42 protein-coding genes, 1 pseudogene and 1 riboswitch (1 of these 44 only partly in view) are annotated in these 50,773 nt (G+C 70.6%); of the genes and pseudogenes, 16 read left to right on the top strand and 27 right to left on the bottom strand.

What is annotated here, in order from left to right; genetic code table 11:
- Positions 1-18 precede the first annotated feature (18 nt).
- Genes AC1RTC_RS15780 through AC1RTC_RS15770 form a run of 3 tightly spaced genes read right to left on the bottom strand, consistent with a single transcriptional unit; the run spans position 19 to position 2,791 of the window.
- Entirely contained in the window at positions 19-1,110 is a 1,092-nt protein-coding gene (locus AC1RTC_RS15780) for a VIT1/CCC1 transporter family protein (RefSeq protein ID WP_493157329.1), read from the bottom strand.
- Positions 1,071-1,991 (bottom strand): aldose 1-epimerase family protein, encoded by a 921-nt coding sequence (locus tag AC1RTC_RS15775; protein WP_493157327.1) that lies wholly within the window; start codon positions 1,989-1,991, stop codon positions 1,071-1,073. Before AC1RTC_RS15775 ends, AC1RTC_RS15780 begins: the two co-directional genes overlap by 40 nt.
- Positions 1,988-2,791 carry a DeoR/GlpR family DNA-binding transcription regulator gene (locus AC1RTC_RS15770; RefSeq protein ID WP_493157325.1) on the bottom strand — a complete coding sequence of 268 codons (804 nt, stop codon included), beginning with the start codon at positions 2,789-2,791 and terminating at the stop codon, positions 1,988-1,990. The genes AC1RTC_RS15775 and AC1RTC_RS15770 overlap by 4 nt, the downstream gene beginning before the upstream one ends.
- 18 nt (positions 2,792-2,809) lie before the next feature.
- Between AC1RTC_RS15770 and galT the strand changes: the two genes are divergently transcribed.
- From galT to AC1RTC_RS15755, 3 genes are all read left to right on the top strand, one after another.
- Positions 2,810-3,898: a galactose-1-phosphate uridylyltransferase gene (gene galT, locus AC1RTC_RS15765; RefSeq protein WP_493157323.1), complete on the top strand. Its 1,089-nt coding sequence runs from the start codon at positions 2,810-2,812 to the stop codon at positions 3,896-3,898.
- Positions 3,891-5,048 (top strand): galactokinase, encoded by a 1,158-nt coding sequence (gene galK, locus AC1RTC_RS15760; protein WP_493157321.1) that lies wholly within the window; start codon positions 3,891-3,893, stop codon positions 5,046-5,048. The genes galT and galK overlap by 8 nt, the downstream gene beginning before the upstream one ends.
- 280 nt (positions 5,049-5,328) lie before the next feature.
- Positions 5,329-6,066 carry a hypothetical protein gene (locus tag AC1RTC_RS15755; RefSeq protein WP_493157319.1) on the top strand — a complete coding sequence of 246 codons (738 nt, stop codon included), beginning with the start codon at positions 5,329-5,331 and terminating at the stop codon, positions 6,064-6,066.
- On the opposite strand, the gene AC1RTC_RS15750 is transcribed toward AC1RTC_RS15755, so the two are convergent.
- Both AC1RTC_RS15750 and glyA read right to left on the bottom strand, forming a co-directional pair.
- Positions 6,063-6,938, bottom strand: a complete 876-nt coding sequence (locus AC1RTC_RS15750; RefSeq protein ID WP_493157318.1) for a bifunctional methylenetetrahydrofolate dehydrogenase/methenyltetrahydrofolate cyclohydrolase — start codon at positions 6,936-6,938, stop codon at positions 6,063-6,065. The two genes, AC1RTC_RS15755 and AC1RTC_RS15750, sit on opposite strands and share 4 nt — an antisense overlap.
- A 96-nt stretch (positions 6,939-7,034) precedes the next feature.
- Positions 7,035-8,324 (bottom strand): serine hydroxymethyltransferase, encoded by a 1,290-nt coding sequence (gene glyA / locus AC1RTC_RS15745; protein ID WP_493157316.1) that lies wholly within the window; start codon positions 8,322-8,324, stop codon positions 7,035-7,037.
- 42 nt (positions 8,325-8,366) lie between these two features.
- A riboswitch (ZMP/ZTP riboswitch) is annotated at positions 8,367-8,454 on the bottom strand.
- Between the two features lie 58 nt (positions 8,455-8,512).
- On the opposite strand from glyA, the gene AC1RTC_RS15740 reads away from it, so the two are divergent.
- Entirely contained in the window at positions 8,513-9,817 is a 1,305-nt protein-coding gene (locus AC1RTC_RS15740) for a beta-N-acetylhexosaminidase (protein WP_493157314.1), read from the top strand.
- A 200-nt stretch (positions 9,818-10,017) separates the two neighbouring features.
- Here AC1RTC_RS15740 and AC1RTC_RS15735 read toward each other — a convergent pair whose 3' ends face one another.
- Positions 10,018-11,223 (bottom strand): MFS transporter, encoded by a 1,206-nt coding sequence (locus AC1RTC_RS15735; RefSeq protein ID WP_493157312.1) that lies wholly within the window; start codon positions 11,221-11,223, stop codon positions 10,018-10,020.
- 99 nt (positions 11,224-11,322) lie between these two features.
- Between AC1RTC_RS15735 and purU the strand changes: the two genes are divergently transcribed.
- Entirely contained in the window at positions 11,323-12,180 is an 858-nt protein-coding gene (gene purU, locus AC1RTC_RS15730) for a formyltetrahydrofolate deformylase (RefSeq protein ID WP_493157310.1), read from the top strand.
- A 68-nt stretch (positions 12,181-12,248) separates the two neighbouring features.
- The gene (locus AC1RTC_RS15725; protein WP_493157308.1) at positions 12,249-14,492 is read left to right on the top strand and encodes a choice-of-anchor Q domain-containing protein; all 2,244 of its coding nucleotides are present in this window, start codon (positions 12,249-12,251) and stop codon (positions 14,490-14,492) included.
- Here the strand turns inward: AC1RTC_RS15725 and AC1RTC_RS15720 are convergent.
- On the bottom strand, positions 14,481-15,203 hold the full coding sequence (locus tag AC1RTC_RS15720) for a copper homeostasis protein CutC (RefSeq protein WP_493157306.1): 723 nt from the start codon (positions 15,201-15,203) through the stop codon (positions 14,481-14,483). The two genes, AC1RTC_RS15725 and AC1RTC_RS15720, sit on opposite strands and share 12 nt — an antisense overlap.
- A 41-nt stretch (positions 15,204-15,244) precedes the next feature.
- Here AC1RTC_RS15720 and nagA point away from each other — a divergent pair, with 41 nt between their 5' ends.
- Both nagA and AC1RTC_RS15710 read left to right on the top strand, forming a co-directional pair.
- The gene (nagA, locus tag AC1RTC_RS15715; RefSeq protein ID WP_493157304.1) at positions 15,245-16,378 is read left to right on the top strand and encodes an N-acetylglucosamine-6-phosphate deacetylase; all 1,134 of its coding nucleotides are present in this window, start codon (positions 15,245-15,247) and stop codon (positions 16,376-16,378) included.
- Positions 16,379-16,893: 515 nt separating this feature from the next.
- A pseudogene (locus tag AC1RTC_RS15710) lies at positions 16,894-17,901 on the top strand (glycoside hydrolase family 5 protein); the annotation flags it as partial.
- A gap of 375 nt (positions 17,902-18,276) precedes the next feature.
- Here AC1RTC_RS15710 and AC1RTC_RS15705 read toward each other — a convergent pair.
- The 7 genes from AC1RTC_RS15705 to AC1RTC_RS15675 all read right to left on the bottom strand — a co-directional run bounded on the left by AC1RTC_RS15705 (position 18,277) and on the right by AC1RTC_RS15675 (position 28,200).
- The gene (locus AC1RTC_RS15705; RefSeq protein ID WP_493157303.1) at positions 18,277-19,047 is read right to left on the bottom strand and encodes a glucosamine-6-phosphate deaminase; all 771 of its coding nucleotides are present in this window, start codon (positions 19,045-19,047) and stop codon (positions 18,277-18,279) included.
- Positions 19,047-19,973: an ROK family protein gene (locus tag AC1RTC_RS15700; protein ID WP_493157302.1), complete on the bottom strand. Its 927-nt coding sequence runs from the start codon at positions 19,971-19,973 to the stop codon at positions 19,047-19,049. The genes AC1RTC_RS15705 and AC1RTC_RS15700 overlap by 1 nt, the downstream gene beginning before the upstream one ends.
- Positions 19,970-20,809 carry a carbohydrate ABC transporter permease gene (locus AC1RTC_RS15695; RefSeq protein ID WP_493157300.1) on the bottom strand — a complete coding sequence of 280 codons (840 nt, stop codon included), beginning with the start codon at positions 20,807-20,809 and terminating at the stop codon, positions 19,970-19,972. The genes AC1RTC_RS15700 and AC1RTC_RS15695 overlap by 4 nt, the downstream gene beginning before the upstream one ends.
- Positions 20,806-21,711 (bottom strand): carbohydrate ABC transporter permease, encoded by a 906-nt coding sequence (locus AC1RTC_RS15690; protein ID WP_493157299.1) that lies wholly within the window; start codon positions 21,709-21,711, stop codon positions 20,806-20,808. The genes AC1RTC_RS15695 and AC1RTC_RS15690 overlap by 4 nt, the downstream gene beginning before the upstream one ends.
- Positions 21,712-21,829: 118 nt before the next feature.
- On the bottom strand, positions 21,830-23,125 hold the full coding sequence (locus tag AC1RTC_RS15685) for an extracellular solute-binding protein (RefSeq protein WP_493157297.1): 1,296 nt from the start codon (positions 23,123-23,125) through the stop codon (positions 21,830-21,832).
- Between the two features lie 56 nt (positions 23,126-23,181).
- A complete protein-coding gene (locus AC1RTC_RS15680) occupies positions 23,182-24,315 on the bottom strand; it encodes an ROK family transcriptional regulator (protein WP_493157295.1) in 1,134 nt (377 codons plus the stop codon).
- Between the two features lie 294 nt (positions 24,316-24,609).
- Positions 24,610-28,200 (bottom strand): S8 family serine peptidase, encoded by a 3,591-nt coding sequence (locus AC1RTC_RS15675; protein WP_493157293.1) that lies wholly within the window; start codon positions 28,198-28,200, stop codon positions 24,610-24,612.
- Between the two features lie 196 nt (positions 28,201-28,396).
- Between AC1RTC_RS15675 and AC1RTC_RS15670 the strand changes: the two genes are divergently transcribed.
- The 5 genes from AC1RTC_RS15670 to AC1RTC_RS15650 all read left to right on the top strand — a co-directional run bounded on the left by AC1RTC_RS15670 (position 28,397) and on the right by AC1RTC_RS15650 (position 32,743).
- A complete protein-coding gene (locus AC1RTC_RS15670) occupies positions 28,397-28,858 on the top strand; it encodes an FMN-binding protein (RefSeq protein ID WP_493157291.1) in 462 nt (153 codons plus the stop codon).
- Complete coding sequence (locus AC1RTC_RS15665; protein WP_493157331.1) at positions 28,848-29,723, top strand: FAD:protein FMN transferase; 876 nt, start codon at positions 28,848-28,850, stop codon at positions 29,721-29,723. Before AC1RTC_RS15670 ends, AC1RTC_RS15665 begins: the two co-directional genes overlap by 11 nt.
- Positions 29,720-31,243 carry an FAD-dependent oxidoreductase gene (locus AC1RTC_RS15660; protein WP_493157289.1) on the top strand — a complete coding sequence of 508 codons (1,524 nt, stop codon included), beginning with the start codon at positions 29,720-29,722 and terminating at the stop codon, positions 31,241-31,243. The genes AC1RTC_RS15665 and AC1RTC_RS15660 overlap by 4 nt, the downstream gene beginning before the upstream one ends.
- 339 nt (positions 31,244-31,582) lie before the next feature.
- On the top strand, positions 31,583-32,173 hold the full coding sequence (locus tag AC1RTC_RS15655) for a YdeI/OmpD-associated family protein (RefSeq protein WP_493157287.1): 591 nt from the start codon (positions 31,583-31,585) through the stop codon (positions 32,171-32,173).
- A 156-nt stretch (positions 32,174-32,329) separates the two neighbouring features.
- The gene (locus AC1RTC_RS15650) at positions 32,330-32,743 is read left to right on the top strand and encodes an Hsp20/alpha crystallin family protein (RefSeq protein ID WP_493157285.1); all 414 of its coding nucleotides are present in this window, start codon (positions 32,330-32,332) and stop codon (positions 32,741-32,743) included.
- 93 nt (positions 32,744-32,836) lie between these two features.
- Here AC1RTC_RS15650 and AC1RTC_RS15645 read toward each other — a convergent pair whose 3' ends face one another.
- Positions 32,837-34,051 (bottom strand): NADP-dependent isocitrate dehydrogenase, encoded by a 1,215-nt coding sequence (locus tag AC1RTC_RS15645; RefSeq protein ID WP_493157283.1) that lies wholly within the window; start codon positions 34,049-34,051, stop codon positions 32,837-32,839.
- Positions 34,052-34,145: 94 nt separating this feature from the next.
- Between AC1RTC_RS15645 and AC1RTC_RS15640 the strand changes: the two genes are divergently transcribed.
- Together AC1RTC_RS15640 and AC1RTC_RS15635 are read left to right on the top strand one after the other, a co-directional pair.
- On the top strand, positions 34,146-34,604 hold the full coding sequence (locus tag AC1RTC_RS15640) for a GNAT family N-acetyltransferase (RefSeq protein ID WP_493157281.1): 459 nt from the start codon (positions 34,146-34,148) through the stop codon (positions 34,602-34,604).
- A complete protein-coding gene (locus tag AC1RTC_RS15635) occupies positions 34,597-34,908 on the top strand; it encodes an MGMT family protein (RefSeq protein WP_493157279.1) in 312 nt (103 codons plus the stop codon). The genes AC1RTC_RS15640 and AC1RTC_RS15635 overlap by 8 nt, the downstream gene beginning before the upstream one ends.
- Before the next feature lie 8 nt (positions 34,909-34,916).
- On the opposite strand, the gene AC1RTC_RS15630 is transcribed toward AC1RTC_RS15635, so the two are convergent.
- The 12 genes from AC1RTC_RS15630 to sucC form a co-directional block, all read right to left on the bottom strand.
- Entirely contained in the window at positions 34,917-35,372 is a 456-nt protein-coding gene (locus tag AC1RTC_RS15630; protein WP_493157277.1) for a VOC family protein, read from the bottom strand.
- Positions 35,373-35,522: 150 nt separating this feature from the next.
- Positions 35,523-37,331, bottom strand: coding sequence for an ABC transporter ATP-binding protein (locus AC1RTC_RS15625; protein WP_493157275.1), 1,809 nt, complete (start codon positions 37,329-37,331; stop codon positions 35,523-35,525).
- Positions 37,328-39,136, bottom strand: coding sequence for an ABC transporter ATP-binding protein (locus AC1RTC_RS15620; protein WP_493157273.1), 1,809 nt, complete (start codon positions 39,134-39,136; stop codon positions 37,328-37,330). The genes AC1RTC_RS15625 and AC1RTC_RS15620 overlap by 4 nt, the downstream gene beginning before the upstream one ends.
- A gap of 282 nt (positions 39,137-39,418) precedes the next feature.
- The gene (gene ddaH, locus AC1RTC_RS15615) at positions 39,419-40,630 is read right to left on the bottom strand and encodes a dimethylargininase (protein WP_493157271.1); all 1,212 of its coding nucleotides are present in this window, start codon (positions 40,628-40,630) and stop codon (positions 39,419-39,421) included.
- Between the two features lie 51 nt (positions 40,631-40,681).
- Positions 40,682-42,283, bottom strand: a complete 1,602-nt coding sequence (gene purH, locus AC1RTC_RS15610) for a bifunctional phosphoribosylaminoimidazolecarboxamide formyltransferase/IMP cyclohydrolase (RefSeq protein WP_493157269.1) — start codon at positions 42,281-42,283, stop codon at positions 40,682-40,684.
- On the bottom strand, positions 42,280-42,867 hold the full coding sequence (purN, locus tag AC1RTC_RS15605) for a phosphoribosylglycinamide formyltransferase (RefSeq protein ID WP_493157268.1): 588 nt from the start codon (positions 42,865-42,867) through the stop codon (positions 42,280-42,282). Before purN ends, purH begins: the two co-directional genes overlap by 4 nt.
- Before the next feature lie 94 nt (positions 42,868-42,961).
- The gene (locus AC1RTC_RS15600) at positions 42,962-44,158 is read right to left on the bottom strand and encodes a cell division protein PerM (protein ID WP_493157266.1); all 1,197 of its coding nucleotides are present in this window, start codon (positions 44,156-44,158) and stop codon (positions 42,962-42,964) included.
- Positions 44,159-44,160: 2 nt separating this feature from the next.
- Positions 44,161-44,643 carry a hypothetical protein gene (locus AC1RTC_RS15595; protein WP_493157264.1) on the bottom strand — a complete coding sequence of 161 codons (483 nt, stop codon included), beginning with the start codon at positions 44,641-44,643 and terminating at the stop codon, positions 44,161-44,163.
- A 16-nt stretch (positions 44,644-44,659) separates the two neighbouring features.
- Positions 44,660-46,165, bottom strand: a complete 1,506-nt coding sequence (locus tag AC1RTC_RS15590; protein WP_493157262.1) for an alpha/beta hydrolase — start codon at positions 46,163-46,165, stop codon at positions 44,660-44,662.
- Positions 46,165-47,691 carry an alpha/beta hydrolase gene (locus tag AC1RTC_RS15585; protein ID WP_493157260.1) on the bottom strand — a complete coding sequence of 509 codons (1,527 nt, stop codon included), beginning with the start codon at positions 47,689-47,691 and terminating at the stop codon, positions 46,165-46,167. Before AC1RTC_RS15585 ends, AC1RTC_RS15590 begins: the two co-directional genes overlap by 1 nt.
- Positions 47,692-47,797: 106 nt before the next feature.
- Complete coding sequence (gene sucD, locus AC1RTC_RS15580; protein ID WP_493157258.1) at positions 47,798-48,688, bottom strand: succinate--CoA ligase subunit alpha; 891 nt, start codon at positions 48,686-48,688, stop codon at positions 47,798-47,800.
- Between the two features lie 10 nt (positions 48,689-48,698).
- A complete protein-coding gene (gene sucC, locus AC1RTC_RS15575; RefSeq protein WP_493157256.1) occupies positions 48,699-49,862 on the bottom strand; it encodes an ADP-forming succinate--CoA ligase subunit beta in 1,164 nt (387 codons plus the stop codon).
- Between the two features lie 411 nt (positions 49,863-50,273).
- On the opposite strand from sucC, the gene AC1RTC_RS15570 reads away from it, so the two are divergent.
- Positions 50,274-50,773, top strand: the 5' portion of a protein-coding gene (locus tag AC1RTC_RS15570) for an oxygenase MpaB family protein (protein ID WP_493157255.1). The gene runs 247 nt beyond the window's last position; the window shows 500 of its 747 coding nt (coding positions 1-500); its start codon is at positions 50,274-50,276; its stop codon lies off the right edge, out of view.

Here is a 50,773-nt window from a genome sequence, read left to right as displayed (position 1 = left end):
GCGCGGGCGCGCGGGCGGCTAGCCCGCGGAGACGCCGAAGAGGAGGCCGAGGAGGTACGTGGCGCCGGCCGCGCCGAAGCCGATCGCGAGCTGCCGCAGCGCCCGCTTCAGCGGCGAGGTGCCCGAGAGCAGTCCGACGACGGAGCCGGTCGCGAGCAGCGCGAGGCCCACGAGCACGGCCGCGATGAAGACGGCCGTCAGCCCCTGGGCGCCGAACAGGTACGGCAGCACCGGGATGATCGCCCCCGACGCGAAGAAGAAGAAGCTCGAGACCGCGGCGCCGAGTGCACTGCCGACGCTCTCGTGGGCGGCCGGATCGGCCTGCGCCATCTGCTGCCTGCCGGAGAGGATGTCGGCGGCGTGCGCCTCGGCGTCCTCGACCGACATGCCGCGGGCGCGATACACGAGGGCCAGCTCGTTCGCGTTGACGTCGAGGGCCGCGACCGACTCGCTGCCGTTCGCGTTGGGGGTCGTGGCATCCAGGAGCTCGCGCTGGGAGCGCACCGAGACGAACTCGCCCGCGCCCATCGACAGTGCGCCCGCGAGCAGCCCGGCGATGCCGGTGAGGAGGACGATGCGGGTGTCGATGCCGGAGGCGCTCACGCCGAGCACGAGCGCCAGGTTCGACACGAGGCCGTCGTTCGCGCCGAACACCGCGGCGCGGAAGGTGCCGGAGAGCCGCTGCCGCCCGCGGGCCGCCAGCGCGCGGACCACCTCCTCGTGGATGCGCTCGTCCGCCGCCATCGTGTCGGTCGCGTCGGCGTCGGCCTCGTACGGCGAGCGGGACTCCGCGCGCTGTGCGAGCGCGAGCACGAACACGGAGCCGAAGCGGCGCGCGAGGAATCCGAGGACGGCGGTGCGGGCATCCCGCCGCGGCCTGCCCACCCGGTCGCCGAGCAGATCGAGCCAGTGCTGCTCGTGGCGCCCCTCGGCGTCGGCGAGCGCGAGCAGTATCTCGCGCTCCTCGCCCGTGCGCCGCGCGGCCAGGTCGCGGTAGACCGAGGCCTCCGCGCGCTCGGCCGCGAGGTGCTTGCGCCAGCGGCGCAGGTCGGCGGGCGAGGGCTCCCGCACTAGAAGCCGACTGCCCGGATGCCCCAGCCCGCGTTCCACGTCGACCCGGGCTCCACCCAGGCCATCCCGAGGCCGGAGTTGAGCGCGTCGGGCGCCGCCGTCATGGGCTCGATCGCGGCAGCGAGCCCAGGGCCGGAGAGCGTGGGGTACTCGGTAGTCGTGAACACCTGCACGTAGGGGTGGTCCTCGTCCTGCACGAGCTGCACCTCCCGGCCGTCGGGCGCGCGCAGCGAGGCGGCGACCCCGTCCACGGTGACGACGGAGCCGAACGCGGTGTCGAGCTCGAGGCCGCCGAGCGGGACCCCCTGGCGCAGGTCGTACTTGGTGCCGTCGACCGGCAGCTCGCCGTGCGGCAGGAGCCGGTCATCCACGTCGAAATAGGTCGACGCGTGCACGGTGAGCACGAGCTCTTCCGCGGGCACGTCGCCGATCGTGAGGAACGGGTGGGCGCCGCTGGCCACCGGGGCCTTCACGGCGGAGAGGTTGTGCACGTCGTGGGTGACGCTCAGGCCGCCCTCCACGAGCTCGTACCGCACGCTCGTCTCAAGGTGGAACGGGTAGCCGTGCTGCGGGAAGACCGTCGCGGCGAGGGTCACGCTCGACTCGGTCCGCTCGATCAGGCGGTAGCCGGCGAACCGCAGCAGCCCGTGGATCGCGTTGTGACGGGCCGGCTCGGTGAGGTCGAGCTGCTGAACGGCGCCGTCCAGGGTCCAGACGCCGTCGGCGACGCGGTTGGGCCAGGGCATGAGGATGATGCCGGAGGCGAAGGGCGTCAGCATCCCGTCCGGGTAGGACTGCACGAGCTCGACTCCGCCCACGGTGTACCCGCGAAGGGCCGCGGCGACCTCCGCGATGGTGGCTGAGGCGTTGCCGCGGGTGATGGTGTACTGCACGCCGGTGGGCTCGATGGGGCTGGTCACGCGTCAACCCTATCGACAGCCAGCCCCGCCGCCGCGAGCTCGGCGAGCGCGCCCGCCGGTGCCTCCCCCGCGGTCACGAGCGAGTCGAACCGGTCGAGCCCGCCGATCACCGCGAGGTCGATCCGGCCGGCCTTGGTGCCGTCCGCGATGAGCACGCGACGCTTGGCGCGGGCGAGCACGCGGGTCTTGATCTCCGCCTCGGGCAGGTTCACGTTGGTGACGCCGCCGGTGGGGTGGATGCCGTTGCAGCCGATGAACGCGACATCCAGGTGCAGCGACTCGAGCATGGGAACGGCGAACGGGCTCACGAGCGAGTGCTGCAGCGGACGCAGTGTGCCCCCCGTGACGATCACCGTGATGCGCGGCAGCGCGGGCTCGAGGGCGAGGGCGATCGTGAGCCCGCAGGTGACGACCGTGACGTCGTGCAGGTCCTGCCGCTCGACGAGGGCGTGCGCGAGGGCCATCGCCGTGCTCCCGGCGTCGACGTAGACGGCCTGCCCCGGGGCGACGAGCCGCGCGGCGGCGCGTCCGATCGCGCGCTTGGCCGCGGCATCCCGGTCCAGAGACGACTCGAGGGATGACTCGGCGCCGATCACGACCGGCATCGCCCCGCCGTGCACCCGCACGAGCGCACCCGCGCTCTCGAGGGCGGTGAGGTCGCCGCGCACCGTGACCTCGCTCACCCCGAGCTCGAGGCTCGCGTCAGCGACGCGGAGGAAGCCGCGCTCCGCGACGAGCCGGGCCAGGAGCTGCCGCCGGGGTCCTGCGCTTACGAAATCCTTCGTATTCGAAACCTTCACTTTCGATATCGTAATGCCATGCTCACCGCCGGGATCACCAAGCACGAGACGAAGCTCGCCGACGGCCGCGACCTCGTCTACTACGACGACGCGGACACGGCCCTCGGCCCCGACCGGGCCATCGACGGCCGCGCGCTCGACCCCCGCCCCGCGACCGCGACCATGCGGCAGGACCCGCTCACCGGCGAGTGGATCTCCATTGCCGCCGCCCGGCAGAACCGCGTGTTCCTGCCGCCCGCCGACCAGGACCCGCTCGCGCCCGCGACTCCCGCCAACCCCTCCGAGGTGCCGAGCAACTACGACGTCGCCGTGTTCGAGAACCGCTCGCCGTCCTTCGGCCCGGACCTCGGCGAGCTCGACCTCTCCGGCCTCGCCCTGGGCCGCACGGCCCCCTCCCACGGCCGCTGCGAGGTCGTGTGCTTCAGCCCCGAGCACGAGGGCTCGTTCGGCTCGCTCACGACGTCCCGGGCGCGCACGGTGATCGAGGCCTGGGCCGACCGCACCGAGTTCCTCTCGGCACTGCCGGGCGTCGCGCAGGTGTTCCCCTTCGAGAACCGCGGCGAGGCCATCGGCGTCACCCTGCACCACCCGCACGGCCAGATCTACAGCTACCCCTACGTGACGCCGCGCACCCAGCGCCTGATCGAATCGCTCCGGATGCACGGCCCCACGCTCTTCGAGGACATCCTGTCGTTCGAGCGGCGGTCGGAGCGGGTGGTGCTCTCGGGCGAGCACTGGACCGCCTACGTGCCGTTCGCCGCGCGGTGGCCCCTCGAGGTGCACATGCTCCCCCACCGGCACGTGCCCGACTTCGCGGCGACCTCCCCGGAGGAGCGCGACGAGCTCTCCGGGCTCTACCTGCAGCTGCTGCGCGGCCTCGACGCCCTCTACGGCACCCCCACCCCGTACATTGCGGCGTGGCACCAGGCCCCCGTCGTGGAGTCGCGGGGGGACATCCGGCTCATGCTGCAGGTGACCTCGCCCCGCCGCGCCGAATCTAAACTGAAGTACCTCGCGGGCTCGGAGAGCGCGATGGGGGCATGGATCGGCGACATCCCACCGGAGCAGGCCGCCCAGTTCATCCGCGAAGGGATTGCACGTGTCTGACATCCGCGACGAGGTCGCTGCGGGCTTCGCAGAGATCTACGGATCCGCCCCGCTCGGCATCTGGTCGGCCCCCGGCCGGGCGAACCTGATCGGCGAGCACACCGACTACAACGAGGGCTTCGTCCTGCCGTTCGCCATCAACCGCCGCACGGTCGTCGCGCTCGGAGCGCGGGAGGACGGCGTCATCCGCGTCGCGTCCGCGTTCGCCGACGAGGTGGCCGAGATCGCGATCGCCGAGCTCTCCCCCGAGCGGCTGCGCGACTGGTCGGCCTACCCGCTCGGCGTGGCCTGGGCGCTCGGACAGCACGGCGCCGACCTCGGCGCCGTGCCCGGTGTCGATCTCTACATCGAGTCGACGGTTCCCGTGGGCGCCGGGCTGTCGTCGTCCGCCGCGATCGAGAGCGCCGTCGCGGTAGCCCTCAACGAGGTGTGGCAGCTGGGCCTCGACCGCCAGACCCTCGCGCGCGTCGGCCAGCTCGCCGAGAACAAGGCCGTCGGAGCGCCCACCGGCATCATGGACCAGTCGGCGTCGCTCCTCGGCCGCCACGACCACGCGGTGTTCCTCGACTGCCGCTCGCTCGAGTCGTCCCTCGTGGAGCTGGGCTTCGCCGCGGCCGGGCTCGAGCTGCTCGTCATCGACACCGGGGTCTCGCACGACCACGCCACCGGCGGATATGCGGCGCGGCGGGCATCCTGCGAACTGGGCGCGCGGCTGATGGGCGTCGGCTCGCTGCGCGACCTGAGCGTGGACGACCTCCCCCGTGCGCGCGAGGTGCTCGACGACGAGACGTTCCGCCGCGTGCGGCACGTGATCACCGAGAACCAGCGGGTGCTCGACACAGTGGCCGCGCTGCGCACCGAGGGCCCGCTCGCGATCGGAGGGCTGCTGGATGCCTCGCACGTCTCCATGCGCGACGACTTCGAGATCAGCGTGCCGGAGCTCGACCTCGCCGTCGAGACCGCCCAGGCCAACAGCGCGATCGGTGCCCGGATGACCGGCGGCGGCTTCGGCGGAGCGGCGATCGCGCTCGTCCCGTCGGAGGGCGTCTCGCGCATCCAGGTCGCCATCGACGGCGCCTTCGCGGAGCACGGGTTCTCCCAGCCGACCACGTTCACGGTCACCGCGAGCGACGGGGCCGGCCGGGACTGAACCCCGCACGGCATCGTTTGCGGACAGCATCGTTGCGGAGGACGACACGCCGCCGGAGTCCAGCGCCGCGCGCCCCACACGGCGCGCCGTCCTCCGCAACGGACTCCGCCCGGGGTTGCGCGCGGGGTTGCGCGCCCGGGGCTAGTAGCCTCCGAACACCTTCAGCACGAACCAGACCGCGAGCGCGACAGCCACAACGCTCCCCACTCCGACCCAGAGTCTCGCCCAGGGGAACCGCTTCCGTGCACTCACGTGACCAGCGTATTGGTATCTTCAACCCATGAGGCTCATTCACGTCGCGGCAGTGCTCACCGTCCTCGCCCTCAGCGGCTGCGGGGTGATGCCCGTGCCCGGTGCCTCGGGCACGCCCAGCGGCACCCCCTCGCCATCACCGTCGCCGACCAGCACGGAGCCCACCCCGGCGCCGACCGCCTCGGGAGATGTGCTGTTCACGATCTCGGCGACCCTCACCTCCCCCGTCGGCGCGGTCGCCCACCTCGAGCAGGTCGTCTATGCACCCGTCTCGACGCTCGAAGACGTGACCGCAGTGACCGCCCAGCTCGACGAGGAGTGCGACGGCTGGCGCAGCCGCTTCCCCGGCGGCGACTTCGTCGTGAGCTCCGTCACGGCCACCGACCTCTCCACGGGCGGCAAGAAGTGGGCTCCGAGCGGGCAGGTCGTCGTCAGTATGGCCGGCACGTCCGTCTGGCAGGGCGACTACACGGCGTTCCAGTCGTACTGCTCGAGCGTGCAGGTGCTCGTGCCCGGCGCGATCCGCGGCGTCACCCCGGTGGGAGCCGCCCCCGATTCCGCCGAGGGCTGGGCGACCCTGACCTACGGCTTCGGCGTCGCGACGGAGCCGGGCACGGACGCCACGGACTCCCGCTACCCGCAGCTGAGCGACTGCACGATCACCGTCAGCCCGGCCGCCCGCGCGCTGAGCGACCGCGCGTCCTCATGGACCAGCGCACTGCTCGCGCGCCCCGGCGCGTGCGAGCTCAACACCCCGGGGGTCTAGAGCCGCTCGGCCGCGTCGACCACGTTCTTCAGCAGCATCGCGCGCGTCATCGGCCCGACTCCGCCCGGCACGGGCGAGAGGTATCCCGCGACCTCGGACGCCCCGGGATCGACGTCGCCGACGAGTCTGGCCTTGCCGGTCTCCGGGTTCACCACCCGGGTGATTCCCACATCGAGAACCGCTGCGCCCGGCTTGATCCAGGACGGCTGGATGAGGCCCGCCACCCCGACCGCCGCGACGAGGATGTCCGCCCGGCGGACGTAGCTCTCGAGGTCCTCGGTGCGGGAGTGGGTGAGCGTGACGGTGGCGTCGAGCCCCTTGCGCGTGAGCAGCAGGCCGAGCGGGCGCCCGACCGTCAGACCGCGACCGACGACCACGACGTGCTTCCCCGAGATCGGCACGTCGTAGCGCTGCAGCATCTCGACGATCCCGGCAGGGGTGCACGGCAGCGGGGAGGTGATCTCGCCGCCGACGCCGAGCACGAGACGGCCGAGGTTCGTGGGGTGGAGTCCGTCGGCATCCTTGTCCGGGTCCATCAGCTCGAGCATCGCGTTCTCGTCGAGCCCCGCCGGCAGCGGCAGCTGGACGATGTAGCCCGTAACCGCCGGGTTCGCGTTGAGCTCCGCAATCGCTGCGCGAACATCGTCGGCGGATGCCTCGGCCGGCAGGTCCACGCGGATCGACTCGATCCCGACCTCGGCGCAGTCGCGGTGCTTGCCCGCCACGTACGAGAGGGAGCCGGGGTCGCTGCCGACAAGGAGGGTGCCGAGTCCCGGCACGACCCCGCGGGCCTTGAGCGCGGCGATGCGGCCGCGCAGCTCGTCCTTGACGGCGGTCGCGGTGGCGACGCCGTCGAGTGTCGTTGCGGTCATGACTTCTCCGATCTTCAGCTGGTTGAGTAGGCCGCCCGCGGCCGTATCGAAACCTCGCAGTCGAGCAACCGGTTTCGATACAGGCGCTAGAGCGCCTTACTCAGCCCACTTTCCGGGCGACTCGAGACCCGGGTAGAGCGGGTAGCCGTCCGTGAGCTTCAGGACACGGGCGCGGAGGGCCGCGACATCCGGGCTCGGTTTGAGGGCCGTGGCGATGATGTCGGCGACCTCCGTGAACTCGGCGTCGCCGAACCCGCGGGTGGCGAGGGCCGGCGTGCCGATGCGCACACCGGAGGGCGTCATCGGGGGGCGCGGGTCGAACGGCACGGCGTTGCGGTTGACGGTGATGCCGACCGAGTGCAGCACATCCTCGGCGTCCTGGCCGTGGATCGCGGCCTTGCGCAGGTCGACGAGCACCAGGTGCACGTCGGTGCCGCCGGTCAGCACGTCGATGCCGTGCTCGACGGCGTCGGCGGCGGTGAGGCGCTCGGCAAGGATCTTCGCGCCGCGGATGGTGCGCTCCTGGCGGTCCTTGAACTCGGGCTCGCCGGCGAGCTTGAACGCGGTCGCCTTGGCGGCGATGACGTGCATGAGCGGCCCGCCCTGCTGGCCGGGGAACACGTTCGAGTTGATCTTCTTCTGCAGCTCGAGGTCGTTGGTGAGGATGAAGCCCGAGCGCGGGCCGCCGATGGTCTTGTGCACCGTGGACGACGTGACGTGCGCGTGCGGCACGGGCGAGGGGTGCAGCCCGGCGGCGACGAGACCGGCGAAGTGCGCCATGTCGACCCAGAGCTTCGCACCGACCTCGTCGGCGATCGCGCGGAACGCCTCGAAGTCGAGCTGGCGCGGGTAGGCCGACCAGCCCGCGATGAGCACGTGCGGCTTCACCTCGAGGGCCTTCTGGCGCACGACGTCCATGTCGACCAGGAACGTGTCCGGGTCGACGCCGTAGGCGTGCGCCTCGTACAGCTTGCCGGAGAAGTTGAGCCGCATGCCGTGGGTGAGGTGCCCGCCGTGCGCGAGCTCGAGCCCGAGAATCCGGTCGCCGGGCTCGGCGATGGCGGAGAGGACGGCGGCGTTGGCGGAGGCGCCGGAGTGCGGCTGCACGTTCGCGTAGGCCGCACCGAACAGGTCCTTCGCGCGCGAGATCGCGAGCGACTCGGCGATGTCGACGAACTCGCAGCCGCCGTAGTAGCGGCGGCCGGGGTATCCCTCGGCGTACTTGTTGGTGAGCACCGAGCCCTGGGACTCGAGGACGGCGCGCGGCACGAAGTTCTCGGACGCGATCATCTCGAGCGTTCCGCGCTGGCGGCCTAGCTCCTGCTCGAGAACCTTGGCGATCTCGGGATCGACCTCAGACAGCGGGGAATTGAACGTAGACGACACTGGCGGCTCCTCAACACACTCAACGGATAGGACTAACGGTATCCGGTGGGCCCAGGCGTACGGCCCACTCGAGGTGGAGATTGCCGCTCCCCGATGGTTGCCCATCTCAACGCCAGTCGCGACGTCAACAGTGTATCTGGCAGAATGGGCGAATAGTTAGTTAGGACTCCTGACAAAATGAAGGCCCCATGACCTCCGTGATCCCCGCCCCCGCGTCCATGACCGTGCACGAGGGGTGGCGCGACCTCGTGGACGCCGACGTCTCCCTCGGTCACGGGGCGCCCGAGAGCTACACCCTCGAGATCGACGGCGCGGGCATCCGGATCTCCGCGGGCGACGACGCGGGTGCCTTCTTCGCCCGGCAGACCCTGCGCCAGCTCACGGTCGACGGCCGCGTTCCGTTCGTGAGCATCGACGACCGCCCGCGCTTCGCCTACCGCGGCGCCATGCTCGACGTCGCGCGCCACTTCTTCGGCGTCGAGGACGTCAAGCGCTACATCGACGACATCGCGCTGCTCAAGGTCAACCACCTGCACCTGCACCTCACCGACGACCAGGGCTGGCGCCTCCAGATCGACTCCTGGCCCGAGCTCACGAAGTCGGGGGCGACCACCGAGATCGGAGGGGGCGGCGGCGGCTTCTACTCGAAGGCGGACTACCAGGAGATCGTCGACTACGCCGCGTCGAGGTTCATCACCGTCGTGCCCGAGATCGACATGCCGGGCCACACGAACGCCGCATCGGTCGCCTACCCCGAGCTCAGCGACATCCCGGCCACCCCATACGAGGGCATCGAGGTCGGGTTCAGCTCGCTCGCGATCCGCAGCGAGAAGACGTACGAGTTCGTGGATGACGTCGTGCGCGAGCTCGCCGCGATGACCCCGGGCCCGTACCTGCACCTGGGGGGCGACGAGTCACTGTCCACCACGGACGAGGACTTCCTCTACTTCATCGGCCGTGCCACCGCCATCGCGGCCCGGCACGGCAAGACGCTCATCGGCTGGCACGAGATGGGCCGCAGCACCGAGCTGCCCGCGGGCACGATCGGGCAGTACTGGAGCTACACCACCCCGCAGGACGGCGCCGCCGAGCACACCCTCTCGTTCGTAGAGCAGGGCGGCCAGGTGATCATGTCGCCGGCGAACGCCGCCTACCTCGACCAGAAGTACGACGCGCTCACCGAGCTGGGGCTGGAGTGGGCCGGGCCGACGTCGATCCCGCAGTCCTACGACTGGGATCCGGCCGCGATCATCCCTGGGCTCGAGGAGTCGCAGATCCTCGGCGTCGAGGCGCCGATGTGGACGGAGACGCTCGCCGACATCCGGGACGTCGAGTACCTGGCGTTTCCGCGCATCGCCTCGATCGCCGAGATCGCGTGGTCGCCGGCCGGCCCGCGCGACTTCGCCGAGTTCTCGCCTCGGCTCGACCGCTTCGTGGCGCTGCTCGACGAACTGGGCGTGAAGCACTACCTCGGCCTCCCCGGGCAGAACTAGGGCGCGCGGCGCCCGCCGGGCCCGCCGCGCCCGCGGCCCCGCGGGCCCGCGGCCCCGTTCGCCCATGCGGCCCCGTTCGCCCCGCGGCCCCGTTCGCCCATGCGGAGGTTTCGACCCGATGCGGATGTTTCGGCGCGCGCATGGTGTCGAAACCTCCGCATGGGCGGGTGGCACTGTGCCCTCCGCATGGGCGGGTGGCACTAGTGCAGGCGGTACGCCCGTCGCGCGAGCCACGCGTTCGCGAAGATCACGAGCGCGAGGCCAACTACGGTGATCCCGATGTCGAACAGGGGCAGTGAGGCCACACCCACGGTGTCGAGCACCAGGCCGCCGAGGAGCGCCCCCATCCCGATCGCGAAGTTGAAGGACGTCGTGAAATAGGATGCCGCGACGTCGCGCACGCGCACCGACGCCGTGTGCAGCATCCGCGCCTGCAGCAGGCTCGGGAGCGCCCCGAACGCCGCACCCCACACCCCCACGGCCACGAGCGCGATCCACTCGACGTGCATGAACAGGGCGATGGCGCTCACTGCAACCAGCACGATGCTGATCGCGCCCACCATCGCGCCGCGAGGGAACTTGTCGCCGAGCGTCCCGGCCAGGACGAGCCCGATGGCGCCCGCACCGCCGTAGAGGAAGAGCACGCCCGCGACGGCGCTCGGGTCGATGCCCACCGGGCCGATGAGGAACGGCGCGATGTACGTGTAGAAGAGGTTGTGCCCGAGGGCGACGAGCACCACGATCACGCCGACGATGATGACGCCGGGCACGGTCGGGTCCTTGCGCATCGGGAGCGGGATCTCGCCCGTCGCGAGGTCCTCGCCGTGGCGCACGGCGGGCAGCAGCTTCGCCGTCACGATGGTGAGCACGAGCACCGCTCCGGCGAGGATGCCGAACGCGAGCCGCCAGCCCAGCGAGTGGCCGAGGGCGGTGCCGAGGGGCACGCCGAGCACGAACGCCGCCGTGCCGCCGCCGCCCGTGATCGAGATCGCGCGCGCGAGCTGGTGCTTGGGCACGAGGTGCGCCGAGTAGGCGCCGACCACCGACCAGAAGAGCCCGTGCGCGAGTCCGCCGATCACGCGGGCGACGACGAGCACCTCGTAGGTCGGCGCCACGGCCGCGAGCACGTTGCCGAGGATGAAGACCACGAGCACGACGAGGACGAGCGACTTGCGCGAGTACCGGCGGGTGAGCACGGCGAGCGGCGTGGCGGTGAGCACGACCGTGCCCGCGAAGACGGTGACGAGGATGCCGACCTGCGACTCGGAGACCTTCAGCTGCTCCGCGATCTCGGGCAGCAGCCCGGTCGGCAGGAACTCGCTCGTGACCATCATGAAGATGAGGGCGGAGAGGGTGAAGAGACCCACCCACGGGAAAGGCTTGGCAGTAGTGACTGGCGCGTCCATGAGGACGGTTGTTCCGTTCGATCTGTGCGGCGTGCGTCGCCAGCGGGACGGCGCGGGCCATGCGCGGTCGCCATCAAGCCTAGGCCCTACGCTGGTTGCGTGACCGAAGCCTCCACACACTGGATCCTCACCCTCGTCTGCGAGGACAGGCCCGGCATCGTGCACGCCGTCTCCGGCGCGATCGTGGAGGCCGCCGGCAACATCACCGAGTCGCAGCAGTTCTCCAGTGACGACACGGGGCGCTTCTTCATGCGCCTCCAGGTCGAGTCCGCGGCATCCCGCGACGCCTTCGAAGCCGCCCTCGCCCCGGTGACCGCGAGGTACGGGATGACCTGGGAGCTGGACGTCGTCGGCCGCCCCCTGCGCACCCTCGTGCTGGTGTCGAAGGCAGGGCACTGCCTCAACGACCTGCTCTACCGCGAGCGCGCGGACCAGCTCTCGGTCGACATGCCCCTCGTGCTCAGCAACCACCCCGACCTGTCGGGCCTCGCCGAGTTCTACGACGTGCCGTTCGAGGCGCACCACGTGACGAGCCCGGGCCAGAAGCTCGCCTTCGAGCAGCGCGTGCTCGAGGTGGTGGAGGAGCACGACATCGAGCTCGTGGTGCTGGCGCGCTACATGCAGATCCTCTCCCCCGAGCTCTGCGCGGCCCTCGAGGGCAGGGTGATCAACATCCACCACTCCTTCCTCCCCGGCTTCAAGGGCGCGAACCCCTACAAGCAGGCGCACGCGCGCGGTGTGAAGCTCATCGGCGCCACGGCGCACTTCGTCACGAGCGACCTCGACGAGGGCCCGATCATCGAGCAGAACGTGGTGCGCGTCGACCACTCGCGCAGCTGGCAGGAGCTGGTCGCGATCGGCCAGGACGAGGAGTCCCGCACCCTCACGCAGGCGGTGAAGTGGTTCGCCGAGCGACGCGTGCTGCTGGACGGCGCCCGCACGATCATCTTCAAATAGCGGGATGCCGCCGCTGCGGCCCCGCCAATAGACTGAGCTACCCCTTCCCCCACAGCTCGGACAAGCCCGTGACCGTTCTGCCCCGCGTCGCCGCTGCCCTCGGCGTTCTCGCGCTCGGGCTGGGCGGGGCGCTCGCGGTGGCGTCTCCCGCGGCAGCGGCCACGATCACGGTCACCGACCCGGGCTTCAGCGGACCGGGCACCCTGCAGCAGGCGATCCTCGACGCCAACGCCGCACCGGGCAGCGAGATCACCTTCGCGCTCCCGGGCGCCGCACCGTGGACCATCGACATCCCCGACACCGATCCGCTCCCCTCGATCAGCGAGTCGACGACGATCACGGGGCCGGGCTCGGCGTCGCTCACCATCCACAACTCGGGCACGACGATCACGGGCCTCGCCGCTGACGGCTGCACCGACCCGGTCACGAGCGTCACGATCAGCGGCCTCACCGTCGATGCCTTCGTGTCGAGCGGCATCGAATTCGTGTGCGTCGACCTCGACGCCTCCGACCTGCTGCTGACGGACAACGGCGGCAGCGGGATGCTCTACCAGAGCGGCGTCTCGCACACCGCGACCCTGGCTGACATCGTCGCCACCGGTAACGCCAACGGGCTCTCGCTCTCGGCGAGCGACGCCAGCACGATCTCGGCCACCGGGCTGCAGGTCGACTCGAGCACGTTCACCGGAGTGTTCGCCGACGCGAGCGGAGGGGCATCCATCGATATCGGCTCGTCCGACTCCTCGGACAACGGCCAGTACGGGTTCCAGCTGGCCTCCTCGGGGACGGGCACCTCCGCGGTGCTGCACGACTCGACGGCCGCGGGGAACTCCGACGTCGGCGTGCAGCTCAACTCGAACAACGGGGCACAGGTCGAGGTTAACCGGGTCACCGCGAGCGCGAACGTGCCGGGCAACGTCGTGGGGCAGGCCAACAGCGCCACGATCGCCGTGACCGACTCGACCGCCGACGACTCCCCCGCCGGCGGCGGCTTCGGGTTCGACGTGCTGGGCGGCGGCACGCTGCTCCTCACCGGGTCCTCCGCCTCGCGCAACGCCGACGGCGGCGCCGGAGCGAGCTCGGTCGCCAGCACGATCGCGGTCAGCGGGTCGACGTTCGACGACAACGGGCGCGCCGACCTCGGCGGAGGGCTGCTGCTCTACGGCGAGTCGAGCTCGACGATCACCGTCGACACCACCACGGCCACGAACAACGTCGCGGGGGCGGGCGGCGGCATCGCAGCCCTCCTCGATAGCGACAGCACCCTCGACATCACCTCGTCGACCGTGTCCGGCAACACCGTCACGGGCGGGTGCGGCTGCGGCAGCACGGCGGTGGGCGGCGGGCTGTTCATCGCGGGCGTGAACGGCGCCAACGGCCGCTTCACCCTCACCGACAGCCAGGTCACGGGCAACGAGGCTGACAACGACGGCGCGGGCATCTACTTCTACGAGCTCGGTCACGACACCCTCACGGCGGCGGTGGGCGAGACCGGCGGCTCCACAGTGCTGCGGACCACGATCGACGACAACCACACCACGAGCGGCAACGGGGGCGGCGTCTACGTCGACAACTGGTCGTGGAAGACCGGCGGCTCCGGGGTCGTCCCGGCCATCACGTTCGACAGGTCCACCATCTCGAACAACACCGCCGTCCTGGGCGCCGGCATCTACGCCGACAAGAACACCGACAACAACCCGGACACGGGCATCCTGCTCCTCACCGAGTCGACGCTGTCGGGCAACGACGGAGCTGCGGTGGGCGCCATCGTGTTCGCCGCGGCGTTCGACGACGGCAGCGTCCAGGTCTCGCACTCGACGGTGGCGGGCAATACGGGCGGCATCTCCGGCGGCCTGCTGGCGATCAGCCTCGGGGAGGTCGTGCTCGACCACGCGATCCTCGCGGACAACGGCGCCCTCGACCTCGCCCTCTTCGGCGCGACCCTCACCTCCCGCTGGAGCCTCGTCGAGAGCGACGGCGGCGCGATCACCTCCGGCACGGGCAACATCGTCGGGGCCGACCCGAAGCTCGGGCCCCTCGCCAACAACGGCGGCACCACGAAGACGATGCTCATCGCCCCCGGCTCCCCCGCCTACAACGCCGGCAACCCCGCCTTCACCGGTGCGGGGCTCCTCGACCAGCGCGGCCAGGCCCGCGTGTACCAGGTCGTCGACCTCGGCGCGGTCGAGTGGCAGCCCGCGCTCGCGAACACGGGCACGGAGCTCACCCCCGGCCCGCCGCTCATCGCGTTCCTGCTGCTGTTCAGCGGGCTCGCGATGGTCGCGTTCTCGCGGCTGCGCTCACTCGCCTGATACCGCGGCGCGAGCCCGCGCCACGAGCGACGGATCTGTCTCGTCCCACTCCATCGACCCCTCGGCCGTGCCGGAGCCGATCGAGAACCCGCCCGGCGTGCTGCGGACCCGCTTCGCCGACAGGTGCACCGCGTCCACCCCGGTCGCGGCGAGGTCCGCGATCGACTCGACGGTCACGCCGCCTCCCGCCATGACCTCGATCCGGCCGTCGGCGGCCTCGACGAGGGCGCGCAGGGCGGGCATCCCGTCGACGGCGCGGGATGCCCCGCCCGAGGTGAGGATCCGGCGCACTCCGGCGGCCGCCAGCTCGGCGACGCCCGCCACCGGGTCGGCGAGCAGATCGACGGCGCGGTGGAACGTCACCTCCGTGCCGGCTGCAGCGTCGACGAGCCGCTCGAGCGCCGCCGCGTCGACGGCACCGCCCCGCAGCGCACCGACGACCACTCCCGCGGCGCCGGCGGCGACCGCGCGCCGCACGTCGGCGACCATCACGCGCACTTCGTCCTCGCTGTAGCCGAAGTCGCCCGGGCGGGGGCGCACGAGCACGTGCACGGGGAGGTCTCCGGCCGCCTCCAGCGCCAGCTCGAGCAACCCCGCCGAGGGCGTGAGGCCGCCCAGCGCGAGAGCTGAGCACAGTTCGACGCGGTCGACTCCGGCCCGGGCCGCGAACGTGGTTCCCGCGACATCCTGCACGGCGATTTCCAGCTTCATCCTGCCCACGCTAGCGCGGGCTGCCGCCTAGGGTTGTTCCCGTGACCACCCTCTTCCACTCCGCGCGAAAGCTCGACGCCCACGGCCAGGTCGACGACTTCTGGATGCTCGTCGTCGGCGGCACGATCCGCTCCACGGGCAGCGGGCACGAGCGTCCGGATGCCGACGCGCACGTCGACGTCGCCGGGCAGTGGCTCACCCCGGGCTTCCTCGACATGCACGGCCACGGGGGCGGCGGCCACGCCTACGACGACGGCGCGGACGAGCTGCTCGCCGCCGTCGCCACCCACCGTGCGCACGGCACGACGCGGTCGGTCATCAGCCTCGTCGCCAACCCGCTCGACAGCCTCGAGCGGAGCCTCGGCGTGATCGCCGACCTCTCCGCCTCCGATCCGCTCATCCTCGGCGCCCACCTCGAGGGGCCGTTCCTCGCCCCCGAGAACCGGGGCGCCCACAGCCCCGCCTACCTGCTCGAGCCGTCCCCCGCTGCCGTGGACACCCTGCTCGAGGCGTCGCGCGGCAGCCTGCGCCAGATCACGATCGCGCCCGAGCTGCCGAACGCCTTCGAGGCGATGAACGTGCTCGTCGAGGCCGGGGTCGCGGTGGGGATCGGGCACACGATGGCCGATGACGCGCTCGCGAAGCGGGCCTTCGACCTCGGGGCGAGGATCCTCACCCACGCGTTCAACGCGATGCCGGGCATCCACCACCGCGCTCCCGGCCCCGTGATCGCCGCGTTCGACGACGAGCGGGTGACGCTCGAGCTGATCCTGGACGGCAAGCACGTGCATCCCGGTGTCGCCCATCTCGCGTTCGGGGCCGCGCCCGGCCGCATCGCCCTCGTGACCGACGCGATGGCCGCCGCGGGCTCGGAGGACGGCGACTACACGCTCGGCTCGCTCAACGTCGCCGTGCGCGACGGGCTGGCGATGCTGCGCGGCACCACCACGATCGCGGGCTCGACCCTCACCCAGGACCGCGCGCTGCGCATCGCCATGCGCGACGCCGGCATCGCGCCGGCCGCAGCCGTCGAGGCGCTCACCCTCACTCCCGCCCGCGCGCTCGGCCTCGACCACCGCCACGGGCTCCTCGCCCCCGGCTTCGCCGCCGACGCCGTGCTGCTCGACCACGCGTGGCACGTGACGGGCGTCTGGGCGGACGGGTCGCGGCTGTAGCGCTGCGCGGCCCCGTTGCGCGGGCCCCTCGACCCGCGAGTTGCCGCAAAGTGCACTTCGTGGGGCACGGGAAGTGCATATCGAGGCAACTCGCGGAGCGCCCGCCCTAGACCCGGCCGCCTGCCGCCGCCGCTCGCCGCACCGACGCGCCCGCCACCCACGCCCGGTACGCCCGCCCGCCCGGTACGCCCGCCCGGTACGCCCGCCGCCCGGAACGCCAGCCCGCCCGCCCGGAACGAAATGCAGGAGATTCGGCGCCTCACTGCTGTGTTGAGCGCTTGACAACCGTCCGCGAGCCAGCAACTCCTGCATTTCGTACCGGGCGCGTGGGGGGGGGAGGGAGGGGAGGGGAGGGGAGGGGGAGGGCAGGCGGGCGGGCGTACCGGGCGCGTGGGGGGGCAGGCGGCGGGCGGCGGGCGTACCAGGCGGCGGGCGTACCGGGCGGGCGGGCGGGCGTGCGGGCGGCACGCGCCAGGGCCCCGATCGGGGCCTAGCGCCCGGGTAGACAGGTCGGTATGGTGCAACCCTGGGGGTGTTCCGTGCGCGTACTGGCCGTGATCGTGGGCGTGGTGCTCGCCGCCGTGCTGCTCCCGGCGCCCGCCGCCGCCGCGACCCCCGCGCCCACGCCGGTCGTCGTCGGCAACCAGCTCATCGACCAGGCCACCGGGCAGGTGTTCACCCCGCACGGCGCGAACTGGCCCGGGTTCGAGTACGCGTGCGTGCAGGGCTGGGGATACTCGGGGTCCTACTCCCCCGCCGAGGCCGCCGCGATCGCGGGCTGGGGCATCAACGTCGTCCGCCTCCCGCTCAACCAGAGCTGCTGGCTCGGTCTGGCCGGCATGAGCTACGGGACCGCCGCCGGCTACCGGGCGGCCGTGCAGGCCTGGGCCGCCCAGCTCACCGCCGCCGGCGTGGCGGTGCTGCTCGACCTGCACTGGTCGGCTCCCGCGGGCGTCGCCGCGCGAGGTCAGCGCGCGATGGCCGACGCGCAGTCCGTGACGTTCTGGTCGAGCGTGGCGGGAACGTTCAAGAACAGCCCGTCCGTGATGTTCGACCTCTTCAACGAGCCGTACTCCCGCTGGAACGACGCGACGCACTCGTGGGCGTTCCAGCTGACGTGGGACTGCTGGCAGTCCGGCGGGTGCTCGGCCCCCGCCGTCGACGACACCCAGGCGCTCACCGGTGCGACATATACCGTTACCGGAATGTCGGCGCTCGTCGCGGCGGTTCGGGCGGCGGGGGCATCCCAGCCGGTCTGGCTCGGCGGCCTGAATTACAGCAACGATCTGACCGGATGGCTCGCCCACCGCCCCGCGGACGACCAGCTCGTCGCAAGCTGGCACAACTACGTCGGGCAGGGCTGCGACACCCTCTCCTGCTGGAACAGCCAGATCGCCCCCGTCGCCGCTGTCGTGCCGGTGGTCGCCACCGAGTTCGGCCAGGACTCCAGCACCACGAGCGCCGGATACATGGAGGGGTTCATGACCTGGGCCGACGCGCACGGCATCGGCTACATGCCGTGGGCGTGGTGGGACGTGTCGTACGCGGAGGACCCGGGCAACAGCATCTACGCCCTCATCAACTCCGACTTCTCACCGAAGGCCCCGAACGGCACGGCGTACCACGCGCACCTGGCCGCCCTCCAGCCGCGCTCCTCGACCTCGATCACGGTGACGACCCTCCCGCACGGCACGTTCTCCACGGCGGTGACCGTGACGGTCAACGGGATGCCCGACCCGCCCGGCACCGTCGAGCTCTACCTCGACGGCGCACTGCTGGGAACCCGCACGCTCTCGCGGGGCACCGTCACGTTCCTCTCGATAGGCGCATCGGGAGTGGTCACGGCACGCTACCTCGGCAGCGGCACGATCCCGCCGTCCACCTCGACCGGGAAGGCGCTACAGCCGCTCCCAGTCCAGCCGGTGAGCCCAGGCGTACCGGTAGTAGTCGGCGTGGACGAGCCGGGAGGCGGCGGCCTCGTCGACGATCACCGTGACGCGGGGGTGCAGCTGGACAGCCGACCCGGGGAGCGAAGCCGTGAGCGGGCCCTCGACTGCGCCGGCGAGCGCCTCCGCCTTGCTCTCGCCGAACGCGAGCAGCACGAGGTGCCGGGCGCGCAGGATGGTGCCGAGCCCCTGGGTGATGCAGTGCTGCGGCACGTCCTCGGGCGAGGCGAAGAATCGCGCGTTGTCGCGTCGTGTCTGCTCGGTCAGGGTCTTGACGCGCGTCAGCGAGGCGAACGATGACCCCGGCTCGTTGAAGCCGATGTGCCCGGTCCGGCCGATCCCGAGGATCTGCAGGTCGACCCCGCCGGCCTCCTCGATCGCGGCCTCGTAGTCCGCGCCCGCGGTCTCGATAGGGCCGCTGTCCGCCGGAACGCGCACGAGCGACGGGGTCAGCCCCAGGGGCTCGACGACCTCGCGGGTGATGACAGACCGATAGCTCTCGGGATGCCCCGGCGGCAGCCCCACGTACTCGTCGAGCGCGAACCCGCGCACGCGCGAGAGGTCGAGGCCGCGCGAGGCGAGTGCGCGCCAGGTCGTCAGGGGCGTGGATCCGGTCGCGAGCCCCAGCACCGCCGCCGGGTTGCGCCGGACGAGGTGCTCGATCGCGTCCGCTGCCACCTCGCCCGCGGCATCCGCCGACTCGACGATGACCACCTCCGCCATCAGGCCACCCCCACCAGCGCGGCACCGACGGCGGCCGCGGGGAACTCGACGGGAACGATGGCCACGCGGTCGCTCAGCCCCGTCGAGGCGAGGAACGGCGAGGCCGCCTCCCACGAGGCGAGCACGGCGCGCACGTCGTCGAGCAGCACGCGGCCGAGCGACGAGAGGCCGCCGCCGATCACGACGCTGTCGACGTCCACGGTCAGCACCAGCAGGCGGACCGCGGCTGCGACGTTCTCGACGAAGCGCTGCTTGACGTCGAGCGCGTTGCGGTCGCCCGCGGCGGCCGCGGCGAACAGGGCCCGCGCGGGCTTGGGGTCGTCGGTGGGCCACTGGCGCGCGATGGCAGAGCCGGAGGCGAGCATCTCGAGGCAGCCGCGCTGGCCGCACGGGCACTCGGGGCCGTTCGGGTCGACCGGGATGTGCCCGATCTCCCCCGCCGTGCCGCGCGAGCCGCGCCACACGCTGCCGTCGATGATGATGCCGGCCGCGAGGCCCGTGCCGAGGTTCAGGTACGCCATCGAGAGGTGCTCGTGCTTCTCGAGCAGGTGGAACGCGCCGAGCGCAGCGGCGTTCACGTCGTTGTCGATGCGCACGGGGCGCCCCAGCCGTCGAGTGAGCTCGGCGCCCAGCTCGAGGCCCTCGAGCCCGAGGTTCACCGCGTGGGTGACCCGGCCGGTCCCGTTGTCGACCGCCCCGGGGATCCCGATGCCGATCGAGGTGAACTCGGTGATCGCGGTGCCCGTCAGCTCGGCGAGGCGGGTGACGGCGGCGACCGCGGTCTCGAGTACGGCATCCGGGCCGAAGCCCGTCGGCATCCTGACCTGCTGGACGATCTCGCCCGAGGACGCGACCGCGACGGCGTCGGTCTTCGTGCCGCCGATGTCGAGCCCCACGCGGAGCGTGCCGGTGCTGAGGAGGGTCATCCCTTCACCGCTCCGCTCACCAGGCCCGACGTGAGCCGGCCCTGGACGATGAGGAAGAAGATGATGACCGGCACCGCGACGAGGGTGGACGCGGCCATGACCTGGCCCCAGTCGGTCTCGCGTGTGGCCGAGGCCTGCACGAACCCGCGCAGCCAGAGCGGCAGGGTCTGCGCCGCCTCCGAGGGCAGCAGGACGAGGGCGACGGTGAACTCGTTCCAGGCCTGCAGGAACGCGTAGACACCGGATGCCACGAGCCCCGGTGCGAGCAGCGGGAACGTGATGCGCATGAAGGCCCCGAACCGGCTGAGGCCGTCGACCATCGCCGCCTCCTCGAGGTCGGCGGGGACGCCGGCGACGAAGCCGCGCAGCATCCAGATCGTGAAGGGCACCACCGCGGCGATGTAGATGACGCTCACGCCGATGACGCTGTCGAGCAGGTGCACGCTCGCGACCATTTTGTACTGTGCGATGAACAGTCCCTCGGCCGGGAGCATCTGCACGATGAGCACGGCGATGAGGAAGCTGCGGCGCCCGCGGAACCGGAAGCGGCTGATCGCCACCGCGGCGAGGAAGGCGAAGAGCAGGCAGAACACCACGACCGTGAGGGTCACGGCGACGCTCATCCCGAGCGCACTGAAGAACGAGCCGTCGGCGACCGCGCCCGTGAAGTTGCTCAGGGTGCCGTTGACCGGGAAGAACGTGGGGATGAACGACTGCAGGATCGCCGTCGGGATGAACGACGAGCTGACCATCCAGTAGACCGGGAACGCCCAGAGGATCGCGATGATGATGGCGAGGATGCTGAGCAGCACCTTCGGCAGGCGCAGGCGTCTCATGCCTCGTCCTCCTTCAGCAGGCTGCGGATGTAGAACCAGCTCAGGGCGATGGTGATGCCGAGCACGAGGATCGACACGGCCGAGGCCATCCCGAAGTCCTGCGCGCTCGTGCCGAGCTTGTAGATGTAGGTGCCGAGCAGGTCGTAGTCGCCCGACTTGGAGCCCGCGTCCTGCAGCAGCTTGATCTGAGTGAAGACGCGCAGGTCCCAGATGAGCTGCAGGAGCAGCACGATCGAGATGACCGGGCGGATCATGGGGAGGATGATCCCCCAGAAGCGCTGCCATCCGTTGGCGCCGTCCAGCTGGGCCGCCTCCATGACCTCGTCGGAGACCTGGGTGAGCCCCGCGTAGATCGAGAAGGCGACGAACGGCACGCTCATCCAGACGACGATGATGGATGCCACGAGCAGGAAGCTCAGGGGCGTGGAGAGCCAGTCGAACCTGTTCATATCCACGCCGGGGATCATGTCGAGCAGGTAGTTGATGGCGCCGCGGCGGCGGTCGAACAGCCAGATCCACACCGTCATCGCGGAGACGACGGGCATCGACCAGGCGAGCAGGAGGGCGATCTGCAGCACGAGGCGGGCGGTCTTGGTGACGGCGGCCATGAGCAGGGCGAGCAGGGTGCCGATCGCGAGGGTCACGGCGGCAGTGATGAGGCAGAAGGCGAGCGACTTGCCGACCACGAGCCACAGCTGCGGGTCGGTGGCGAGCTTGACGTAGTTCTCGAACCATACGAACGGCGCTGGCTTGCCGAACTGCTGCTGCAGTCCGTACTTCTGGAACGACGTGACGACCTGCCAGATGAGCGGGTAGCCCATGCCGAGCACGAGGATCACGATCGCGGGGAGGATCAGGACATGCGGGGCGCGGATGCCGCGGCGAGTAGTGGCGATGGACATGCTTGTTCCTCCTTTCGTGAGCAGGGTGGGTTGAGCAGGCCCGCCAGGGCCGTACCGAGACCGTGCTGGCACAGGGTTTCGATACGGCCGCAGGCGGCCTACTCAACCAGCGGGGTGACTAGCCGTTGATCAGTGCGTCGATCTTGGCGTCGTACTCCTTGGCGAGGGCCTTGATGTCCCCACCGCCGTTGACCTTGCCGAAGAACTCCTCGAGCAGGCCCGAGCCCTCAACTGCAGCCCAGCCGGGTGCGGCGGGGGTGAGCTTGGAGTCCTTGGCGGACTCCGCGAGCGCCGTCGCGAACTGGTCGTCACCGAGCGACGCGGTGTAGTCCGTGTTCGCCGGGCCGAGGCCGTTCGCGCCGAGCATGTTCTGGTACTCCTCCGAGAAGATGATCTTCATCAGCTCGCGAGCGCCGGCCTGGTTCTTGCTGGCCGCCGAGATCGCGATGTTGGAGCCGCCGGCGAAGACGGGGGCAGCGCCGCCGTCGACGCCCGGAAGGACGAAGTTGCCGAAGGTCGCGTCGTTCCACGTCGCGACGGTCTTCGTGCTGTCCTTGGGGTCGGGCGTGAGGTCGCCGATCGACCAGTGCGCCCATCCGGGAGCGATGATCGTCGCGGCCTCGGGGGCACCCGTTGCGGCGTTGTTGTTGATGTTGACCCACGGGGTGCTGTCAGCCTCGGTGACCGGGGCGAGCGACGCGTCCGTGTACAGCTTCTGGAGCTGCGTGAGGCCCTCGATCGTCTTCGCGTCGGAGAGGGACGACTTCCAGGTGTCGCCGTCCTTCTTCGCGAGGTCTCCGCCGTTGGCGAAGATCCACGAGACGCCGTTGCGCCAGTCCTCGCCGCCGATGTAGAAGCCGGACTGCGTGGCCGTCTTCAGCTTCGCCGCGTCCTCGTTGAACTCGGCGAGGGTGGTCGGGACCTCCAGGCCGGCAGCGGCCCAGATGTCCTTGCGGAAGAAGATGTAGCGCGAGCCGAAGTAGTACGGCAGGGCGTAGTTGGCGCCGTCGACCGCGCCGACCTCCACGAACGACTGGAGCAGCTTGTCGCCGCCCAGCTCGTCGTACATGTCGCTGACGTCGGAGAACGCACCGACGCTCGTGAACGTCGGCGACCACGTGTTGCCGATCTCGGTCACGTCGGGGGTATTCTCGGCATCAGGCAGCGCTGTGGTCAGCTTCGAAAGGGCATCGGCCCAGTCCTGCTGCTCAATGGTAAGGGTGCCCCCGGTTGCGTCTGCGTACTCGGTCTTAAGGTAGTCGCGCAGCGCATCCGGGGTGTCACCGCCCATGAGCCACAGGGTGATGTTCTGGCCGTCGGCCGATTCCTCGGCAGGCGGGGCCGGCGTGGAGCACCCGGCGAGAACGACGAGTGCGGCGGTTGCAGCTGCAACCAGTCCGATCTTTCGCTTCATTGTGTCTTCCTTCTTCGTTGAGTGGAGCAGGGGTACTTGCAGGGGTGGTGCGGGGGCTAGGAGACCCCGAGTTGCGCGGAGAGGACCATGACGGCTGCGCCGCGCATGACGATGTCCTCGCCGAGCGTCGTCATCCTCAGCGTGAGATCGCCGTGGAACTCGGCCATCGTCCTGCTGCGGAGTGTCTCGATGGTCGCTTGGGCAAGCGGACCATCAAGCAGTGTCGTCGGCCCGCTCAGCACGACCTCGGCGAGGTTGAGCGCTCCGACCACGGGAGCCAGGGCGATGCCGAGGCGCTGCCCTGCTTCCGTGAGAATCTCGTCCCGCGACTCCGGCGAGGCCGCGATGGCCTTCTCGAGACGGGGGGTGGCCAGCCAGGTCTCGAGGCAGCCGTGCTTGCCGCACACGCACTCGAGCCCGCCGTCGGTACCGACCACCACGTGGCCGATCTCGCCCGCGGCGAAGCGGCTGCCGAAGAGCGGCGTGCCGTCGAGCAGCAGGCCGGCACCGACACCGTGGCCGACCTTGATGAGCATCATGTCGCTGTCCGCGTCGCCGAAGCTGTGCTCGGCGAGCGCGGCGGCGTTCGCGTCGTTGGCCACGACGACCGGGATGCCGAAGCGGAGGGCGAGGATGCCCTGCAGGTCCTCACCGACCCAGCCGAGGTTGGGGGCGGAGAGCACGACGCCCGCGAGGTCGACGACACCGGGGGATCCGACGCCGAGCCCGAGGATGGGCAGGGCGGCCTGGGCGATGAGCGACTCGGCGAGGCGGATGACGAGCGCCGTGGCATCCGGACCCGTCGCCCCCGCGAGGGGCAGCTCGGCGCGGTGCAGGATCTGGCCGTCGAGGTCGAGGACCGCGCCGCGGAAGATCGCGTACTCGCTGAGGTCGATGCCGATGATCTGGAACGCGTTGCGGTCGAGGTCGAGCAGGGTCGCCGGCTTGCCGGGGCGGGCGTCCTCGCGCTGGCCGGTCTCGATCACGAGGCCCTCGGCGATCAGCTCCGCCACGAGGTCCGACACCGTGACGCGGGTGAGGCCGGTCTCGCGGGCGATGTCCGCCCGACTCTGCTGGCCGGCGCGGTAGAGGGTCTGCAGAACGAGCGAGCGGTTGTGCCCGCGGGCGTGCTCGGGCAGCACTTTCGTGGTGGGGCGGAGCGCCCGTCCGGTGGTGAAGCCCGTTGACATGTTTGTTAGTAAAGCTTACGAACAAATTAACTGCAAGCCCCGGAGGCGATATTTACGTGGCCGTTACACGCGGCCGGCGCCGCCGCGCCGCGCGCAACGCCCAGCCCAGCCCAGCCCAGCCCATGCGGAGGTTTCGACACCACGCGGTCGCCGCGGGGGCAGCCGCGTGTCGAAACCTCCGCATGGGCGGGAAGGGGGCGGCGCGGGGCGGGCGGGCGGCGGGCGCGGCGGCACGCAGACGCAGAACTGCCCGGGTCGCGGCGGGCGACCCGGGCAGTTGTCCAGCGTCCGGGCCTAGAACACGACCCAGATGACCTTCTGTGCCGACTTGCCCGTCGTGGTCGCGTCACCGGAGTACGTCGCGGTCACGGCGTAGATCCCGCCGCGGAGCTTCGGCAGCTCGAGCTTGACGGTGCCGTTCACCAGGGTGCCCGTCACCTTCTTGCCGTTGACGCTCACGACCACGGTGCCGGTGGGCGGGGCATCCGCAGCACTGTCGACCTTCACGGTCGCCGTCGACGACTGCCAGGAGAAGTACACATGGCGGCTGAGTGACAGCGACACGGATGCCGCGTACTTGACGGTCACGGACTCCGAGGTCGCCGTGCCCGGGGGCAGGTCGGCCTTCGTCGCCGTCACGACGACGGTGAGCGCCTTGCCCTGGTCCGCCGAGCGCACCTTGTAGGTGGCGGACGTCGCACCCGCGATGTCGACCCCGTCCGCCTGCCACTGGTAGGCGAACGACAGCCCCTCGGTGTCCCACTCCCCGGGCGAGGCGGTGAGCTTCTTGCCCACCTCCGGCGTGCCCGAGATGACGGGCGGGCTGGTGTTGACCGGCGTTCCCGGCTCGACGTCCTCGCCCGTGGTCACCTGCACGACTGTCGCCTCACCCGTGTCGCCGTAGTTGACGAGGCCGAGGTAGGTGCTGTGCGGCTCCAGGTCCGCCCACGAGGCCGTGTAGCTGACCGGCACTCCCTGCGTGCCCGCGAGCACTGCCGGGTCGAGCGCGAGCGGGGCTCCGCCGGGCGCGACCGAGGTGGCCGTGGCATCCCACACCACACCGTCAGGCGCGCTGAACACGTCGACGAGCATGAGGTAGGTGCCCGGGTCGGGGAGCTGCAGGTCGACGCGCTCATCGGCCGAGCCCGTCGCCGACTGCCAGCCCGCCGCGGGGTTGCCGTCGGCGTCGAGCAGGTAGACGGTCAGGTCGAGGTCGGTGGTGTCGTCGAGCGCATCGAGGTCGAACCTCGCGAACTCGGCACCCTCCGGGACGGTCACCGTGTACTGCGCGCCGTCGCCGGTCGTGCCGGATCCGCTGTGCTCCGTCTCCGTCCCCGTGGGGTCGGGCAGGAGCGCGCCGAGCGAGAGGCCGGAGGTGGCAAGCGGGATCTCCCCGTCGCCGCCCGGCGTCACCTCGACCGACACCGAGCCGGTCACGCCCTCGCCCTCCACGGAGCCGGGCGCCACGATCGTGACGGGCTGCACCGCGATCGGGCTGCGGACCGTGGTGTCGCCCGAGGTCCAGGTGAGCGAGCCGGTGGCGAACTCGTCGAGCGCTGCGTCGGTGCGCGAGAACGTCACGCTGAACGTCTGCGACTCCCCCGCCGCGCCGAACGTGAGCTGCGCCGGCTCCACCGTCGCGTCGATGCCGCCGAGCCCCTGGATGGAGGCGTCGAACGTGCCCGCCTGCGTCGAGGTCACGGTGCGCGTGACGGTCTCCGGAGCCGTGAGGGCGCCGACGGAGATCGAGGCGAGGTTGAGGTTGCTCGCGTCGATCGGCTCCACGCCCGCGTCGTAGCCCAGCCCCTGCAGGTACGCGTACCAGTCGAGCTTGCCGTTGAGGTAGAGCAGTCCCGGCTCGAAGAACCGCGTCGGGTCGACGTGGCCGGCGCCCTGGGCGAACGGGTCCGTGACCGCGTTGCCGTCGGCATCCAGAGTGTCATAGGCGGTGGTCATCATGGCCGACTTGATCTCCGCCGGGGTCGCGTTGGGGCGCTCGCCGAGGTAGAGGGCCGCGAGGCCCGCGATGTGCGGGGCAGCCATCGAGGTTCCGCTGAGGAACTCGAAGGTCGGGTCGGTGGACTCCTGGTTGGGGCCCGCCGCGAGGATCGAGACGCCGGGCGCCGCGATGTCGGGCTTGAGCAGGTCGCTGCCGTCCGCGAGCACCGGGCCGCGCGACGAGAAGCCGGCGACCTGCGGGTTCGGCGGCGAGTAGCTCGTCGAGTTGCCGGTGGTGAAGGTCGCCGTCGCACCCTCGGTGGCCGCGTACGCGACAACCGCGTCGTGGTACGTCGAGTCGAGGTGCACGGTCGGCACCGAGTGGAAGTCGGTGTCGATCGAGCCCGGGGTGACGTTGACGAGGATCATCCCGATGCCGCCCACGCGGGCGACCTCCGCGGACTTGGCGACGCGGTCGTAGACGCCGCGCTCGCACACGATGATCTTGCCGGCGGCCTCCTCGGTGAGCGAGTCCGGCGCGCACAGCGCGGCGTCGGCGCCCTCCACGGCGACCGCTGTCGAGTTCACGAGCGGGCCGGTGAGCGGCTCCGCGTCCGGGTCCATGTTGACGGTGATGGATGCCCCCGCAAACGCCTGCCCGTCGCCGAGTGTGGCGGTCGCCTCGTAGCTGGGGATCGTGGCCGCGGCCACCGTGGTGATCCACGGCGAGGCGTTGTCCAGGGTGGAGGCTCCCGGGCCGTCGTTGCCCGCCGAGGCCGCCACGAAGATGCCGGCCGAAGCCGCACCGAGGAACGCGTCATCCGTCGCCGAGTACGTGGTCTGGGCCGCGCCGCCGCCGATCGAGTAGTTGATCACGTCGACGCCGTCCTCGACGGCCTGGTTGATGCCGGAGAGGAGGTCGGTGGTGCTGCAGCCGTCGTCGGTGAGGACGGTGGGGTCGGGGCCGGACCAGCAGACCTTGTAGACCGCGATCTTCGCCGCCGGGGCGACTCCCGTGATGGTGCCGAAGTCGATGCCGCCCACGGAGGCCGGGGTCGCAACGTTGCCCGCGGCCGTGCTCGAGGTGTGCGATCCGTGCCCGTCGCCGTCGCGCGGGGAGACGAACTCGCCCGTGCCGGTGGAGGCGTCGCCGATGTTGCCCGCGCCGAAGCCGTCGAGGTAGTAGCGCGCCCCGATGATCTTCGTCGAGCAGTCGTCGGCCGTGAACTGCTCGCCCGTCTCGCAGATGCCGTGGAAGACGCCGCCGTCGCTCTTCTCGAACGTGATGGTGTCGCCATCGGTCGAGGGGTTCGACGAGTCGGCCAGCGGGTCGCCGGCGAACGCGGGGTTCTCGGGCGAGATGCCCGTGTCGAGCACGCCGAGGACTACGCCGTCCCCGGCCTGGTCGGCGCCGCCGATCGACTCCCACACCCCGCCCGGGCCGTCGAGGCCCAGGAACGAGGTGGAGGGGACTGCGGTGATGTGCTTGAGCTCGTCGGGCGTGACGGCGAGCACGTCCTTGTTCGCGAGGAGCTGCGACGCCTGCGCCGAGCTCAACTCCGCGGAGAAGGCGTTGAGCGCGAGCGTGTACGAGACGTCGATGGCGACGCCCGCGGCATCCGCCACCTCGTTCTGCTTGTCTGTCAGATAGTCGCTGTAGTCGAGCGAGGGCGCGGTGCGCGCATTCAGCTGGTCGCCCTCGTCGGGCTGGGTGCCGGGGTACCCGGGGATGCCGCCGTCGTAGGTCGCGACCGAGTCGTCGACCAGGGTGACGATGTACCGCCCGGGCTCGAAGCTCGTCTGGCCGCCGCCGGCGAATGCTGGGGTCGTGGCCGCCATGGCCGGGGCTGCGATGAGCCCGGTCGCGACGACGGAAGCCCCAGCGGCGAGCGCAAGGATGGACGTGAAAGAACGGCGCAGCATGGTGCGCCCGCGGGGATTGCTCACAGATGATTCCTTCTCGTGAAAGGGGATTGCTGGGAAGCAGTTCGGGCCTGCGCACTTTCGACCATAACCCGAAATGACCCCCGATAGGGGGTAGAACGAAAATCTTTCGTGCGGCAGATGCTCAGCCGACCTCAAGGAAAATCGCAATCGGTACGACATGCTTGTCGTGACAACCGTTATTCGAGCAGGGAGATCCATGCGTTCACTGGACAAGAACAAGACCGCCGTCGCACTGCTCGGGGGCATCGCGCTCGTCGGCGCGCTCGCGGGCTGCTCCACCCCCGCCGCCAACACACCCGCCGACTCCGGCTCGGGCTCTGGCTCCAGCTCGGGTAGCACCGGGGGCACGACGACCACCGGCAGCTACAAGGACGGCACCTACACCGAGAGCGCCGACTACCAGGCGCCGAGCGGCACCGAGACCGTGGACGTCACCCTCACCCTCGCCGACAACGTCATCACCGCCGTGCAGGTCGAGGGCCACGCCACCGACCCGCAGGCCAAGCTGCACCAGGGCGAGTTCGCCAACGGCATCGCGGGCGTCGTCGTCGGCAAGAACATCGACGAGATCCAGGTCGACAAGGTGGGCGGGTCCTCGCTCACGAGCGGAGGCTTCAACGCCGCCGTCGACCTCATCAAGGCCGACGCTGCCGCCTAGCGACCGCCCCCACAGCCTCGGCTTCGAGGCGATCGGGACGACGTGGCAGATCGACACCGCCGAGCCCGTCTCGGCGGACCTCGAGCGCGCCATCATGGCCCGCATCGAGGTCTTCGACCGTACGTGGTCGCGGTTCCGCGACGACTCCCTCGTCTCGCGGATCGCGACCACGCCGGGGGTGCACCCCTTCCCCGACGATGCGCCAGCCCTGTTCGAGCTCTACCGCAGGCTCTATGAGGCGACGGATGCCGCGGTCAGCCCCCTCGTCGGCGGCACCCTCGAGGCGCTCGGCTACGACCGCAACTACTCGTTGCGCGCCTCGGCCGCCCCTGCCCCCGTTCCCGCGTGGGCGGACGCGATCGCGTGGGACGGCGCCGCCCTCACCACCCTGCGCCCGGTAGTCCTCGACGTGGGCGCCGCGGGCAAGGGCTACCTGGTCGACATCGTGGGCGGGCTGCTCCGTGCGGCGGGCCACGCGGAGTTCATCGTGGACGGCAGCGGCGACATCCTGCACCACGGCCCTTCGACCATGCGTGTCGCACTCGAGCACCCGCTCGACACCACCAAGGCCATCGGCATCGCGAACGTGGGCGAGGGCGCGATCTGCTCCTCGGCGACGAACCGCCGCGCGTGGGGCAACGGCCTGCACCACGTGATCGACGCGACGACCGGGCTCCCGACCCGGGACGTGATCGCGACCTGGGCCATCGCGGAGACCGCGCTCGAGGCCGACGGCATCGCGACCGCCCTGTTCTTCGGCGACCCCGGGCGGATCGCCTCCCAGTTCCGATTCGCGTATGTGCGGATGTTCGCGACCGGGCGAGTAGAGTCCTCGCCAGAATTCGACGGAGAGTTGTTCACATGAAGCGCTGGCTCGACCGGGTGACCGGGCTCCTCACGATGTACAAGCTCGTGCTGTACGTCCTCATCGCGGTCGGCGTGAACGCCCTCGTGCTGTCGCTGCTCGGCCAGCTCGCGTACGACCCGGTCGCGCTCGTCGTCTCCGCCCTCGTGGCGCTCGTCTTCACGAACGCCTCCGGATGGCTCGCGGCGAGGATCGCGCGCGTCACGCCGCACCTCGTCTCTTCGTTCATCACCGGGCTCCTGGTGTTCTTCGTCATGCAGCCGAAGCTCGACCTGCTCGGGCTCGCGGGCATCGCGCTCGCGGGGACCGTCGCCGGGGCCTCGAAGTACCTGCTCGCGGTGCGCGGCCGGCACGTCTTCAACCCGGCGGCGCTCGGTGCGATCGTCCCGACGCTCATCGTCTTCACCACGTTCATCGGGATGAGCTTCGGCGCCTGGTGGGTCGGCACCCCCCTGCTGCAGCCGATCATCGTCATCGGCGCGTTCCTCGTGCTGTACCGCACGCAGCGGCTCATCGTGGGTGTCGCGTTCGTCGTGCTCGCGGCCCTCTTCGCGTCGGCCGTCGCCGTCACGGGCGGGCAGGAGCCCGGCGCCGCCATCCAGCAGGTGCTGCTGCAGTCGCCCATCCTGTTCTTCGCCGGCTTCATGTTCAGCGAGCCGCTCACCCTGCCGCCGCGCCGCTGGCAGCAGCTGGTGGAGGCGGTGGTGGTCGCCTTCCTGTTCGCGGTGCCGCTGCCGATCGGGCCGGTGTCGAACAGCCCCCTGTTCGCCCTGCTGGTGGGCAACCTGCTCGCCTTCTTCTTCGGGCAGCGGCGGGGCATCCGGCTGGACTATCTCGGCAAGCGGCAGCTCGGCGCGACCACGTGGGAGCTGTCGTTCCAGCCCGCCCGGCCTGTGCGCTTCCTCCCCGGGCAGTACATGGAGCTCACCATCCCCCACCGCAAGGCCGACTTCCGCGGCAGCAGGCGCTACTTCAGCATCTCGTCGGCGCCCACCGACGACGGGCCCATCACCTTCGCGATCACGGTGCCCTCGAAGTCGAGCAGCTTCAAGCAGGCGCTCCTCGACCTCGAGCCCGGCGCGGTCGTGCGCGGCACCGGCGTGGGCGGAGACTTCGCCCTGCCCAAGGATGCCTCCGAGCCGCTCCTGCTCGTCGCCGGCGGCATCGGCATCACCCCGTTCGCCTCGCAGCTCGCGCACGCGACGGAGCGCGGCGACAAGCGCGACGTCGTCGTCGTGTACGCGACGAGCGCGCCCGGACCGCTGCCGTACGCCGAGCTGCTCGAGAAGTCGGGAGCCCGCGTCGTGCTCTTCGGGCCCTCCCCCGAGCACCTGCCCGCGGGCTGGCAGTACGGCGGCGAGGGCCGTGTGACCGGCGAGCGCCTGGCCTCATCGGTCCCGGATGCCGCGCGCCGCCGTGCTTTCGTGTCGGGACCGCCCGCGCTCGTGACCGACCTCCGCAAGGCGCTGCACTCGCAGGGGGCGCGCCGGGTGCACTCCGACTACTTCTCGGGGTACTGAGCCCGTCCTCGCCGCCCGGCCGCCGGCTCGCCGGCGCGCCGCCGCGGCCCCGCCACGCCGCTCCCCGCCACCCGCGACCCCGCCACCCCGCCACCCCGCCACCCCGCCTCTAGTTACGGAGGATGGCGCGCCGCGCTCTGCCCGTCGCTACCCGTTCCGCCGGCGCGCCATCCTCCGCACGGCCGGGGCGTTGGGGCCTGCCCGGTACCGCGGCCTGGGCGGCGGCGGCCGGGGCGTCGGGGGCTGCCGGTACCGCGGCCGGGGCGCGCGCGGCCTGGGCGTCGGGGGCTCCCGGCACGGCCTGGGTGGCGCGTCGGCGGCTGCCGGTACTCTCTGCTCATGGCCGCGGTGAACGACAAGCCCATCCTCGAGTTCGACACCATCGACGAGTGGGAGCGGTACCTCGAGGGCGAGACGCATCCCGACGGCGTGCGACTGCGGGTTCGCAAGATCACGTCGACGAAGCCGGGCATCCTCGTCGCAGACGCCCTGCAGGTCGCGCTCTGCTTCGGCTGGATCGACGGCCAGCGCAACGGCCTCGACGACGACTACTTCCTGCAGGCGTACAGCCCGCGCCGCGCGCGCAGCACCTGGTCGCAGGTGAACCGCGAGTTCGTCGAGGCCCTCATCGCCCAGGGCCGCATGCGCCCGGCCGGGCAGCTCGAGATCGACAGGGCGAAAGCAGACGGGCGGTGGGATGCCGCGTACCGCCAGAAAGACCACCCGGTTCCGGATGACCTGCGCGCCGCCCTCGACGCGAACCCCGCCGCCGCCCAGTTCTTCGAGAAGCTGAGCTCGCAGAACCGGTTCGCCATCCTGTTCCGCGTCGGCAGCGTGAAGCGTGCGGAGACTCGGGAGCGCAAGATCGCCGGATACGTGGAAGATCTCGCCAACGGCATCACGATCTACCCGCAGCGGCGGGGGCAGTAGCGCGCACATCAGAACCGGTTTCGACCCGCCCGCGGGCGGCCTACTCAACCCGCCTCTTCGCCTACGGCGAACGGAGGCATATTCGGCCGGCGCGCTGCTTACACTTCAATAGTTGAGTCATACCGGCTCAAGTTTCAGACTATTGCTGGAGTAATCATGACTGTCGCATACGCCCCCTTCCGCGACGCTCGCCGCGTCGCCTTCACCCCCACCTCGACCCGCCTCGCGGCAGTCGACCTCTACCGCACCGAGGACAGCGTCGTGCTCTCCGTCGACCTCCCCGGGGTCGACGCGGGCTCCATCGACGTTGGTGTCGACGGCCGCATCCTGACCGTGCGCGCCCAGCGGACCGCCCCCTCCATCGAGGGCGCGACCTGGATCACCCGCGAGCGGCAGAGCGGCGCCGTCGTGCGCAAGCTCCGCCTCGGCGAGGGAATCGACACCGAGAACATCGCCGCGGACTACGCCGACGGCGTGCTGACCGTGAGCCTTCCGGTCGCCGAGAAGGCCAAGCCGCGCAAGGTCGTCGTGGCCGGTGCCGCCGCTGCGCCTGAGGTCGCCGCGGAGTAAGCTCCCCCCAAAGACGAAGGCCCGAGACATCCGTCTCGGGCCTTTGTCGTGCGGTTTCGATACGGCCGCGGGCGGCCTACTCAACCAGCGTGGTTACGCGAGCCGCGCTGCGAGGTTCTTGTCGAGGGTGTCGAGGAACTCCTCGGTGGTCTCCCACTTCTGGTCCGGCCCGACGAGCAGCGCGAGGTCCTTGGTCATGTGGCCGGCCTCGACCGACTTGATGACGACGTCCTCGAGGGTCTCCGCGAAGGTGGCGAGCTCGGGGTTGTTGTCGAGCTTCGCCCGGTGCGAGAGGCCGCGGGTCCACGCGTAGATCGACGCGATCGGGTTCGTGGACGTGGGCTTGCCGGCCTGGTGCTGGCGGTAGTGCCGCGTGACCGTGCCGTGCGCTGCCTCCGCCTCGACGACCGTGCCGTCCGGGACGGAGAGCACCGACGTCATGAGGCCGAGCGAGCCGAAGCCCTGGGCCACGGTGTCGGACTGCACGTCGCCGTCGTAGTTCTTGCACGCCCAGACGTAGCCCCCCTCCCACTTCATGGCCGAGGCGACCATGTCGTCGATGAGGCGGTGCTCGTAGGTGAGGCCCGCGGCCTCGAACTGGTCCTTGAACTCGGTGTCGAAGATCTCCTGGAAGATGTCCTTGAAGCGGCCGTCGTAGGCCTTCAGGATCGTGTTCTTCGTGGAGAGGTACACGGGGTAGTTGCGCGACAGGCCGTAGTTGAGCGAGGCGCGCGCGAAGTCGCGGATCGAGGCGTCCTGGTTGTACTGCACCTGCGCGATGCCGTCGTCGGGCGCGTCGTAGACGTCGAACTTGAGCGGCTCGGAGCCGTCGTCCGGCGTGAACTGCACGGTGAGCTTTCCCGCACCCTTGAAGACGAAGTCGGTGGCGCGGTACTGGTCGCCGAACGCGTGGCGGCCGATGATGATCGGCTTGTTCCATCCCGGAACCAGGCGCGGGATGTTCGAGATGATGATGGGCTCGCGGAAGATCACGCCGCCGAGGATGTTGCGGATCGTGCCGTTCGGGCTCTTCCACATCTTCTTGAGGCCGAACTCCTCGACGCGCGCCTCGTCGGGCGTGATCGTCGCGCACTTGACGCCGACGCCGTGCTTCTGGATGGCGTGGGCGGCGTCGATAGTGACCTGGTCGTCCGTGGCATCCCGGTGCTCGATGCCGAGGTCGTAGTACTCGAGGTTGATGTCGAGGTACGGGTGGATCAGGGTGTCCTTGATCTTCTGCCAGATGATGCGGGTCATCTCGTCGCCGTCGAGCTCGACGACGGTGCCTTCTACCTTGATCTTGGACAACTGAACTCCTTAGTCTTTTGGGCCGTGAACAGCATACTCGCTCGTGGAAGTATCTCGACATCAAGATACTTTGCGGTGCTGTTACTCTTTCTGCATGGCTGAACTGCGACTGGAAGAACTCTCCGCGAAGACCATCGTCGCGGCCAACAATCTCACGCTCCGCCGCGGGCAGGAGCAGTTCGTCACTCCCCCGTCCTACGCGATCGCCGACAGCTTCATCAACCCGGCCACCTCCTGGCCGCGGGTGGTGCTCGAGGGCGACACGGTGGTCGGGTTCATCCGCGGCAACTTCGATCCGGAGGCCGTGCAGCCCGAGTTCCGCAGCTGCGTCTGGCGGGTGACCGTGTCGTCGGATGCCCAGGGCACGGGTGTGGGCAAGTTCGCCGTGTGGGCGCTCGCCGACGAGGCCCGCAGCCGCGGCTTCGAGCGCCTGACCGCCATCTGGGAGCCCGGCGAGGAGGGCCCTGAGCAGTTCTTCCTCCGTGTCGGCTTCACCATCGTGGGCGAGACCCAGTACGGCGAGAACATCGGCGCACTCGCGCTCAGTGCGTAAGCCCCCGGACGACTTCATCTCGGCAGTGCTCGAGGTGGTCGGCTCCATCCCGCCCGGGAGCGCCATGGCGTACAGCGACGTGGCCGCGGCGATCGGGTCCCGTGCGGCGCGCGCCGTGGGCACCGTCATGTCGCACTACGGGTCGGACCAGCCGTGGTGGCGCGTGGTGCGCGCGAGCGGGCATCCCCCGATCGACCATGAGACGCGCGCGCTCGAGTACTACCGCGCCGAGGGCACGCCGCTCAAGTGGAGCCGCGACGGCGTCTACCGCGTCGACCTCACGGTCGCGCGGCACCGCCCGTAGCGCGCTACTCAGCCCGCAGCGGCGGCGTCCAGGTCGGCGACGATGATCTTGCGCATCTTCAGCATCGCCTGCGTGACGCGGTTGGCCTTCTCGCGGTCCGGGTCCGCCTGGTAGCGCATGAGCGCCTCGGGCACGATCTGCCACGACAGCCCCCACCTGTCCTTGAGCCAGCCGCACTGCGACTCCTCGCCGCCGTTGGCGATGAGCGCATCCCAGTACTTGTCGACCTCGGCTTGGTCCTTGACCGACACGAACAGCGAGATCACCTCGGTGAAGCGGAAGAGCGGCCCGCCATTGAGCGCCATGATGCGCTGGCCGGCGACCTCGAAGGTCGCGTAGAACAACTTGCCCTCGGCGTTGCGGTTCTCCTCGATCACGCGCGCGTCGGGGAAGAGCGAGGTGTAGAGCGCGATCGCCTCCTCCGCGCCGTCGTCGAACCAGAGGAACGGGGTGATGGTCGTCATGTCGTGCTCCCTTCGTCGAGCGCGCGCTCGAGCGAGACCCTCCCTCACCCTAGACCGGCCCGCCGGATCCCGCTCCCGAGAGCGCAGTTCGACGGGGTGGGCGTGCGGCCGCACCACGTCAAACTGCACTCTCGGCACGAGCGGGGCCCGCTAGACCAGGGAGTCCCTCCAGGCGGCGTGCAGCTGCGCGAACCGGCCCGTTCCCGCGATGAGGTCGCGGGGCGTGCCGTCCTCGACGATGCGGCCGTGCTCCATGACGAGCACCCGGTCCGCGATCGCGACGGTCGACAGCCGGTGCGCGATGATGATCGCGGTGCGGTCGGCGAGCAGGGTCTGCAGGCCCTCCTGCACGAGCCGCTCCGACGGGATGTCCAGCGAGGCCGTTGCCTCGTCCAGGATCAGCACCACCGGGTCGGCGATGAAGGCGCGCGCGAACGACAGCAGCTGGCGCTGGCCCGCCGAGACCCGCCCGCCGCGCTTGTTCACGTCGGTGTCGTAGCCGTTCGGCAGCGACTCGATGAACTCGTGCGCGCCGACCGCCTTCGCCGCCCGCACGATCTCGTCGCGGGTCGCCTCCGGCTTGCCGAGGGCTATGTTGTCCGCGACGGTGCCCGAGAACAGGTAGGCCTCCTGCGTGACCATCACGATGGCACGACGAAGGTCCTTGGGATGCAGCTTGCGCAGGTCGACCCCGTCGAGGGAGACCGTGCCCGTGGTGGGGTCGTAGAAGCGCGAGATCAGCTTGGCAAGCGTGGACTTCCCCGCTCCCGTCGACCCGACCAGGGCGATGGTCTGCCCCGCCGGCATGTCCAGGTCGAAGGCGGGCAGGATCACCCGGTCGGCCTTGTACGCGAACTCGACGTTCTCGAACGTCACCCGCCCGCTCGCCTTGCGCAGGTCGATCGGGCGCGTCGGGTCGGGCACGGAGGGCCGCTCCTCGAGCACGCCCGAGATCTTCTCGAGCGCCGCCGCGGCGGACTGGTACGAGTTGTAGAACATCGCCATCTCCTGCGCGGGCGCGAAGAACTGCCGCGAGTACAGCAGGGCCGCGAGCAGCGCGCCGATCTCGAGGCCCCCGGCCGCGACCCTCAGGCCGCCGACGAGCAGGATGACGGCGAGCGCGAGGTTGCCGATGAGCACGAGCCCGGGGTCGAAGATCCCGAACAGCTGGATCACCCTGTAGTTCGTGGACCGGTAGTCCTCCACGAACTGGCCGAACTCCTTCTCGTTGCGCTTCTCCTTGCGGAACGCCTTCACCGCGCGGATGCCCGTCATCGTCTCCACGAACTGCACGATGAGGCGAGCCGACGCGGTGCGGGTGTCGCGGAAGTACATCTGCGACCTGACCTGGAACCACCGGGTGAGCGCGGCGAGCGGGATGAGCGAGCCGAGCAGCACGAGGCCGCTGACCCAGTCGAGCGAGAACAGCGCGATCGCGATGAACAGCATGTAGAGCGCGCCCTGCACGAGCTGGTTGATGCCCGAGTCGAGCAACTCCCGGATCGCGTCAAGGTCGCTCGTCTGGCGCGCGATGATGCGGCCAGACGTGTAGCTCTCGTGGAAGTCCAGCGAGAGCCGCTGCGTGTGCAGGAACACCCGCTTGCGCAGGTCGAACAGGATCGCCTGGCTCACCCGCGCCGTCAGCACGGTGTACCACGCGATCAGGGTGGCGCCGATGATACCGGTCACGAGGTATCCCACGACCGTCATCCACAGCGGCATCCAGTCCTGCTTCATCGCCGCGGGCAGGCCGTTGTCGATGCCGAACGCGATGAACGCGGGGCCTGCCACCTGGGCGGCGGTGCTCACGACGACGACGCCCATGGTGAGGATGACCTTTGCGCGCACGGGCCGGATGAGCGAGCCGAGCAGCCTCAGCGAGCGCTGCCTGATCTGGCGGCTCTCCGCCTTGCTGTAGTCGCTGCGCTCTTCGCCCTCAACGCCGGTAACACTGCTCATGAGTTCACCTCCGCGCGTTCGCGCTTCTCTTCGTCTTCGAGACTGGATATGACGAACCGGTAGTGCTCGCTGGTGGTGAGCAGGTCCGAGTGCTTGCCGACCGCGGTGATCTTCCCGTTCTCGAGAAGGGCGACGCGGTCCGCGAGCATGACCGTCGAGGGCCGGTGGGCCACGATGAGCGCGGTCGTGGTGGTGAGCACCTTGCGCAGTGCCGCCTCCACGAGAGCCTCGGTGTCGACGTCGAGCGCCGACAGCGGGTCGTCGAGCACGAGCACCGACGGCCGGGCGGCGACGGCGCGGGCGAGCGCGAGCCGCTGGCGCTGTCCGCCCGACAGCGAGAGGCCCTCTTCGCCGACCTTGGTGTCGAGCCCTTCGGGGAGGTCGTGCACGAACGACGCCTGGGCGATGTCGAGCGCCTCGGCGAGGTCGGCCTCCGTGGCATCCGGACGCCCCAGAAGCACGTTGTCGCGCACACTCGCCGAGAACAGGGTCGCGTCCTCGAAGGCCATCGCGAGCAGCGAGCGCAGCTCGACGAGGCGAAGCTCCCGGATGTCGATGCCGTCGATCGAGATCGAACCCCCGGTCACGTCGTAGAGCCGCGTGGTGAGAGCCGTCACCGTCGACTTGCCGGACCCAGTGAGGCCGACGAGCGCCATCGTCTCGCCCGGCTCGATCGCGAGATCGAGCCCGTTGATCAGGTCCGTGACCTTCTCGGGCGAGTCCTGGTAGCGGAAGTGCACGTCGTCGAAGACGAGGCGCCCCTTCGGGTCCTTCACCGTCTTGGGGTTCTCGGGGTCGATGATCGTGTTCTCGGAGTCCATGACCTCGAAGAAGCGGTCAGCGGCCGTGCGAGTGTCGAAGGTCATCGAGAGCAGGAAGCCGATGGACTCGACGGGCCAGCGCAGCACCGTCGCGGTCGCGAAGAACGCGACGAGCTCGCCCACCGAGATCTGGCCGGTGACCGCGAGCCACACGCCGCTGAGCAGGCACAGGGCGAACGTCACGTCGGGCACCAGCAGCAGCCACAGCCAGATGCCCGCGATGGCCTTCGCCTTCTCGATCTCGGTGCCGCGCAGCTCCTCGGCCTGGCTGGAGAAGTTCTCGAGCGCGTGCTTCCCGCGGCCGAACGCCTTCAGCACGCGGATGCCGTGCACCGACTCCTCCACCGCGGTGGCGAGGTCGCCGGACTGGTCCTGGCTGCGCCGGGCCACCACCGAGTACTTGTTCTCGAACAGGTAGCCGTAGATCCACAGCGGGATCGAGCACACCATGAACAGCACGCCGAGGATCCACGAGATGTTCAGCAGGAACACGAAGCCGATGGCGATGGTCACGACGTTGACGACGAGCAGTACGAGGCCGAACGAGATCCAGCGGCGGATGAGGTTGAGGTCGCTGATCGCGCGCGACAGCAGCTGCCCGCTCGGCCAGCGGTCGTGGAAGCTGACGGGCAGGTTCTGCAGCTTCTCGTACAGGGCGTTGCGCAGGCGCGCCTCGACGTGGGTGCCGGGCGTCAGCACGAACGTGCGGCGCAGGAACACCATGACGGCCTCGAGCACGCCGAGGCCGAGCACGATGAAGAAGGCGGGGAAGATCTGCGCGGAGTCGCCGGACTGCAGCGGCCCGTCGACGAGCGACCTGAGCACCTGGGGGATGAGCAGGGCGACGACGCCCGCTGCGAGCGCGGCGACCATGCCGAGGTAGATGCGCGGCATGGCGGGCTTCGCGTAGGGGTAGAGACGGCGGATCGCGGCGAACGTGCCGACGGCCTTGGTGCGACCGGGTTCGGTCGTGCGTGAAGACATGAAGAACAACCCTTATGGGGAGCGCGGCGCGAGGCGCGTCGCTGTGTGGACTTGCGTGGTGGGTCGGCGTGGTGCGCCGTCGTGGGGCAGGAGGGGGCGAGGCCCTTAGGCGAGTCGCACGCGCGGATAACGGGCACCGAAGACAGTGGCCGTGGTCGCGATCGTGCGCGTCGTGGCGTTCTCTGTCTTCGTCATGGTGCCCTCCCGTAGCGTCTGGTGCCGCCCCAAGGCAGCCCTCCAGACTAGGCCCCGGCCATCACCGGATGCAAGAGGAGATCGAACTCAGCGCAGTCGCACGGACAGGCACGTGACGCAGCCCTCGAGCTTCTCGAACTCGCTCACGTCCACCGTGACGACGCGGTAGCCGAGGCTCTTGACGAGCGCGACCGACTTCGGCACGGAGGCGGCCATGAGCACGGAGTCCTCCGAGAGCACGACCACGGCCGCGCCGGGCTCGGGCAGCGCGAGGAAGCGGTGGAAGAGGGCTGGGCTGTCCACCTGCTTCGCGAAGCCGACCACGGTGCCGTCGGGCAGTGCGGTCACGGCGCTCTTGAGGTGCAGCACCTTGGTGACCGGCACCGGGACCACCGTGTAGCCGAGCGGCGCGACGATGGCCCTCAGCTGCGCGATGCCCTCGGCGTTGGTGCGGCCCCCGCGGCCGACGTAGACCATCGTGCCGACCTTGAGGACGTCGCCACCGTCGAGAGTGCCCGGCTGCTCGATCTCGCGCACGGTGTAGCCGAGCTTGCGCGCCAGGGGGCGCAGGGCATCCGTCTCGCCCCGCCTGCTCTCGGCACCGGGGCTCGTGATGACCGCGGTGCCGCCGAAGATGACGATGGCGTCCTCGACGAACACCGAGTCGGGGTGGTCGTCGCTCGGGTCGACGGGAACGGTCTCGAAGCCCTCAGCCTCCAGCGCGGCGACGTACGACTCCCACTGGCTGTCGGCGAGCTCCTCGTCCACCTCGACGCGGTCGATGTGCGTGACCTGGCCCTCGGCGAGGCGCGACGACGGCATGCGCACGAGCGCTTTCGCGCGACCGGGCAGGAATGCCACGGCGAACCACACGCGGACCCCGACCGTCGCCGTGGCGGCAGTCGCGACGACGAGGTACAGCAGGTTCGTCGCGAGGAGGCTCGAGACGATGAACATGAACGCGTCGGGAGTCCAGGCCGCCCCGGACTGCAGCACGCCCAGCGTGGTGCCCACGAGCGCGGCGATGATGCTCGCGACGAGGCCCACGACCGCGGCGATCGCCCAGCGGCGCAGCAGCCCGAGCAGCGCGGCGACGGCGACCAGGACGAGCAGCACGAGGCTGGTCTCGGTGAAGTAGTCGCTGATCGCGGGGATGTTCGCCGCCGTGGCGCCGTTCACCGAGAAGAACACCAGGACGACGACCACGTGCGTGACCACCGCCACCACGAAGGCGGCGAGCAACGAGGCTGCGAAGCGGCGGCCGAGGGGCAGGGGGCGGTCGAGCGTGCGCGCGGTCATCCCCACAACCTACTGGGCGGAACCTATGAGGCAGCTGGGCCGCGCGCGCGGCTAGTGGAAGAAGTGCCGCTCCCCCGTGAAGTACATGGTGACGCCCGCGAGCTTCGCCGCGGCGATCACGTCCTCGTCTCGGATCGAACCGCCCGGCTGCACCACGGCCTTCACGCCCGCGGCGAGCAGGATCTCGAGCCCGTCGGCGAACGGGAAGAACGCGTCGCTCGCGGCGACACTCCCCGCCGCTCGGTCGCCGGCGCGCTTGACGGCGAGCTCGCAGGAGTCGACCCGGTTGACCTGGCCCATGCCGACGCCGACGGAGGCGCCGTCGTGGGCGAGCAGGATGGCGTTCGACTTCACGGCGCGCACGGCCCGCCAGGCGAACTCAAGGTCGGCGCGGGTGGCCGGGTCGGCCTCTTCTCCGGCGACGAGGGTCCAGGCATCCGCGCTGACCTCGCCGTAGACGTCGGGAGACTGGATGAGCGCGCCGCCGGAGATCTGGCGGAACTCCTCGCTCGCGCGGTGGTAGCCGGCAGGCAGGCGCAGTAGGCGCAGGTTCTTCTTCGCCTGCAGGATCGGCAGCGCGTCGTCGTCGAACCCGGGCGCGACGACGACCTCCGTGAAGATGTCCTTGATCGACTCGGCGGCCGCGCGCGTGATCGGGCGGTTCGCGGCGATCACGCCGCCATAGGCCGAGACGGGGTCGCACGCGTGCGCACGGGCGTGGGCGGAGGCGATGGCGTCGCCGGACCCGCGCGCGACGGCGATGCCGCAGGGGTTCGCGTGCTTGATGATCGCGACCGCGGGCTCGTCGAAGTCGTAGGCGGCGCGGAGGGCTGCATCAGCGTCGACGTAGTTGTTGTACGACATCTCCTTGCCGCCGAGCTGCGTGGCCTGGGCGATGCCCGCGCCGTCGGCCTCCACATAGAGCGCGGCGGCCTGGTGCGAGTTCTCGCCGTAGCGGAGGGTCTGCTTGAGGGTGACCTCGAACGTCTTCGTCTCCACGACCTCGGGATGCTCCGCGCGGATGCCGACGTTCGCCGCGAACCATTCAGCCACCGCCTTGTCGTAGGCCGCGGTGTGCGCGAAGGCCTCGCCGGCGAGGCGCTGGCGCTGTGCGAGGGTGGTGCCGCCGAGCGTGAGCGCCTTGACGACCTGCGCGTAGCTGTCGGGGCTCGTCACGATCGCGACGTTGGCGTGGTTCTTCGCGGAGGCGCGCACGAGAGCGGGCCCGCCGATGTCGATCTGCTCGATGACGTCGTGGACGGGGGCGCCGGATGCCACGGTCGCGACGAACGGGTACAGGTTCGAGACCACCAGCTGGAACGGCTTGATGCCCGACTCCGCGAGCTCGCGCTCGTGCGACTCGAGCCGCAGGTCGGCGAGGAGGCCCGCGTGGATCGCGGGGTGCAGGGTGCGCACCCGGCCGTCGAGCGACTCGGGGTAGCCCGTGACGGCGGCGACCTCGGTGACGGCGAGGCCCGCCGCCGCGATCGTCGCGGCCGTCGACCCGGTGGAGACGATCTCGACCCCGGCGCCGACGAGTGCCGTCGCCAGCTCGACGAGCCCGGTCTTGTCGCTCACCGAGACGAGCGCGCGCTCGATCGGGATGGCGTCGCGCTCGCGGTACTCGGAGATGTCGTGGGAGGGGCCGCTCATGAGAGCTCCTTCAAGTCGATGGTGGAGTTGGCGATGTCGAGGATCGCCTGGATCAGCAGCCGGCGCTCGACGGGCTTGATGCGCTCGTGCAGGCTGGCCTCGGTGTCGCCCGGCTCGATGGCCACGCGCTCCTGCGAGATGATCGGCCCGCTGTCGACGCCGTTGTCGACCACGATGACGCTCGCCCCGGTCTCGGAGGCGCCGGCGGCGAGCGCGTCCCGCACGCCGTGGGCGCCGGGAAACTCGGGCAGGTACGCCGGGTGCGTGTTGATCAGGTTGGGGCTCAGCGCCGCGACGAACGACGGCGGCAGCAGCTTCATGAAGCCGCTCAGCACCACGAGGTCGGCGTTCCACGACCGCACCTGCGCGAGCAGCTCCTCGGCCCAGGCGTCGCGGTCCGCGAAGTTCGTCATGGCGACGGAGAAGGTCGGGATGCCGAACTCCTCAGCATGGATGAAGCCGTCCGCGTCCCGGTCGGCTCCGACCGCGACGACTCTCGCGGGGAACTCGGCGTCCTGCGACGCATCGAGCAGCGCGCGGAGGTTCGACCCGCCGCCCGAGATCAGGACCACGAGTGAGAGCACCCGAACAGCCTACCGGCGGGTCGGGTGGGCCGCCCGCGCTCTCGGAACCCGCGGCCTCCCGCCCGGTTCCGACACGCGCGCCAGAGCGCCCTGCTCAACCCGCCTTGCGGCGCAGGCTCGCGAACAGCCCGCCGAGGCACGCGAGGAACAGCTCGACGCTCGCCCAGCCGCCCACGGCCCACGGGTTCGGCCCGACATCGACGAGGCGGCCCGGCCCGGCCGCGCCCCCGGAGAACCACGCGAGCAGCCCGAGGATGACCCCGCCGACGAGCGCGGCGCACACCGCCACGAGCACGAGCTCGCGCCGCTCGAGGAGCTTGCGCGCACCGGGACCGACGAGCGCGCCGGCGAGGAAGCCGACCACGATCGGGACGAGCAGCCCGACGAAGCCGAAGGCGAGCGCGCCCTGGGGCAGGGCTCCGAGCAGCGGGATCGCCGGCACGGGGCCGAGCTGTGTCGCGAGCGGGCTCACAGCCGAGCCCGTTCCGAGCGCGAAGCCGGGACCGACGAGCCAGCTCGCCGTCCAGATCACGATGTTCGGCAGGAACGCGAGCTGTCCGAGCGTGACCGCGACCCCGCCGAGCACCTCGGTGTGCAGGCTCTCGTAGAGGGAGATGATGCGGGCGTACGAGAACGCGACCACCCCCGCGGTCACGAGCGAGGCGAGGAGCATCACGCCGGCGGCGGAGGCCACGCCCGCGCGCAGTCCCGTGGTGAGCACAGTGCGCGTGGTGATCGAGCGGGAGCCGAGCCAGTCCCGCACGGGCGCGGGGGCGCGGTCGCCGCCGGCGCGGGCGCGGCGCACGCCGATCAGGGCGCCGATCGAGAACACGAGCGCCGGCAGGATCGTGCCCTGCACGAGCGAGGGCCGCGCGAAGGGGTGCAGGGCCGAGAAGGTCACCCCGAACGACACGAGCGCGAACGCCGACAGTGAGACCGCGAGGCCGAGGAGCCGGTGCCGGGCCTCCGCCACGCGACGTCCCGCGCGGACGCCGAGCAGGGCCGTGAGCAGGGCGAATCCGAGAGCCGCGATCGTGAGGGTCACGGGCGCGCCGGCCGCGGGGAATCCCAGCAGCCCTGCCGTTGCGGGGTCGAGCGTCATCGTGATGTCGACGCCGTGCCCGAGCAGCCAGATGTCGACGGAGGCGCGCCAGAAGACCGTCCAGTCGATGGCGAGACCGTACTGGATGCCCCACAGCAGGGTCAGCGGCACGAGCGGTATGGCAATGCCGATCGCGGCGACGAGCACCGCCTCGAAGGCGGCGAAGAGGGCGGTGAGCTGGCGGTTCATGGTCAGTGCACGGCGATGTTGAGCACGATCATCACGGCGCCGAACAGGGCGGTGCCGATCGCCCCGAGGATTCGGATCGCGATGTGGCTGCGGCGCTGCGCGAACGCGCTGTAGCCGAGGATGCCCAGCACCACCGTCGCGACGAGGAGCGCGAGGCCCACGGACTCATCGGCAGTCATGACGTGGAACACCCCGAGCAGCAGCACGACAGTCGGCAGGATGGCGGCGTACAGCATGCCCATCGAGTGCCCGATGGAGCGGCGGACCGCCTCTCCGAGCCGGGTCTCCGCGCCGTGGGCGGCGATGGTGCCCGCGAAGACGTGGGCGCCCCAGAACACCAGGAGCGAGGCCACCGAGACGACGAGCACCTCGAGCGCCTCGGAGTTCTCGTCGTCGACGGCGCCGATGAGCGCCGAGAACAGGATCAGGCCGTAGACCGCGTCGGGTGTGACCAGCCGATCACGCACGCGCTGCACCACACCCATGCGGCTACGGTACAGGTCAGCACTGCGGGTCGGACGCAGGCACGACGCCGTCGAGCAGGTAGGCGTCCACGGCGGTGTCGACGCACGAGTTGCTCTTGTTGTAGCCGGTGTGCCCGTCGCCGTCGCGCGTGATCAGGACCGCGTCGGAGAGCAGCCCGACGAGCGCCTGCGACCACACGTAGGGAGTCGCGGGGTCGCGGGTGGTCCCGACGACGACGATCGGACCGGTGGGCGCGTCCCACGTGGTCGGCAGTGCCGCCGGGGGAACCGGCCAGTCCCGGCACGCGGTATCGGCGACGGCGAAGTCGTCGCGCGCGATGAAGGTCCCGACGATGGGGGCCGCCGCGTCGATCTGGGCGAGGCGGTCGCGGGTCGCGACCGGGTCGCCCGCGAGGTCGTAGTCAAGGCACGCGACCGCGAGGGTCACCTCGAGGCCGTTGCCCGGGTAGCTGCCGTCGGCGAACCGGCCGTTGTAGTTGTCGGCGGCGGCGAAGGCGGGGCCGGGGTCGCCGGCGGCGAAGGCGGTGAGCAGCGTCGTGAGGTCTGCCCAGTACGCCTGGTAGTAGAGCGAGTTAGCCACCGCGGTGCCGAGGGTCGCGGTGTCGAGCACGCGGCCGTCGGCGTTCACGAGGGCTGCGGAGTCGGCGGAGGCGATCAGGTCGGTCGCCTGCCCGAGGGCCGCGGCGATGTCGCCGCTGAACGGGCATCCCGTGCCGTCGAGGCAGGCCTGCATGTAGGAGCGGAACGCGAGGTCGAACCCGACCATCCGCTGCTGGGAGAGCTCGAAGCCGGTCAGCGACGGGTCGTAGGCGCCGTCGAGCACCATCCTGCCGACGTTCTGCGGGAACAGCTGCGCGTAGACCGTGCCGAGATACGTGCCCCACGAGTAGCCGACGTAGTTCAGCTTGTCGGAGGCCACGACCGCGCGGATGAGGTCCATGTCGCGCGCGTTGCTCGCTGTGTCCATGTGGGCGAGCAGTTCGCCCGAGTTCGCCTGGCACGCGCTCGCAAAGTCGCGCTCCCGCGAGGCGAGCTCGTCGAGCCAGCCCTGCGACTCGTACGGATCGGCGAACGTGGCGTAGAGGGCCTCGTCGGTCTGCTTCGGATCGGTGTAGCAGGTCACGCGCGTCGACCGGCCGACGCCCCTCGGGTCCCAGCCGATCACGTCGTAGTCCGCCTTCGCGGCGGGGGTCACGGCGTAGCCGAAGGAGACGAAGTCGAAGCCGGATCCGCCGGGCCCGCCCGGGTTCGTGAGCAGCGAGCCCTTCGTGGTGTTCGTGGACTCCTGCCGCACCACGGCGAGCTGGATGCGGTCGCTCTCCGGGTCCGACCAGTCGACCGGGGCGCTCACTGTCGTGCAGTCGAAGCCGTCGTTGCACGGGTTCCAGAAGACCTGCTGCTCGTAGATCGACTCGAAGCCGGCAGGAACGCCGGACTCAGTCGGGCCGGGAGTGGGCGACGCCGTGCATCCCGCCACCAGCATCAGGATGGCCGCCGCGGCCAGGGCTGCACGGGCGCGCATCAGCACATCGGGTCTGCGGCGGGCACCGTGCCGCTCACGAAGTAGGCGTCGACGACGTCGTCGATGCACGTGACGCCCTGGTTGTAGACCGTGTGGCCTTCGCCCTCGTAGCTGATGAGCACGCCGCTCGAGAGCTGCTTCGCCAGCGACACCGACGACGCGTAGGGCGTGGCGGGGTCGTTCGACGTGCCGATCACGAGGATCGGGCCGGCGCCCTTCGCCTCGAACGTGGTCGGGAGGTCGGCGCCGCGCGGGTACGGCCAGTGCGTGCACGCGGTGTCGAGCACCGCGAAGTCGTCGTAGGTCGCGTACTTGCCGAGGATCGGCGCGTACGCGTCGATCTCGGCGATGCGGTCGAGGGTCGACTCCGGGTCGCTCGCGAAGTCGCCGTCCGCGCAGGTCGCCGCGATGTACACGTCGTTCGCGTTGGAGTCGTAGGTGCCGTTCGGCCCGCGCTGGTTGTAGTCGTCGGCGCTCGTGAACGTCGTCGTCGGGTCGCCCTGCTGCAGGTCGGTGAACATGTCGGTCAGGTCGTTCCAGTACGACTCCGAGTACAGGTTCTCGATGATGGCCGTCGCCAGGGTCGCCGAGTCGAGCACGCGACCGTCGAAGTTCACCAGCTTCAGGGCGTCGACGTTGTCGAGGGCGGAGCGCACCTGCCCCAGCGCGGAGTCGACGTCGCCCGTGAAGGGGCACTCGCCGCTGTCGAGGCAGTGCTGCATGTAGGCGCGCAGCCCGCTGTCGAAGCCCGCCATCTGGAACTTCAGCGCCTCGAAGTCGGTCTGCTGCGGGTCGACCGCGCCGTCGAGCACGAAGCGGCCCACGTTCTCCGGGAACAGCTCCGCGTACACCGCGCCGAAGTAGGTGCCGTACGAGTAGCCGAGGTAGTTCAGCTTGTCGTCGCCGAGCACGGCGCGCAGCATGTCCATGTCCTTCGCGTTGCTCGCCGCGTCCAGGTTGCCCAGCAGCTCGCCCGTGTTCTTCTCGCACGCGGCGGCGAAGTCCTCCATCTCGCCGGTGAGCTCGTTGATCCAGCCCTCCGTGTCGTAGGGGCTGTCGAAGGTGCCGTAGAGCTGCTCGTCCTTCTGCTTGTCGTCCGTGTAGCACTCGACGCCCGTCGACTGCCCCACCCCGCGCGGGTCCCACCCGACGATGTCGAACGCCGCGACCACGTCCGGGCCCGCGACCTGGTCGCCCGAGTAGTACACGTAGTCCCAGCCGGAGCCGCCCGGGCCGCCCGGGTTGAGCAGCATCGAGCCCTGCTCGGTGCCGGTCGCGAGGTGCTTCACGAGGGCGAGGCTGATCGCGCCGTCGCCCGGCGAGTCCCAGTCGATGGGCGCCTTCGCGGTCGCGCACTCCTGGCCGTCGCCGCAGCGCTCCCAGTTGAGGGTCTGCGAGTAGAACCCGTCAGTGTCGGTCGGGGTCGGCAGTTCGACTTTCGGGATGCCCGGAAAGAACTGGCAGCCGGCGAGAAGCAGGGTGACGACCGCCACAGCGGCAACGAGCTGGGGCAGGCGACGTTTCACACCCTGCAGCCTAGGACACCCCCGCACATGCGCCGAGAGTGCAGTTCGACGGGGTCGCCGCACGGGGGCACCCTGTCGAACTGCACTCTCGATGAGCGGATCTGAGTTAGAGCGCCGCGAGCACCTCGCGCATCAGGGCGGCGGTCTCGCTCGGCGTCTTGCCGACCTTGACCCCGGCGGCCTCGAGGGCCTCCTTCTTGCCCTGGGCGGTTCCCGCGCCCGCGGAGACGATCGCGCCCGCGTGGCCCATGGTCTTGCCCTCGGGAGCGGTGAAGCCCGCGACGTAGCCGACGACCGGCTTCGTGACGTACTCGCGGATGAAGTCGGCAGCCCGCTCCTCCGCGTCGCCGCCGATCTCGCCGATCATCACGATCGCCGTGGTCTCGGGGTCGTCCTGGAAGGCGCGCAGCGCGTCGATGTGCGTGGTGCCGATGATGGGGTCGCCGCCGATGCCGATCGCGGTCGAGAAGCCCAGGTCGCGCAGCTCGTACATCATCTGGTACGTCAGGGTGCCCGACTTCGAGACGAGGCCGATCGGGCCCTTGCCGGTGATCGTGGCGGGGGTGATGCCGACCAGCGACTCACCGGGCGTGATGATGCCGGGGCAGTTCGGGCCGATGATCTGGGTCTTGCCGCCCTTGGCCTTGGCGAGGGCCCAGAACTCGGCGGAGTCCTGCACGGGGATGCCCTCCGTGATGACCACGACGAGGGGGATCTCCGCCTCGATGGCCTCGACCACGGCGTCCTTGGCGAAGGCGGGGGGAACGAACACGATCGAGACGTCGGCTGCCGTGGCATCCATCGCCTCCTTGACGGCGCCGAACACCGGAAGGCTGACGCCGCCCTCGTGCTCGACAGTCGTGCCGGCCTTGCGCGCGTTGACGCCGCCGACGACCTGGGTGCCCGCCTTGAGCATGAGCGCGGTGTGCTTGGTGCCCTCGCCGCCGGTGATGCCCTGGACGATGACCTTGGAGTCCTTGTTGAGGAAGATCGACATTTCTGTTCCCTTACGCGTTCGCGAGCTCGGCGGCCTTGTCGGCGCCTTCGTCCATGGTGTCCGCCAGGGTGACCAGCGGGTTGTTGGCTGCGCGCAGGATGGCGCGGCCCTCCTCGACCTTGTTGCCGTCGAGGCGCACGACGAGCGGCTTCGTCGCCGAGTCGCCGAGGATCTCGAGCGCCTGCACGATGCCGTTCGCGACGGCGTCGCAGGCGGTGATGCCGCCGAAGACGTTCACGAACACGCTCTTCACCTGCGGGTCGCCGAGGATGACGTCGAGGCCGTTGGCCATGACGGTCGCGGAGGCGCCACCGCCGATGTCGAGGAAGTTGGCGGGCTTCACGCCGCCGTGGCGCTCACCGGCGTAGGAGACGACGTCGAGCGTCGACATCACGAGGCCGGCGCCGTTGCCGATGATTCCGACCTCGCCGTCGAGCTTCACGTAGTTGAGGTCGTTGGCCTTCGCCTTCGCCTCGAGCGGGTCGGCCGCGGCCTTGTCCTCGAGGGCCTCGTGGTTGGGGTGGCGGAACGCCGCGTTCTCGTCGAGCGTGACCTTGCCGTCGAGGGCCAGGATCTGGCCGTCCTCGGTGAGCACGAGCGGGTTGACCTCAACCAGAGTCGCGTCCTCACCCTTGTAGACCTCGTAGAGCTTCACGATCACGGGGGCGACCTTGTCGACGAGCTCGGCGGGGAAGCCGCCGGCGGTCGCGATGGCCTTGGCCTTCTCCAGGTCGACGCCCGCGATCGGGTCGACCTCGATCTTGGCGAGAGCCTCGGGACGCTCGACCGCGAGCTCCTCGATCTCCATGCCGCCCTCGACGCTGCAGAGCGAGAGGTAGGAGCGGTTGGCCCGGTCGAGCAGCACGGAGAAGTAGAACTCCTGGGCGATCTTCGCGCCCTGGGCGACCATGACCCGGTTGACGGGGAGGCCCTTGATCGTGAGCTGGAGGATCGCCTCCGCGGCGGTGGCCGCGTCATCCCCGTTGTGCACGACCTTCACGCCGCCGGCCTTGCCGCGGCCGCCGGCCTTGACCTGCGCCTTCACGACGACGGTGCCGCCGATCTTCTCCGCCGCGGCCTTCGCCTCGGCGGGCGTGTCAGCCACGATGCCGGCAAGTACAGGCACTCCGTAGGATTCGAAAAGGTCCCGAGCCTGGTACTCGAAAAGGTCCACGTAACTCTCGCAATCGTGCGTCGGTATTCCATTGATTCGGCCCCGGTCGCCCGCCGAACTAACTCGACGTCAAGACACTTTGGCCACCAAGCACTCTACTCGCCCAAACTTGCGGGTTCGCCCGGGGCCGGGTCGCGGCCGGGTTAACTTCCGGCGTTCTTTCGTGCATCCGCCGCCCTCCCCGTGCCCGACCCGTGCGAAATGCAGGAGTTCCCGAGCGGGGGGCGCCCTCCCCGTGCCCGACCCGTGCGAAATGCAGGAGTTCCCGAGCGGGGGGCGCGGCATCCCGGCCTCTGGCGACTGGTGGGAGCGCTCTTCTCCTGCATTTCGCACCGCGGGGGCTGGGGTGCGGGGCCGCGAGGGGGCCGGGGAGCGGGGGTGTGGGGGCGGGGGCGGGGGCGACAATGGGGCATGCGAGTTCGGGTGGAGGATGCCGCGGCCGAGGCCGTCCTCCTGGCCGGCGGTGCGCGCGCCATCCTCCTGCAGCTCGCGCATCCCGCGGTGGGCCGGGGAGTCGCGGAGCACTCCGACTTCGCGCAGCGCCCCCTCGACCGGCTGCACGGCACCCTCACCTACCTGTACGTGATCCGGTTCGGCACCCCCGACGAGGTCGCGCGCATCGCCCGGAGCGTCGGCCGCGCCCACCGGCCGGTGGTCGGCGAGGGCTACGACGCGCGCGACGTCGACCTGCAGGTCTGGGTGGCGGCGACGATCTACGACACGGCGGTCCGGATGCACGAACTCGTGTTCGGCGCGCTGACCCCGGCCGAGGCGCAGTACATGCTGGACGACTCGGCGGTGGTGGCGACGACGCTCGGGGTGCCGCGGGCGGCGTGGCCCGAGACTCCCGAGGCGTTCGCGCGGTACTGGGCGGGGGTGCCGCTGCGGGTGGAGCAGCCGGCGCGCGACGT

The organism is Rhodoglobus sp. GW821-FHT12B09 (genome assembly GCF_058809925.1).
This window is presented reverse-complemented; position numbering and strand designations above follow the sequence as displayed.

Excerpts from the sequence above, each read along its gene's own strand:
- purH (WP_493157269.1), bottom strand. The coding sequence starts at position 42,283 with ATGAGCGGCCCCTCCCACGACATCTCCGAGTACCGCGAGCGCGACGCC.
- AC1RTC_RS15590 (WP_493157262.1), bottom strand. The coding sequence starts at position 46,165 with ATGCGCGCCCGTGCAGCCCTGGCCGCGGCGGCCATCCTGATGCTGGTG.
- galT (WP_493157323.1), top strand. The coding sequence starts at position 2,810 with ATGCTCACCGCCGGGATCACCAAGCACGAGACGAAGCTCGCCGACGGC.
- AC1RTC_RS15595 (WP_493157264.1), bottom strand. The coding sequence starts at position 44,643 with ATGGGTGTGGTGCAGCGCGTGCGTGATCGGCTGGTCACACCCGACGCG.
- AC1RTC_RS15680 (WP_493157295.1), bottom strand. The coding sequence starts at position 24,315 with ATGTCAACGGGCTTCACCACCGGACGGGCGCTCCGCCCCACCACGAAA.
- AC1RTC_RS15640 (WP_493157281.1), top strand. The coding sequence starts at position 34,146 with ATGGCTGAACTGCGACTGGAAGAACTCTCCGCGAAGACCATCGTCGCG.
- AC1RTC_RS15705 (WP_493157303.1), bottom strand. The coding sequence starts at position 19,047 with ATGGCGGAGGTGGTCATCGTCGAGTCGGCGGATGCCGCGGGCGAGGTG.
- AC1RTC_RS15655 (WP_493157287.1), top strand. The coding sequence starts at position 31,583 with ATGGCCGCGGTGAACGACAAGCCCATCCTCGAGTTCGACACCATCGAC.
- AC1RTC_RS15660 (WP_493157289.1), top strand. The coding sequence starts at position 29,720 with ATGAAGCGCTGGCTCGACCGGGTGACCGGGCTCCTCACGATGTACAAG.
- AC1RTC_RS15720 (WP_493157306.1), bottom strand. The coding sequence starts at position 15,203 with ATGAAGCTGGAAATCGCCGTGCAGGATGTCGCGGGAACCACGTTCGCG.
- ddaH (WP_493157271.1), bottom strand. The coding sequence starts at position 40,630 with ATGACCGCGCGCACGCTCGACCGCCCCCTGCCCCTCGGCCGCCGCTTC.
- AC1RTC_RS15740 (WP_493157314.1), top strand. The coding sequence starts at position 8,513 with ATGACCTCCGTGATCCCCGCCCCCGCGTCCATGACCGTGCACGAGGGG.
- AC1RTC_RS15650 (WP_493157285.1), top strand. The coding sequence starts at position 32,330 with ATGACTGTCGCATACGCCCCCTTCCGCGACGCTCGCCGCGTCGCCTTC.
- AC1RTC_RS15630 (WP_493157277.1), bottom strand. The coding sequence starts at position 35,372 with ATGACGACCATCACCCCGTTCCTCTGGTTCGACGACGGCGCGGAGGAG.
- AC1RTC_RS15735 (WP_493157312.1), bottom strand. The coding sequence starts at position 11,223 with ATGGACGCGCCAGTCACTACTGCCAAGCCTTTCCCGTGGGTGGGTCTC.
- AC1RTC_RS15625 (WP_493157275.1), bottom strand. The coding sequence starts at position 37,331 with ATGAGCAGTGTTACCGGCGTTGAGGGCGAAGAGCGCAGCGACTACAGC.
- AC1RTC_RS15685 (WP_493157297.1), bottom strand. The coding sequence starts at position 23,125 with ATGAAGCGAAAGATCGGACTGGTTGCAGCTGCAACCGCCGCACTCGTC.
- AC1RTC_RS15670 (WP_493157291.1), top strand. The coding sequence starts at position 28,397 with ATGCGTTCACTGGACAAGAACAAGACCGCCGTCGCACTGCTCGGGGGC.
- sucD (WP_493157258.1), bottom strand. The coding sequence starts at position 48,688 with ATGTCGATCTTCCTCAACAAGGACTCCAAGGTCATCGTCCAGGGCATC.
- AC1RTC_RS15600 (WP_493157266.1), bottom strand. The coding sequence starts at position 44,158 with ATGAACCGCCAGCTCACCGCCCTCTTCGCCGCCTTCGAGGCGGTGCTC.
- AC1RTC_RS15695 (WP_493157300.1), bottom strand. The coding sequence starts at position 20,809 with ATGAGACGCCTGCGCCTGCCGAAGGTGCTGCTCAGCATCCTCGCCATC.
- AC1RTC_RS15690 (WP_493157299.1), bottom strand. The coding sequence starts at position 21,711 with ATGTCCATCGCCACTACTCGCCGCGGCATCCGCGCCCCGCATGTCCTG.
- AC1RTC_RS15750 (WP_493157318.1), bottom strand. The coding sequence starts at position 6,938 with ATGACCGCAACGACACTCGACGGCGTCGCCACCGCGACCGCCGTCAAG.
- AC1RTC_RS15700 (WP_493157302.1), bottom strand. The coding sequence starts at position 19,973 with ATGACCCTCCTCAGCACCGGCACGCTCCGCGTGGGGCTCGACATCGGC.
- AC1RTC_RS15620 (WP_493157273.1), bottom strand. The coding sequence starts at position 39,136 with ATGTCTTCACGCACGACCGAACCCGGTCGCACCAAGGCCGTCGGCACG.
- AC1RTC_RS15755 (WP_493157319.1), top strand. The coding sequence starts at position 5,329 with ATGAGGCTCATTCACGTCGCGGCAGTGCTCACCGTCCTCGCCCTCAGC.